This window comes from Paraburkholderia nodosa (assembly GCF_001718195.1).
GTDB lineage: Bacteria > Pseudomonadota > Gammaproteobacteria > Burkholderiales > Burkholderiaceae > Paraburkholderia > Paraburkholderia nodosa_A.
The window spans coordinates 1-57,671 of the sequence record NZ_MCNV01000034.1; the positions used below are offsets into that span (position 1 = coordinate 1).

At 66.3% G+C, this 57,671-nt stretch carries 49 protein-coding genes (1 of these 49 running past the window's edge); 29 read left to right on the forward strand and 20 right to left on the reverse strand.

Features of this window, described 5'->3' with window-relative positions:
• Positions 1–389, forward strand: a 389-nt coding sequence (locus BFD71_RS34175) for a 4Fe-4S dicluster domain-containing protein (protein ID WP_176732905.1), incomplete at its 5' end; no start/stop codon positions are given.
• Between the two features lie 96 nt (positions 390–485).
• Here the strand turns inward: BFD71_RS34175 and aroC are convergent.
• The 3 genes from aroC to BFD71_RS34190 all read right to left on the reverse strand — a co-directional run bounded on the left by aroC (position 486) and on the right by BFD71_RS34190 (position 4,275).
• The gene (aroC, locus tag BFD71_RS34180; RefSeq protein ID WP_069268651.1) at positions 486–1,586 is read right to left on the reverse strand and encodes a chorismate synthase; all 1,101 of its coding nucleotides are present in this window, start codon (positions 1,584–1,586) and stop codon (positions 486–488) included.
• A 143-nt stretch (positions 1,587–1,729) separates the two neighbouring features.
• Complete coding sequence (locus BFD71_RS34185) at positions 1,730–3,715, reverse strand: MFS transporter (RefSeq protein WP_069268652.1); 1,986 nt, start codon at positions 3,713–3,715, stop codon at positions 1,730–1,732.
• 104 nt (positions 3,716–3,819) lie between these two features.
• Positions 3,820–4,275 carry a CBS domain-containing protein gene (locus BFD71_RS34190; protein ID WP_069268653.1) on the reverse strand — a complete coding sequence of 152 codons (456 nt, stop codon included), beginning with the start codon at positions 4,273–4,275 and terminating at the stop codon, positions 3,820–3,822.
• Positions 4,276–4,568: 293 nt separating this feature from the next.
• Between BFD71_RS34190 and BFD71_RS34195 the strand changes: the two genes are divergently transcribed.
• The 3 genes from BFD71_RS34195 to BFD71_RS34205 all read left to right on the forward strand — a co-directional run bounded on the left by BFD71_RS34195 (position 4,569) and on the right by BFD71_RS34205 (position 7,167).
• Positions 4,569–5,915, forward strand: a complete 1,347-nt coding sequence (locus BFD71_RS34195; protein ID WP_069268654.1) for an O-acetylhomoserine aminocarboxypropyltransferase — start codon at positions 4,569–4,571, stop codon at positions 5,913–5,915.
• Complete coding sequence (locus BFD71_RS34200; protein ID WP_069268655.1) at positions 5,912–6,751, forward strand: alpha/beta hydrolase; 840 nt, start codon at positions 5,912–5,914, stop codon at positions 6,749–6,751. Before BFD71_RS34195 ends, BFD71_RS34200 begins: the two co-directional genes overlap by 4 nt.
• A 95-nt stretch (positions 6,752–6,846) precedes the next feature.
• Entirely contained in the window at positions 6,847–7,167 is a 321-nt protein-coding gene (locus BFD71_RS34205) for an Mpo1-like protein (RefSeq protein WP_069268656.1), read from the forward strand.
• 46 nt (positions 7,168–7,213) lie between these two features.
• Here BFD71_RS34205 and BFD71_RS34210 read toward each other — a convergent pair whose 3' ends face one another.
• The gene (locus tag BFD71_RS34210) at positions 7,214–8,515 is read right to left on the reverse strand and encodes a YihY family inner membrane protein (RefSeq protein ID WP_176732996.1); all 1,302 of its coding nucleotides are present in this window, start codon (positions 8,513–8,515) and stop codon (positions 7,214–7,216) included.
• Positions 8,516–8,709: 194 nt separating this feature from the next.
• Here BFD71_RS34210 and wrbA point away from each other — a divergent pair, with 194 nt between their 5' ends.
• The 4 genes from wrbA (at position 8,710) to BFD71_RS34230 (ending at position 12,166) form a co-directional block, all read left to right on the forward strand.
• Positions 8,710–9,327 (forward strand): NAD(P)H:quinone oxidoreductase, encoded by a 618-nt coding sequence (wrbA, locus tag BFD71_RS34215; RefSeq protein ID WP_069268657.1) that lies wholly within the window; start codon positions 8,710–8,712, stop codon positions 9,325–9,327.
• Positions 9,328–9,395: 68 nt separating this feature from the next.
• Positions 9,396–9,752 (forward strand): DUF2069 domain-containing protein, encoded by a 357-nt coding sequence (locus tag BFD71_RS34220; RefSeq protein ID WP_069268699.1) that lies wholly within the window; start codon positions 9,396–9,398, stop codon positions 9,750–9,752.
• A gap of 140 nt (positions 9,753–9,892) precedes the next feature.
• On the forward strand, positions 9,893–11,329 hold the full coding sequence (locus tag BFD71_RS34225) for an FAD-binding oxidoreductase (protein WP_069268658.1): 1,437 nt from the start codon (positions 9,893–9,895) through the stop codon (positions 11,327–11,329).
• A 30-nt stretch (positions 11,330–11,359) separates the two neighbouring features.
• Entirely contained in the window at positions 11,360–12,166 is an 807-nt protein-coding gene (locus BFD71_RS34230) for a metallophosphoesterase (protein WP_069268659.1), read from the forward strand.
• A gap of 18 nt (positions 12,167–12,184) precedes the next feature.
• Here BFD71_RS34230 and BFD71_RS41665 read toward each other — a convergent pair whose 3' ends face one another.
• Together BFD71_RS41665 and BFD71_RS34235 are read right to left on the reverse strand one after the other, a co-directional pair.
• Positions 12,185–12,328 carry a hypothetical protein gene (locus tag BFD71_RS41665; protein WP_169739136.1) on the reverse strand — a complete coding sequence of 48 codons (144 nt, stop codon included), beginning with the start codon at positions 12,326–12,328 and terminating at the stop codon, positions 12,185–12,187.
• A 145-nt stretch (positions 12,329–12,473) separates the two neighbouring features.
• Complete coding sequence (locus BFD71_RS34235; protein ID WP_069268660.1) at positions 12,474–13,412, reverse strand: LysR family transcriptional regulator; 939 nt, start codon at positions 13,410–13,412, stop codon at positions 12,474–12,476.
• A 156-nt stretch (positions 13,413–13,568) separates the two neighbouring features.
• On the opposite strand from BFD71_RS34235, the gene BFD71_RS34240 reads away from it, so the two are divergent.
• The 6 genes from BFD71_RS34240 (at position 13,569) to BFD71_RS34265 (ending at position 21,531) form a co-directional block, all read left to right on the forward strand.
• Positions 13,569–15,197, forward strand: a complete 1,629-nt coding sequence (locus BFD71_RS34240; protein WP_069268661.1) for an efflux transporter outer membrane subunit — start codon at positions 13,569–13,571, stop codon at positions 15,195–15,197.
• An 11-nt stretch (positions 15,198–15,208) separates the two neighbouring features.
• Entirely contained in the window at positions 15,209–17,452 is a 2,244-nt protein-coding gene (locus BFD71_RS34245) for an FUSC family protein (protein ID WP_069268662.1), read from the forward strand.
• Positions 17,442–17,642 (forward strand): DUF1656 domain-containing protein, encoded by a 201-nt coding sequence (locus tag BFD71_RS34250; protein ID WP_042271036.1) that lies wholly within the window; start codon positions 17,442–17,444, stop codon positions 17,640–17,642. Before BFD71_RS34245 ends, BFD71_RS34250 begins: the two co-directional genes overlap by 11 nt.
• A 40-nt stretch (positions 17,643–17,682) precedes the next feature.
• Positions 17,683–18,546, forward strand: coding sequence for an efflux RND transporter periplasmic adaptor subunit (locus BFD71_RS34255; RefSeq protein WP_069268663.1), 864 nt, complete (start codon positions 17,683–17,685; stop codon positions 18,544–18,546).
• Positions 18,547–18,849: 303 nt separating this feature from the next.
• Complete coding sequence (locus tag BFD71_RS34260) at positions 18,850–19,434, forward strand: hydrogenase maturation protease (protein ID WP_069268664.1); 585 nt, start codon at positions 18,850–18,852, stop codon at positions 19,432–19,434.
• Between the two features lie 198 nt (positions 19,435–19,632).
• The gene (locus tag BFD71_RS34265; RefSeq protein ID WP_069268665.1) at positions 19,633–21,531 is read left to right on the forward strand and encodes a propionate--CoA ligase; all 1,899 of its coding nucleotides are present in this window, start codon (positions 19,633–19,635) and stop codon (positions 21,529–21,531) included.
• Positions 21,532–21,550: 19 nt separating this feature from the next.
• On the opposite strand, the gene BFD71_RS34270 is transcribed toward BFD71_RS34265, so the two are convergent.
• The gene (locus BFD71_RS34270) at positions 21,551–22,369 is read right to left on the reverse strand and encodes a 5'-methylthioadenosine/adenosylhomocysteine nucleosidase (protein WP_069268666.1); all 819 of its coding nucleotides are present in this window, start codon (positions 22,367–22,369) and stop codon (positions 21,551–21,553) included.
• 43 nt (positions 22,370–22,412) lie between these two features.
• Entirely contained in the window at positions 22,413–24,794 is a 2,382-nt protein-coding gene (locus BFD71_RS34275; protein WP_069268667.1) for a UvrD-helicase domain-containing protein, read from the reverse strand.
• A gap of 271 nt (positions 24,795–25,065) precedes the next feature.
• Here BFD71_RS34275 and BFD71_RS34280 point away from each other — a divergent pair, with 271 nt between their 5' ends.
• Positions 25,066–27,933, forward strand: a complete 2,868-nt coding sequence (locus tag BFD71_RS34280) for a valine--tRNA ligase (protein WP_069268668.1) — start codon at positions 25,066–25,068, stop codon at positions 27,931–27,933.
• A gap of 78 nt (positions 27,934–28,011) precedes the next feature.
• Positions 28,012–28,893, forward strand: coding sequence for a UTP--glucose-1-phosphate uridylyltransferase GalU (gene galU, locus BFD71_RS34285; protein ID WP_028208043.1), 882 nt, complete (start codon positions 28,012–28,014; stop codon positions 28,891–28,893).
• 83 nt (positions 28,894–28,976) lie between these two features.
• On the opposite strand, the gene BFD71_RS34290 is transcribed toward galU, so the two are convergent.
• From BFD71_RS34290 to BFD71_RS34305, 4 genes are all read right to left on the reverse strand, one after another.
• Positions 28,977–29,204 (reverse strand): sulfurtransferase TusA family protein, encoded by a 228-nt coding sequence (locus BFD71_RS34290; protein WP_069268700.1) that lies wholly within the window; start codon positions 29,202–29,204, stop codon positions 28,977–28,979.
• Between the two features lie 106 nt (positions 29,205–29,310).
• Positions 29,311–30,378, reverse strand: a complete 1,068-nt coding sequence (locus BFD71_RS34295; RefSeq protein ID WP_069268669.1) for a Gfo/Idh/MocA family oxidoreductase — start codon at positions 30,376–30,378, stop codon at positions 29,311–29,313.
• 31 nt (positions 30,379–30,409) lie between these two features.
• Positions 30,410–31,432, reverse strand: a complete 1,023-nt coding sequence (gene iolG, locus BFD71_RS34300; RefSeq protein WP_069268670.1) for an inositol 2-dehydrogenase — start codon at positions 31,430–31,432, stop codon at positions 30,410–30,412.
• A complete protein-coding gene (locus BFD71_RS34305; protein WP_069268671.1) occupies positions 31,425–32,315 on the reverse strand; it encodes a MurR/RpiR family transcriptional regulator in 891 nt (296 codons plus the stop codon). Before BFD71_RS34305 ends, iolG begins: the two co-directional genes overlap by 8 nt.
• A gap of 275 nt (positions 32,316–32,590) precedes the next feature.
• Between BFD71_RS34305 and BFD71_RS34310 the strand changes: the two genes are divergently transcribed.
• From BFD71_RS34310 to iolB, 7 genes are all read left to right on the forward strand, one after another.
• A complete protein-coding gene (locus BFD71_RS34310) occupies positions 32,591–33,652 on the forward strand; it encodes a sugar ABC transporter substrate-binding protein (protein WP_069268672.1) in 1,062 nt (353 codons plus the stop codon).
• 237 nt (positions 33,653–33,889) lie between these two features.
• Entirely contained in the window at positions 33,890–35,053 is a 1,164-nt protein-coding gene (locus tag BFD71_RS34315; RefSeq protein ID WP_069268673.1) for an ABC transporter permease, read from the forward strand.
• Between the two features lie 13 nt (positions 35,054–35,066).
• On the forward strand, positions 35,067–35,876 hold the full coding sequence (locus BFD71_RS34320) for an ATP-binding cassette domain-containing protein (RefSeq protein WP_069268674.1): 810 nt from the start codon (positions 35,067–35,069) through the stop codon (positions 35,874–35,876).
• Positions 35,877–35,913: 37 nt separating this feature from the next.
• The gene (locus BFD71_RS34325) at positions 35,914–37,929 is read left to right on the forward strand and encodes a bifunctional 5-dehydro-2-deoxygluconokinase/5-dehydro-2-deoxyphosphogluconate aldolase (protein WP_141710892.1); all 2,016 of its coding nucleotides are present in this window, start codon (positions 35,914–35,916) and stop codon (positions 37,927–37,929) included.
• Positions 37,926–39,899 carry a 3D-(3,5/4)-trihydroxycyclohexane-1,2-dione acylhydrolase (decyclizing) gene (gene iolD / locus BFD71_RS34330; protein ID WP_069268675.1) on the forward strand — a complete coding sequence of 658 codons (1,974 nt, stop codon included), beginning with the start codon at positions 37,926–37,928 and terminating at the stop codon, positions 39,897–39,899. Before BFD71_RS34325 ends, iolD begins: the two co-directional genes overlap by 4 nt.
• Positions 39,900–39,932: 33 nt before the next feature.
• Positions 39,933–40,847 (forward strand): myo-inosose-2 dehydratase, encoded by a 915-nt coding sequence (gene iolE, locus BFD71_RS34335; protein ID WP_069268676.1) that lies wholly within the window; start codon positions 39,933–39,935, stop codon positions 40,845–40,847.
• The gene (gene iolB / locus BFD71_RS34340) at positions 40,844–41,647 is read left to right on the forward strand and encodes a 5-deoxy-glucuronate isomerase (RefSeq protein WP_069268677.1); all 804 of its coding nucleotides are present in this window, start codon (positions 40,844–40,846) and stop codon (positions 41,645–41,647) included. The genes iolE and iolB overlap by 4 nt, the downstream gene beginning before the upstream one ends.
• An 81-nt stretch (positions 41,648–41,728) precedes the next feature.
• Here the strand turns inward: iolB and BFD71_RS34345 are convergent, their stop codons facing one another.
• On the reverse strand, positions 41,729–43,411 hold the full coding sequence (locus tag BFD71_RS34345) for a methyl-accepting chemotaxis protein (protein ID WP_069268678.1): 1,683 nt from the start codon (positions 43,409–43,411) through the stop codon (positions 41,729–41,731).
• Between the two features lie 418 nt (positions 43,412–43,829).
• Between BFD71_RS34345 and BFD71_RS34350 the strand changes: the two genes are divergently transcribed.
• The 3 genes from BFD71_RS34350 (at position 43,830) to BFD71_RS34360 (ending at position 46,696) form a co-directional block, all read left to right on the forward strand.
• A complete protein-coding gene (locus BFD71_RS34350; protein WP_069268679.1) occupies positions 43,830–45,089 on the forward strand; it encodes an MFS transporter in 1,260 nt (419 codons plus the stop codon).
• 203 nt (positions 45,090–45,292) lie between these two features.
• Positions 45,293–45,778, forward strand: a complete 486-nt coding sequence (locus tag BFD71_RS34355) for an adenosine-specific kinase (RefSeq protein ID WP_069268680.1) — start codon at positions 45,293–45,295, stop codon at positions 45,776–45,778.
• Between the two features lie 6 nt (positions 45,779–45,784).
• Entirely contained in the window at positions 45,785–46,696 is a 912-nt protein-coding gene (locus BFD71_RS34360; RefSeq protein ID WP_069268681.1) for an ATP adenylyltransferase family protein, read from the forward strand.
• 57 nt (positions 46,697–46,753) lie between these two features.
• Here BFD71_RS34360 and BFD71_RS34365 read toward each other — a convergent pair whose 3' ends face one another.
• The 3 genes from BFD71_RS34365 to BFD71_RS34375 form a co-directional block, all read right to left on the reverse strand.
• Positions 46,754–47,194: an acyl-CoA thioesterase gene (locus BFD71_RS34365; RefSeq protein WP_069268682.1), complete on the reverse strand. Its 441-nt coding sequence runs from the start codon at positions 47,192–47,194 to the stop codon at positions 46,754–46,756.
• Between the two features lie 52 nt (positions 47,195–47,246).
• A complete protein-coding gene (locus BFD71_RS34370) occupies positions 47,247–47,777 on the reverse strand; it encodes an NUDIX domain-containing protein (RefSeq protein ID WP_069268683.1) in 531 nt (176 codons plus the stop codon).
• Between the two features lie 94 nt (positions 47,778–47,871).
• Entirely contained in the window at positions 47,872–49,098 is a 1,227-nt protein-coding gene (locus tag BFD71_RS34375; protein WP_069268684.1) for a YbfB/YjiJ family MFS transporter, read from the reverse strand.
• Positions 49,099–49,195: 97 nt separating this feature from the next.
• Between BFD71_RS34375 and BFD71_RS34380 the strand changes: the two genes are divergently transcribed.
• A complete protein-coding gene (locus tag BFD71_RS34380; RefSeq protein ID WP_069268685.1) occupies positions 49,196–50,134 on the forward strand; it encodes a LysR substrate-binding domain-containing protein in 939 nt (312 codons plus the stop codon).
• Between the two features lie 81 nt (positions 50,135–50,215).
• On the opposite strand, the gene alaS is transcribed toward BFD71_RS34380, so the two are convergent.
• Complete coding sequence (gene alaS / locus BFD71_RS34385) at positions 50,216–52,840, reverse strand: alanine--tRNA ligase (protein WP_069268686.1); 2,625 nt, start codon at positions 52,838–52,840, stop codon at positions 50,216–50,218.
• Positions 52,841–53,166: 326 nt separating this feature from the next.
• Here alaS and BFD71_RS34390 point away from each other — a divergent pair, with 326 nt between their 5' ends.
• Complete coding sequence (locus BFD71_RS34390) at positions 53,167–54,387, forward strand: CaiB/BaiF CoA transferase family protein (protein WP_069268687.1); 1,221 nt, start codon at positions 53,167–53,169, stop codon at positions 54,385–54,387.
• Between the two features lie 24 nt (positions 54,388–54,411).
• On the opposite strand, the gene BFD71_RS34395 is transcribed toward BFD71_RS34390, so the two are convergent.
• A complete protein-coding gene (locus BFD71_RS34395) occupies positions 54,412–54,969 on the reverse strand; it encodes an RBBP9/YdeN family alpha/beta hydrolase (RefSeq protein WP_141710893.1) in 558 nt (185 codons plus the stop codon).
• Positions 54,970–55,125: 156 nt separating this feature from the next.
• Between BFD71_RS34395 and BFD71_RS34400 the strand changes: the two genes are divergently transcribed.
• On the forward strand, positions 55,126–56,844 hold the full coding sequence (locus tag BFD71_RS34400; protein ID WP_069268689.1) for a glutamine--tRNA ligase/YqeY domain fusion protein: 1,719 nt from the start codon (positions 55,126–55,128) through the stop codon (positions 56,842–56,844).
• A gap of 87 nt (positions 56,845–56,931) precedes the next feature.
• Here BFD71_RS34400 and BFD71_RS34405 read toward each other — a convergent pair whose 3' ends face one another.
• Together BFD71_RS34405 and BFD71_RS34410 are read right to left on the reverse strand one after the other, a co-directional pair.
• Complete coding sequence (locus tag BFD71_RS34405) at positions 56,932–57,381, reverse strand: NUDIX domain-containing protein (protein ID WP_069268690.1); 450 nt, start codon at positions 57,379–57,381, stop codon at positions 56,932–56,934.
• A 7-nt stretch (positions 57,382–57,388) separates the two neighbouring features.
• On the reverse strand, positions 57,389–57,671 hold the 3' portion of the coding sequence (locus tag BFD71_RS34410; protein ID WP_069268691.1) for an RT0821/Lpp0805 family surface protein. The gene runs 116 nt beyond the window's last position; 283 of the gene's 399 nt are visible here — the last part of the coding sequence; the start codon falls outside the window, past its right edge; the stop codon is at positions 57,389–57,391.

The following is a 57,671-nucleotide window of genomic DNA, read 5'->3' on the forward strand; positions in this document are numbered from 1 at the left end:
ACCAGCATCGCGACCACGAGATGCTCAAGCCCGCTTCGCAGTGCAAGCCGATCGAGTATCCGAAGCCCGATGGCAAGCTCACGTTCGATCGTCTGTCTTCGGTGTTCATCTCGAACACGAATCACGAAGAGAACCAGCCCGCGCACCTCACGCTCAAGGACGCGAGCGTGCCCGTGAACGTGAACCTGCGCACCTACGCGGGCCCCGAAGCGCGCTTCTGCCCGGCCGCGGTGTACGAGTTCATGAAGAACGACGACGGCAGCGACCGCCTGCAGATCAACGCGCAGAACTGCGTGCATTGCAAGACCTGCGACATCAAGGACCCGACGCAGAACATCGTGTGGGTCACGCCCGAAGGCGGCGGCGGCCCGAACTATCCGAACATGTAAGTCCGATAGGCGAAAAAAATCCGCTTCAGGTGTGAGCCTGAAGCGGATTTTTTGTTGCCTGCGCAACGCGTGCGGCTCACGCCGCAGCGATCGGCATCACTCGTCGCTGGCCGCGATCTTCGGCGTCGTCACGACGACGTCGGCATTCTGCGCGCGGTGGCGCATTGCGTGATCGATCAGCACGAGCGCGAGCATGGCCTCGGCGATCGGCGTCGCGCGAATGCCCACACACGGGTCGTGGCGCCCGAAGGTCTCGACCGTTGCGGGATCGCCCGCCTTGTCGATCGAGCGCCGCGGCGTGCGGATGCTCGAGGTCGGCTTGATGGCGATCGAGACGGTAATGTCCTGCCCCGTCGAAATACCGCCGAGCACGCCGCCGGCGTGATTACCGTGGAACCCGTTGGGCGTGAGTTCGTCACCGTGCACCGAGCCGCGCTGTGCGACGCTCGCGAAGCCCGCGCCGATCTCCACGCCCTTCACCGCGTTGATGCCCATCATGGCGTGCGCAATGTCGGCATCGAGCCGGTCGAAAAGCGGCTCGCCCCAGCCTACCGGCACCCCGCTCGCCACCACGTTCACGCGCGCGCCGATCGAGTCGCCGTCCTTGCGCAACGCATCCATGTAGTCCTCGAGCTGCGGCACGACGTCGGCGTTCGGCACGAAAAACGGGTTCTCGTGCACGTGCTCCCAGCTGACGAACGGCACGTCGATCTCGCCGAGCGCGCGCATGTAGCCGCGCACTTCCACCCCGAAACGCTCGCGCAGCCACTTCTTCGCCACCGCCCCCGCCGCGACAGTGGGCGCAGTGAGGCGCGCCGACGAGCGGCCGCCGCCGCGGTAATCGCGAATGCCGTACTTCTGCCAGTAGGTGTAGTCGGCATGACCGGGACGGAAGGTCTCGACGATGTTGCCGTAGTCCTTGCTGCGCTGGTCGGTATTACGGATCAGGAGCGCGATGGGCGTGCCCGTGGTGAGCCCTTCGAACACGCCCGAGAGAATCTCGACCTTGTCCTCTTCCTGGCGCTGCGTCACGTGACGCGACGTGCCGGGGCGGCGGCGGTCCAGGTCGATCTGGATGTCGGCTTCGGTGAGCGCCATGCCGGGCGGGCAGCCGTCGATGACGCAGCCAATGGCCGGGCCGTGGGATTCGCCGAAGGTGGTGACGGTGAAAAGCGTACCGAGCGTGTTGCCGGACATGGCGGTCGTCCAAAGTGAATCGGGGAATCCAATATTATGCCAGCCCGCGCGCGGCGACGCCCGACCGGGCGGTCGGGCTGTCGGGCGAGCGCCGGGTGAGAAGCGGCGGCGTGACGCCGGTTTGGACGGCGCGTGGTCCGGCGTCAGCGCCGCGCGCCGCGCAGTTCCGTCACCGTCTCCTGCAAGCGCTCAAGCGTAGCGTCCGCCGCCGCGATCGGCTCGCCCACCGCGAGCGTCAAACGGCTCGTCAGACCGCGTCGCAGCGGCCGCTCCTGGCCGGACCCCGCGAAGCGCGAAAACGCACTGCCCCACAGCCCGCGCAGCGCCATCGGCACGACCGGCACGGGCGAGCGCCGCAAGATTTCGCTCACGCCGTGGCGAAACGGGTTCATCTCCCCGGTGCGGGTGAGCTTGCCCTCGGGAAAAATGCAGACGAGGTCGCCCTCGGCCAGCGCGGCCGCGCACGCGTCGTAGGCAGCGGCGAGCGCATTCGGGTCCTCGTGCGCGGGCGCAATCGGAATGGCCTTGGCGTGGCGGAACACCCAGCCTAAGAACGGCGAGCGGAAGATCTGCTGATCCATCACGAAGCGGATCGGCCGCGGGCTCTCGGCCATGATGACGATCGCATCGACATAGCTCACGTGATTGCAGACGAGCACTGCCGCGCCCTCGGCCGGTATGCGTTCGGTATGCACGAGCCGCACGCGGTAGACCGTATGTACGAGCACCCACGCCACGAAGCGCAGCAGGAACTCGGGCACGAGCGTGTAGATATAGGCCGCCACGACGATATTGAGCAGCGCCGTGGTCAGAAAGATGCCGGAAATGCCGACGCCCGCGGATGTGAGCGCCATCGCCATGAGCGCCGAGACGATCATGAAGAGCGAATTGAGGATGTTGTTCGCGGCGATGATGCGCGCGCGGTGGCTGGGCGCGCTGCGGCTCTGGATCAACGCGTAGAGCGGCACGCTGTAGAAGCCGCCGAACATGGCGAGCAGGAACAGGTCGGCGAGCACGCGCCAATGCGCGGCGATGCGCAGGAATTCGCCCACCGAAAGCAGATGGGACGCGGCAGGCAACGCGTGGCTCGCAAAGAAGAGATCGATGCCGAACACGCTCATGCCGATCGAGCCGAGCGGCACGAGGCCCACCTCGATGCGCCGCCGCGAGAGCCGCTCGCAGAGCAGCGACCCCGAGCCGATGCCGAGCGAAAACATCGCTAGCAGCACGGTCACGACGTCGGGGTCGGCCGACATCACGTCCTTCGCGAAATTGAAGAACGAGGCGAGAAACGTTGCGCCCACGAACCAGAGCCACGAAATGCCGAGCAGGCTCAGGAACACGGTGCGGTTGCCGTGCGCGAGGCGCAGGTTGCGCCAGGTCTCGGAAACCGGATTCCAGTTGATGCGCAGGTCCGGCTGCGACGGCTCGCACGGCGGCACGAAGGCCGACGCCACGCGCCCCACTAGCGCGATGACGATGCACATGCCGCCGAGCCACCATGCACCAAGGGGCGGCCCGAGGTCCGCATGCGCCGACGCGGGATCCATCGCGCCGATACCCGCCGCCACGCCCCCGACGATCGTGCCGAGCAGGATGGCGACGAACGTGCCCATCTCGACGAGCCCGTTGCCGCCAACCAGTTCATCGGGCGCGAGGCGCTGCGGGAGGTACGCGTACTTGACCGGCCCGAACACGGTGGAATGCACGCCCATCAGGAAAGTGCACGCGTACAGCAGCGGCGCGCTGTGCATCCAGAAGCCGGCCGCGCCGACCAGCATGACCGCGATCTCGAAGGTCTTGACCCAGCGCGTGAGCATCGCCTTGTCGTACTTGTCGGCGACCTGGCCCGAGGTCGCGGAAAACAGCACGAACGGCAAGATAAATATGGCCGAAATGAGGAACGCGACCGTCTTCGGATCGACGCCGGAAAAGCGCGCGGCCTGATAGGTGACGAGCGAGGTGAAGCCGATCTTGAAGACGTTGTCGTTCATCGCCCCGAGAAACTGCGTCCAGAAAAACGGAGCGAAACGACGCTGGCGCAGCAGCGCGAACTGCGAAGCGTGGTCACCCTCATGGTGCGCTTTACGCTTGTCGCGCTGCGCCGCGGGCATCGGTCTATCGTTCATCGAGTAGGAATCGCACTGACGGAATTCATGGGATCCAGACGCGAAAAAGCGCGCATTACGCGCGCTTTTTCATGCTCACCAACCAGGCGTCAGACGGGCTGCGCTCAGCGCGCCGGCTGACGCTCCTCTTCGGGCCAGTCGCGAATATACGCCTTGAGCAGCTTGTTTTCGAAGCCCTGCGCTTCGACCACGGCCTTCGCCACGTCGTAGAACGAGATCACGCCCATGAGCGAGCGGCTTTCCATGACCGGCAGGTAGCGTACGTGGTGCTCGAGCATCATGCGGCGCACTTCGTCGACCTCGGTTTCCGGCGTGCAGGTAATGGGATGATCGTCCATGACCTTGCGGATCGTCGTGGTGCCGACGCTGCCGCCGTTTGCGCGCAGCGTGAGGATGATCTCGCGGAACGTGAGCATGCCGACCAGATCGCCGTACTCCATGACGACGAGCGAGCCGATATCGTGCTCGGCCATGGTGTTGACTGCCTCGTTCAGCGCAGTGTCGGGCGTGACGGTGTAGAGCGTATTGCCCTTTACCTTGAGGATGTCGCTGACACGCATGATGTGTCTCCAGGAATGCCGCTAGTAATGGGGGAAATGCTGAAAAGATGCCTACCTGATTCGATCCTAGCGGAAAGATTGTTAAAAGGAAAGCCGCGCGGCGGGCCCTCCGCGGCGTACCGAAACGTCTGTCGAAAGCCGTGGCGAGGGGTTTTCCGGCGCGAAAACGGCCACGCGGGGCGCGCCCCATCAGGCCCGAAAAACGCCCGGCCGGGCGTCCCCGCGCCCCGCCGCCGGTGTTACGATGCCCTTCACCTCGATACCAGGCCGGTTCGCGCCGGCGCGCCGCCACGATGTCATCGAATCCCGCATCCAATCCCGATAGCCGCTTCGACACGCTCGCGCTGCATGCGGGCGCGGCGCCCGACCCCGCCACCGGCGCCCGCGCGACGCCGATCTACCTCACCACCTCGTTCTCGTTTCGCGACACCGACCACGCCGCCGCGCTCTTCAACATGGAGCGCGCGGGCCACGTGTACTCGCGCATCTCGAACCCGACCGTCGCCGTGTTCGAAGAGCGCGTCGCCGCGCTCGAAGGCGGCGCGGGCGCGATCGGCACCGCGAGCGGCCAGGCGGCGCTGCATCTCGCGATCGCGACGTTGATGGGCGCGGGCTCGCACATCGTCGCCTCGGCGGCGCTTTACGGCGGCTCGCACAACCTGCTGCACTACACGCTCAAGCGCTTCGGCATCGAGACGACCTTCGTGAAGCCCGGCGACCTCGACGCCTGGCGCGCGGCGCTGCGGCCCAATACGCGCCTGCTGTTCGGCGAAACGCTCGGCAACCCGGGCCTCGACGTGCTCGACATCGAAGCCGTCGCGCAGATCGCGCACGGCCATGGCGTGCCGCTCCTCGTCGATTCGACGTTCACCACGCCTTACCTGCTGCGCCCCTTCGAGCACGGCGCCGACCTCGTCTATCACTCGGCCACCAAGTTCCTCGGCGGCCATGGCACGACGATCGGCGGCGTGCTGGTCGATGGCGGCACGTTCGACTTCGAAGCGTCGGGCCGCTTTCCCGAACTCACCGAACCCTATGCGGGCTTTCACGACATGGTGTTCAGCGAGGAAAGCACGGTCGCGCCCTTCTTGCTGCGCGCGCGGCGCGAGGGCCTGCGCGACTTCGGCGCGTGCCTGCATCCGCAGGCCGCGTGGCAATTGCTGCAAGGCATCGAAACGCTGCCGCTGCGCATGGAGCGGCATGTGGCGAACGCGCGGCGCATCGTCGAATATCTCGCCGCGCACGAGGCGGTCGGATCGGTCGCGTGGCCGGAACTGCCGAGCCATCCCGATTACGCGCTGGCGAAGCGCCTGCTGCCGCGTGGCGCGGGCGCGGTGTTCAGCTTCAATCTGCGCGGCGGCCGCGCGGCGGGCAAGCGCTTCATCGAAGCGCTCACGCTGTTCTCGCATCTGGCCAACGTCGGCGACGCGCGCTCACTCGTGATCCACCCCGCCTCGACCACGCATTTCCGCATGGACGCCGCGGCACTGGCCGCCGCCGGCATCGCGGAGGGCACGATCCGGCTCTCGATCGGGCTCGAAGACCCTGCCGACCTGGTCGATGACCTCAAGCGCGCACTGAAGGCGTCGCAAAAAGTGGACGCATCGAAAGGCAAGTCCGCCGGCAAGGAGGCGTCATGATCGTCGATGTCGCCGGCAAACCGGTCTATGTCTACACGGCCTCGCACGCGATCGACCACGCGCTGCCGTTCGCGGTGTTCGTCCACGGCGCGCAGCACGACCACAGCGTCTGGGCGCTGCAATCGCGCTATTTCGCCAACCACGGTTTCAATGCCCTGGCCGTCGATCTGCCCGGCCATCTGCGCAGCGCGGGTCCGGCGCTCACGAGCATCGGCGCGCTCGCCGACTGGCTCGCCGCACTGCTCGACGCGCTGAACGCCCCGCAGGCCTTCGTCGCCGGCCATAGCATGGGCTCGCTCGTCGCGCTCGAATTCGCGGCACGCCATCCCGAACGCGCGCAGCGCATCGCCCTGCTCGCCACCGCGTTCCCGATGACGGTCGCGCCTACCCTGCTCGAAGCCGCGCGCGAGCGCGAGCCGGAGGCGATCGCGCTCGTCAACGCGTGGTCGCACTCGACGCTCGCCGCCAAGCCGTCGAGCCCCGGGCCGGGTTTCTGGCTGCGCGGCATGAACCAGCGGCTCATGGAGCGCGTCTCCGCGCGCGGCGAGCCGCAGCTTTTTCATACCGATTTCGCGGCGTGCAATGCCTATGCGGACGGCCTCGCCAGCGCCGCGAAAGTCCGCTGCCCGGTGCGCCTGATCGTCGGCAAGCGCGACGCGATGACGCCCCCGCGCGCTGCGCGCGCCCTCGCCGACGCCCTCGCCCAAGCGGGCACGCCCGTGGACACGGTCACGCTGGACGCCGGCCACGCGCTGATGACGGAGCAGCCCGATGCGACGCTCGATGCGCTCTACGCTTTTGCAACGCAGCAAACACCGCGCGTGGGCAACGGCTGACGGCGGTGACTTGCCCGGGTTGCACGGTCGTTTGGAACGCCGCAGAATGGCTCAATCAACCATCCCCTGCGTACCCGCGCAGAAAGGAGGAGACGATGCAACCCACCACGCATACCGAGCACTTTTCGAGCTTCGCGCAGTTCTATCCGTTTTACCTGAGCGAGCACAGCAATCTCATGTCGCGGCGGCTGCATTTCATCGGCTCGCTTGGCGTGATCGGCTTCGTCTGCATGGCGATCGCCACCGGCAACTGGCTCTGGCTGCCGCTTGCCGTCGTGTGCGGCTACGGCTTCGCGTGGGTCGGCCATTTCAAGTTCGAGAAGAACCGCCCGGCCACGTTCCGTCACCCCATCTACAGCTTGATGGGCGACTGGGTCATGTTCGCGGATATCTGCCGCGGCAAGATTTCCCTTTGATTCGAATTTGATGCGACGGCGCGCCTGTCACGGGCGCGCCGCCTCGTCATGCCGCCGGATGCGGGAGCACTGGCGGATGCTCCGCCGTGAGCGCCGGGAGACGCCGCATCGCGAGCAGCGACGCGAGTGAAATCGAGAGCTTGTCGTTGTCGAGCGCACCCAGCAGCAGGTGCGCGTCGATACTGCTCGACTTGAGCTGATACGCCAGTTCCGCGCGATCGATCGCAAAGCGGTCGAAGATGCGCGTCACCGAAATGCGCGCAGGATTGCCGATCAGAAGGAACAGCGTTTTCGCGCGTTCCTCCTGCTCGAGACGCCCCACGAGTTCATCCTCCTCGAGGCCGTCGATCAGTCGCCTGACCGTGGCCAGGTCGCGCCGCAGCAGCTGCGCGAGCTGCTCGGTCGTGCGGCCCGGCTCGCCCGCTTCCCGCGCATCGGCGAGACCCGCGAGCAGTTCGAGCGCGTCGAGCAGATCGCTGCCCGGAAAGCGCGGCCGATCGAAGCGCCCGGTGCGGATTTCGGGCAAAGCGGAGGTGATCATCGCGCCCACGAGCGTGATGAACCAGCTCAGGTACATCCATAGCAGGAACATCGGCGCGGCCGCGAAGGCGCCATAAACAGCCGTATAAGTCGGAATACGCCGCACGTAGTAACCAAAGCCACGCTTGGCCGCCTCGAATGCGATCGCCGCTGCGATGCCGCCAACCAATGCGTCGCGCCACTGCACGCGGCAGTTCGGCAGATACACATAGAGCATCGTGAACGCGAGCGACGTCAGCGGCAGCGAGGCGCCGATCAGCATCCAGTCGAGGATGCCCGAAACGTGCTGCTCGGTCGCGATCACGGCCGAACGCGTGAACACGTACGAGGAGATCGAGAGGCTCACGCCGATCAGGATCGGCCCGAGCGTGAGAATGGCCCAGTAGACGAGCACGCGCTGCGCGAACGGGCGCGCCTTGCGCACACGCCAGATCAGATTGAAGGCCGACTCCACGGTCATCATCGTCATGACCGAGGTGACGAAGAGCACGATCATGCCCATCGTCGTGAGGCCCTTGGCCTTCGAGGCGAACTGGTTCAGGTACTTGAAGATCTGGCTGTTGATCTGCGCCGGCATGAGGTGGTCGGCGAGAAAGGCCTGCAGCGAGTTCTGGAACGAAGCGAAGATCGGGAACGCGGTGAAAAGCGCAAACGCGACCGTGGCGAGCGGCACGAGCGAAAGCAGCGTGGTGAAGGTGAGGCTGCCCGCGACCTGCGCAATGCGATCTTCGCGACTGCGCCGCGCCGCGAAACGCGCGAGGCGCTTCACGATGTCCAGATCGATCCTCACCCTCGACAGCACATCCATTGGCCTGCTTTCCTCGCCACCGTGAACACGTTGATTGCCGCGCTTGCTTGACGCCGTTTTTTTGCCTCTGATCCGGCGCGCACGCAGTGTACCTATTTGCCGATGATTTGCGCGTAAGATGCGCGTCGCTCGCCGGTGCGCCGCTGCGGCGGCAGACCCAACCCCTATAATATCCCGTCCACCGACGAGGCCCGATGAAACCGATTCTTGTGCTCTATTACAGCCGGCATGGCGCAACGCGCGAACTCGCGCGCGCCATCGCCCAGGGTATCGACAGTGTTCCCGGCGCCGAAGCGCGCGTGCGCACGGTGCCGCCCGTCTCGACGGTCTGCGAGGCCACCGCGCCCGACATCCCCGCCGACGGCCCGCCCTACGTCGAACTGCGCGACCTCGAAGAATGCGCGGGCCTCGCGCTCGGCTCGCCCACGCGCTTCGGCAACATGGCCGCGCCGCTCAAATACTTTCTCGACGGCACCACGCCGCAGTGGCTTTCGGGTGCGCTCGCGGGCAAGCCCGCTTGCGTGTTCACATCGACGGGCAGCCTGCACGGCGGCCAGGAGAGCACGCTGCTCTCGATGATGCTGCCGCTGCTCCATCACGGCATGCTGCTCGTGGGCATCCCCTACACGGAAAGCGCGCTCACGACCACGCAGGGCGGCGGCTCGCCCTACGGCGCCTCGCATCACGCGCGCCAGGACGCGCGCGGCCACGGTTTGAGCGCCGATGAAAAGACGCTCGCGAGCGCGCTGGGCGTGCGGCTTGCGCGCGCGGCGCTCGCACTCGCCGTCACCGAGCAAGGCCAGCGGCTGTGAATACCGGCGTGGACCGCGTCGCCGAGCCCATCGTCCAGCGTCGCGGCGCCGCGCTCGGCGCTTTTGCGATGCTCGCCGCGCTCACGCTGCTGTGCATTGCGTGGGAGTGGCGGCTCGCGCCGCTGCGCCCCGGCGGCAGCGCGCTCGTGCTCAAGGCCGTGCCGCTCGCCATCGCGCTGCCTGGCGTGCTGCGACGCAGGCTCTACACGCTGCAATGGGCGGCGATGCTCGTGCTGCTGTACTTCGCGGAAGGCATCGTGCGCGGCATGACCGATCCCGCGCCCGGCAACCGGCTCGGCTGGGTGGAAGTCGCGCTGGCTCTTGGTTTTTTCGCGTGTGCGCTTGCCTATGTCGCGCCGTACAAGCGCGCGGCAAAGCGTGCCGCGAAGTCCGCCGCAAAGTCCGCTAAAAGCGAGTCGGCCTAAGCGACGGCCTTCCACGCCGCGACCGCCTCGTCCACGAGCGCTGCGTGAAGGTTACCGCCGTGTCAAACTAAACGTTTGAGCCTCGCGACTTCATGACAATCGCGCCGCGAGCCAGCCCAGGCGCGTATATCCGAGACACCATGACCGACTCCGCCCCGACCGCCTGCCAAGCCTTTCTCGACGCCTGCGCCGCCGCCATCGGTGCGCAATACGTGCTGACCGACGCGCACGATACCGCGCCCTACCTCGCCGACTGGCGCCGCCGCTACCAGGGCGCGGCCGTCGCGGTGCTCTGCCCGGCCAATACGCAGGAAGTCGCCGCGATCGTGAAGCTCGCGCGCGAGCATCGCGTGGCGCTCGTGCCGCAAGGCGGCAACACCGGCCTCGCGGGCGGCGCCACGCCGGACGTGAGCGGCACCCAGGCCGTGCTGAGCCTGCGCCGCCTGAACCGCGTGCGCGAAATCGATCCGCACAACAACACCATCACCGTCGAAGCCGGCGTGATCCTCGCCGAAGTCCAAGCGCGCGCAAAAGATGCGGGCCGCCTCTTCCCGCTCTCGCTCGCGGCCGAAGGCAGCTGCACGATCGGCGGCAATCTCTCGACCAACGCGGGCGGCACCGGCGTGCTGCGCTATGGCAATACGCGCGAGCTGTGTCTCGGCCTCGAAGTCGTCACGCCGCAAGGCGAGATCTGGGACGGTCTGCGCGGGCTGCGCAAGGACAACACCGGCTACGATCTGCGCGATCTCTTCATTGGCGCGGAAGGCACGCTCGGCATCATCACCGCCGCCGTCATGAAGCTGCATCCGCTGCCGGCCGCGCGCGTCACCGCGCTCGCCGCGCTCGGCTCGGCACATGCGGCGCTCGACTTCCTCGCGCTCGCGCAGCGCTACGCCGGGCCGCTGCTCACGGGCTTCGAGCTGATGTCGGACTTCTGCATGGCGCTCGTCGGCCGTCATTTCCCGCAACTGCGCTATCCGTTCGCGGAGCATCACGCGCAGGTCGTGCTGCTCGAACTGTCGGACAACGAAAGCGAAGAGCACGCGCGCGCCCTCTTCGAGCGGCTCATGGAAGAAGCGCTCGAACAAGGTCTCGTGGAAGACGCCGTGGTCGCGGAAAGCCTCGCGCAGTCGCAGGCGTTCTGGAATATCCGCGAGCACATTCCGCTCGCGCAGGCGCAGGAAGGGTTGAACATCAAGCACGATATCGGGGTGCCGATCTCGCGCATCGGCCATTTCATCGAGGAAACCGACGCCGAAATCGCCCGCGCGGTGCCCGGCGCGCGCATGGTCACCTTCGGCCATCTCGGCGACGGCAATCTGCACTACAACGTGCAGGCGCCCGAAGGCGGCGACCCGAAGCGCTTCCTCGCCGAAAACGAGAAGACGCTGAACCGCATCGTCTACGACAGCGTGGATCGCCATCGCGGCACGATCAGTGCGGAACACGGCCTCGGGCAGCTGAAGATCGACGAGAACATGCACTACAAGAGCGAGGTCGAACTCGCGCTGATGCGCGCGATCAAGACCGCGCTCGATCCGCTGAATCTGATGAATCCGGGGAAAGTGCTGCGCTGAACGCGCGGGACGCAAGGAGCCGACATCGTGTTGAAGATCCGCGTGCTGTCCGACCTGCATCTGGAAAACGACGAGCCCGACACGATCCCGCATGCGCAGGCCGATCTCGTCGTGCTCGCGGGTGACATCCACAATCACGGGCTGGGCTTGCGCTGGGCGGCGGAAACGTTCGATCCGCAGGTGCCGGTGGTGTACGTGCCCGGCAATCACGAGTACTACGACGGCGATCTCGGCGCGCTGGAAACGGCGATGCGCGACGCCGCCTCCACGCTCGACAACGTGCATTTCCTCAACGATGGCGTCTACGTCGATCCGGCGGGCCGCTTTCGGGTATTAGGCACGACGCTGTGGGCCGACTTCGCACTCTTCGGCGCCGACGACGCCGCGCGTGAAGCCGCCATAGCGGCAGCGATGCGCGTGATGCTGGATTTTCGCGGATTGATCCAGGTGTCCTGGCCGGACAGCCCGCAAGCAGGTGCCCGCGACTTCACGCCGGCCGACTCGCTCGCGCTCCACGCGCGTTCGCGCGCATGGCTCGAAGCGGAACTGGCGAAGCCCTTCGCGGGCGAGACGATCGTCGTCACGCATCACGCGCCGCATAAAGGGAGTCTGGCGCCGCGCTACGCGGAGGATCTGGTGTCGGCGGGATTCGTGAGCGATCTCGGCGCGCTCGTGCGCGCGCCGGTCGCGCTATGGATACATGGCCACACGCATACGTGCTTCGACTACACGGTCAACGGCACCCGCGTGGTGTGCAATCCGCGCGGCTATCGCGACCGCCGCACGGGGCGGCCGGAGAATCCGGCCTTTGCTTGGGACAAGGTGGTGGAGATCTAGCGAGGCAAACCCGCGGCTTTAGTGCATGCGTGCGTCGTCGCGGCGCACGCGCAGCGTCGCGGGCTGGAGCTGCGCGCGGCGCATGCGCAGCAGATCGCGCGATGCCGCGATGCCGATCAGGCCCATCATCACGGCGATGCCGATCATCAGATGCGTATCCATTCGAGTTTCCGGTGTTGGCGTAAATTGGGTTGCGTGAAACAGTCCCGCTACCTTACCAAGCCACCGCGCCGCCGGGCGTAAGGAAGTGTTGCCATCTGCGCAAGCTGTAACAGGCTGTCACGGCCCGCGCGCCATTTGATTGCGCTCAGGTGCGCGCGAACTGGCGCAGCTCGTTGTGATCCCGAGCGAGTGTCGAAGGCATGCTCTCGCGCAGCAGCTCGACCCACGTGCGGATCTTCGCGTCGAGATACTGGCGCGACGGATAAACCGCAAAGACGTTCATCTCCTGCGACTTGTACTCCGGCAGGATCCATTGCAGCTCGCCGCTGCGCAGACCGCTGATCGCCGAATAGATCGGCAGCAGGCCCACGCCCATGCCCTCGCGCACGGCCACCGCCATCGCCTCCGCCACGTTCACCTGGAAGGTCGCCGGGCCGAGGTCGATCGTGGCCTCGCCTTCGGGGCCCGTGAACTGCCACTGCGAGGTCGGGAACACGGGCGTCACCATCTGCAGGCAGGTGTGGTTCGCGAGATCCGCGGGCTTTTGCGGCACGCCGCGCTTTTCCAGATACGCCGGTGAGGCAACCACGATGCTGAACGCGCTCGTCAGCCGCTGCGACACGAAACCGGAATCCGGCAGATCGGTCGCGACGACGAGGGCCACGTCGTAGCCCTCGTCGAGCAGGTCCGGCATGCGCTGGGCAAGCGTGAGTTCCACATGCACGTCCGGATAGCGCTGCTGATACTGCCCCACCGCCGGCACCACATAGTGCTGGCCGAAGCTCGTCATCGCGTGGACCTTGAGCTTTCCGGAGGGGCGCGCATGCGCGTCGCCGGCTTCCGCTTCGGCCTGATCCACGTAGGCGAGGATCTGCTCGCAGCGCTGCAGGTAGCGCTCACCCGCCTCGGTGAGCGCAATGCGGCGCGTCGTGCGGTTCAGCAGGCGCGTGCGCAGGTGCGCCTCCAGATCGGAAACCGCGCGCGAAGCGTAAGCCGTGGTCGTGTTCAGGTATTGCGCCGCGCCCGTGAAGCTGCCCGCCTCCACCACCCGGACGAATACACGCATGTTTTGAAGCGTATCCATACCAATCCTCTTTCTGACACACGAATTGTTTCATAATTCGTAAGATCGATTGTCTCACGTTTCGTAAAAATGCCTTGCATCCTTACCGGTTATTCATCAATCGCTCAAAAAATATAATGACACGCAGTGATTCATAGCCAAGATAAGGAGTAAATCGTGCAGTCTCCGGTACCGAAAGGACTAGCCGCACTCACGGTTCTTACGTTCTCGTTGATAATCGCGGGCTGCGCCAGTACCGGGGGCATCGCACCGCAAGCGCAACAGGCGCAAGCCGCGCAACTCGACGCCGGATCGGCGATCCGCGCGGCCAACACCGACGCCGGCTGGCCCGCCAGCGACTGGTGGCGCGGCTATAACGACCCTCAGCTGAATGCCTGGATCGAAGCCTCCGTGGCCGGCAACCCCTCGCTTGCCGCCGCCCAGGCGCGTGTGCGCGAAGCGCGCTCGATGGTCGGCGTGGCCCAGGCCGGGCTCCTGCCGCAAATCAACGGCAGCATGTCCATCCAGCGCCAGCAATGGTCCGACAACGTCTACTACGGGCCGGGCCAGCTCGCGGGTGCGAACACGTGGAACAACACAGCCACGCTCGGCCTGTCATATCACCTCGACCTCTGGGGCCAGGACAAGAACAATGCCGAGCGCGCGCTCGACGTAGCCCACGCCACCGCCGCCGACGCGCGCGCGGCGCAGCTCGAACTCGAAGTCAATGTCACGCGCACCTACATCGAGATGTCGATGAACTACGCGCTGCTCGACATCGCGAAGCAAACGCTCGGCCAGCAGCAACGCATTCTTGCGCTCGCGCAAAAGCGCCTGGCCGGCGGCATCGGCACGCAGCTCGAAGTGAGCCAGGCGCAAACGCCGCTGCCCGAATACGAACGCCAGATCGACGCGCTCGAAGAATCCATTGCGCTCGGCAAGAACCAACTCGCGGCGCTCGCGGGCAAGGGCCCGGGCGCCGGTGAAGCGATCGAGCGGCCTGCGCTCTCGCTCGCGGCGCCTGCAGGTCTGCCCTCGGCGTTGCCCGCCCAGTTGATCGGCTATCGCCCCGACGTGGTCGCGGCGCGCTGGCTCGTCGCCGCGCAGGCGCGCGGCATCGACGTCGCGAAGGCCGACTTCTATCCGAACGTGAACCTGCTCGTTTCGATGGGCGGCTACGCGGCGGCCGGCCCGCTGTTCCAGTTCCTCAAGTCGATGAGCGGCAGCTATGCGGGCGGCCCCGCGTTCTCGCTGCCGATCTTCGACGGCGGACGCCTGCGCGCGCAGCTCGGCGCGCAGTCCGCCGCGTACGACATCGCCGTCGATCAGTACAACCAGACGATCGTCACCGCGCTCAAGGAAATCGCCGATCAGGTGGTGCGCATGCGCTCGCTCGCGACGCAGGAATACGACGCACACCGCTCGGTCGCGGCCGCGCAGCGCAATTACGATCTCGCACAGGAAGGCTTCCGCCGCGGCCTGACCGACTATGTGAACGTGCTGATTGCGCAAACGCAGTTGCTGCGCGCCCAGGAAGGCGTCGCGCACATCCAGGCCGAGCGGCTGGCCGCCCATGCCACGCTCGTGGCGGCGCTGGGCGGCGGCATGATCGACGCATCGAGCGATGCCGCAGCAAAGGGCCCAACCGAAGCCGAGCAACTGCCCGCGCACGGCAAGAAGACGCGCGACGTGCCGCTCATGCCCGCGGCGCTGCTCGCGCCGCATGGCTCGCATGCTTCGTCCGGCCCCGACGCCGCCGATGCGAGCGCATCGGGCAATGCCGGCGCAGCCGGCACGGCGCACTGAGGCAGACGACGATGCAAGCGTCCACCTCCTCCCCTTCGCAGCCGGGCGGCCAAAGCCTCTACGCCGCGCTCGCCGACTGGGCGCGTACCGACGGCCTCGTGTGGATCTATCTCTTCAAGGCGATCGCCGCCGCGCTGCTCGCGCTCGGCATCGCCATGAAACTCGATCTGCCACAGCCGCGCACGGCCATGACCACCGTGTTCATCGTGATGCAGCCGCAAAGCGGTCCCGTGTTCGCCAAGAGCTTTTACCGGCTTTGCGGCACGCTCGTGGGCCTCGTCGTGATGCTCGCGCTGATCGGCCTCTTCGCGCAGCAGCCGGAACTCTTCATCGTCTCGACGGCGCTGTGGGTCGGCCTGTGCACCGCGGGCGCCGCGCGCAACCGCAACTTCCGCTCGTACGGCTTCGTGCTCGCGGGCTACACGGCGGCGCTGATCGGCATTCCGGCCTCGCAGCATCCCGACGGCGCGTTCATGTCGGCGATGACGCGCGTGGGCGAAATCTCGATCGGCATCCTTTGCTCGGGCTTCGTCAGCGCCGTGGTGTTTCCGCAGTTTACGGGCGAGCTGCTGCGCTCGAACGTGCGGCGCCGCTTCTCGTCGTTCGTCGATTACGTTTCGGCGGCGCTTGCCGGGCGTGTCGATCGTTCGCATATCGAAGCGAGCAATGCGCGCTTCGTCGCCGACGTCGTGGGTCTCGAAGCGAACCGCAGCATGGCGGTGTTCGAGTCGCCCGACGCGCGCATGCGCTCGGGGCGCCTCGCGCGCCTGAACACCGAGTTCATGACGGTCTCCACGCGCTTTCACGCGCTGCATCAGTTGATGAACCGTCTGCGCGCGGACGGCTCCTCTGCCACCGTCGCTGCGCTCGAACCGTACTTCCGCGAGATCGCGCCGCTGTTCGCCAAAGCAGGCGAGCCTGTGCTCACGGCCGCCGACGCAACGCACGTCTCGCAGCAACTAGACGACTACCGCTCGGCGCTGCCGCGGCGCGTGCGCGCCACGCGCGCGGAACTCGAAGCGCAAGGCGATGCGCGCCTGCTCGACTTCGACACCGCCACGGAGCTGTTCTACCGCTTCGTGCACGAGATGACCGAGTACACGGCCACCTACGCCTCGCTCGCCGTGGATACGCACTCGCGCGAGAAATGGATTTCGCGCTACGTGCCGAAGACCAACCTGATCGCAGCGGGCGTGGCAGGCCTGCGCGCCGCCGTCGTGATGACGCTGCTCGGCGCGTTCTGGATCGCCACCGCGTGGCCGAGCGGCACCAACCTCGTGCTCAATGCCGCCGCGACCTGCGCGCTCGCCTCGTCCGCGCCGCAGCCCTCGCGCATGGCGACGCAGATGGCGCTCGGCACCGTGCTCGCATCGGTCGTCGGCATGATTCTCACGTTCGGCGTGTTTCCGCACATCGACGGCTTCGTCATGCTGTGCGTCGCGCTCGCCCCCGCGCTCGCGTTCGGCGTGTTCCTCACGACGCGCCCGAAGTACGCGGGGTACGGCGTGGGCTACTGCATCTTCCTGTGCTTTCTCGCGGGGCCGGACAACGTCGTGCAGTACAACCCGAGCAGCTACATGAACGACGCGCTCGCGCTCATTGCGTCGATGGCGGTCTCGGCGCTGGCGTTCGCCGTGCTCCTGCCGCCTTCCACGCCGTGGCTGCGCCGGCGACTGCTGGCCGACTTGCGCGGCGGCGCCGTGCACGCTTGCCGCGCGCGCCTGAAGGGACTGCGCAACCGCTTCGAGAGCGGCGCGCGCGACCTGATGTTCCAGCTCTCGGCGATCGCCGGCAACGACGACGCGCAACGCCGCGACACGATGCGCTGGCTCTTCTCGACGCTCGAAGTGGGCAACGCCGCGCTCGATCTGCGCCACGAACTGGCCACGCTGCCCGCGCATCCGCAGTACGCACGGGGAACGGCGTGGCGCGTGGCGATCGACGCGACGCTCAAAGCCGTGAGCGCGCTCTTCGATCGCCCGGGCGAAGCGCGTTACCGCGACGCGCTCGCCGCGACGGCTCGCGCGATCGACGCAAGCCAGGTCGTGCTGCAAGGCATGTGGCAACCCGAAGCGACGAGCGCCGCCGAGCGTGGCGACGCGCCGCGCGAAGAGCGCCACCAGCTGCAGCGCATCCAGAGTCATCTGCATTTCATCCGCACCGCGCTCATCGACCCGCAATCGCCGCTCGCGGCGTATGCGGGCAACGAAAGCGCGAACCCTGGCGCGAGCCAAGGAGCCAACCATGCCTCGTGACGTCGCGTTTCTCGACGCCTATATCCCGGCGATCGTGCTGCTCTTCATTCTGGGCGCGGCGATCACCTGGGTGCTCGATTCCGTACTGGCCCGAACCGGCCTCTACCGCGTCGTGTGGCACCCGTCCCTCTTTCGCGTGAGCCTGCTCGTGGTCGTGTGCTGCCTGCTCGGTCTCGCGGTCTATCACTAAATGCGTCGCTGCATGCATCGCTGAACGGATCAACCGAATCATGACAATCCGCAACCTCATTGGCTTTATCGCGACGGCCATCATCTTCGTCGTCGCCATCCTGGTCGGGCGCGTCCTGTGGGTTCACTACATGGACGAGCCGTGGACCCGCGACGGCCGCGTGCGCGCCGAAGTGGTGAACATCGCCCCCGACGTCTCGGGCGCCGTGGTCGAGTTGCCCGTGAAGGACAACCAGTTCGTGCACAAGGGCGACCTGCTCATGCAGATCGACCCGTCGCACTATCAGATCGCCGTGGAGCAGGCCGAGGCCGCCGTGGCCGCGCGCAAGGCCGAGTTGACGATGCGCCAGGACGACGCGCGCCGCCGCGCCGACATGGACAGCGAAGTGGTCTCGGCCGAAAACCGCGAAAACGCCTCGCATACGGCAAATTCGGCACAGGCGCAGTACCAGCAGGCAATCGCCGCGCTCGACGCAGCCAAGCTCAACCTCGAACGCACGCGCGTGGTCTCGCCGGTGGACGGCTACATCACGAACCTGCAAGTGTTCCAGGGCGACTACGCGATCTCGGGCCAGGCCAAGCTTGCCGTGGTGGACAGCCATTCGTTCTGGGTCTACGGCTACTTCGAGGAAACCAAGCTGCCGCACGTGAAGGTGGGCAACAAGGCCGACATCAAGCTGATGAGCGGCGGCACACTCCAGGGCCACGTCGAGAGTATCTCGCGCGGCATTTACGACCGCGACAATCCGCAAAGCCGCGAACTGCTCGCCGACGTGAACCCGACCTTCAACTGGGTGCGCCTCGCGCAGCGCGTGCCGGTGCGCATCCACATCGACAAGGTGCCGGACGACATGGTCCTCGCCGCGGGCACGACCTGCACGGTGGTCGTCAAACCAGGCACGTGATGGCGCCGTGACGGCGCGTACTGCCAGCCGGGCTACGCAACAGCGCAAGCAAAAAGGGAACGCCAGTTTGGCGTTCCCTTTTTTGTTGCTGTGCGCACACGGAGTGTTAGCGCTTCCCGCACAGTGCGCCGACAGCGAATCGATGAGTATTGCAAAACAATGTCTTTATCAGGTTAAAGCCTCTCTCGCTTGATCCATGTCAACGGAAGTTGGTCGGAATACTCGGATTATTCCTATTCCCCAGCCTTCCAATCAGCCCTCAACGTGATCCTTCACCTACATCGACCTCGCGAAATCGGCGCCATGCCGCGGACGGCGCGCGACGACGGCGCGGTGCGCGCGTTCGCGCGCCGCGCACTGGCCGGGCTCGCGAAGCGTCAGGCCCTCGCGCCGCAACGGGTGGTCGTGCTCGCCCTCGGCAACGTTCAGTGGGGCGACGCCGGTTTGGGCGTGCTCGCGCTCGAGCGGCTGAAGGCGGCCTGGCAATGCCCCGCGCAGGTCGAACTCGTGGAAGGCGGTACGCGCGGCCGCGCGCTGCTGCCCGTCGTCGAATCCACGCAGCGTTTGATCGTGCTCACAGCAATCGATTTCGGGCTCGAACCGGGCACGCTGCGCATCCTCACCGGCGATGCGGCCGCCGAACATCTCTACATGCGCCGCCCGAGCCGGCCTGGCATGGGTTTCGCCGACGCGCTGGCCTGCGCGCAGCTGAGCGGCCGCTCGCCGCGCGAGATCGTGCTGATCGGCGTGCAGCCGCAAGGCAGCGACTGTTACGGCGCGGGCTTGTCGAGCACGGTGAGCGCGCAACTCGATGCGACTGTCGATGCCGCCCGGCTCTGGCTGCGCCGCTGGCGCGTCGCACCGCTGCCGCGTCTCGAGCATCCCTAAATCGACGGCTGAACGCCAGGCCGGGCTGCGTGGGCTTCCCACGCGCCCGGCGGGCGCGCCGCATGCGCCCGTACGCGGAAATCTGGGAGAGAATCCGCGGGAGAACCCGCGTTGCCCGCGCGCATTGCACTGCACTATCCTGAAAAACTGCGCCAGATCGGCCAACGGCTGCACCATCAGCACGGGAGGAAGGTAGTCATGCGTTACCGCGATTTTCACCGCGAGTCGGTCGCGAACCCCGACGACTTCTGGCGCCGCGAGGCCGAGCGCATCCATTGGGAGACGCCGTTCGACCAGGTGCTAGACCGCTCGAATCCGCCGTTTGCGCGCTGGTTCTGCGGCGGCCGCACGAACCTGTGCTTCAACGCCGTGGACCGTCACCTCTCGTCGCGCGCTCACCAGAACGCGCTCGTCTACGTCTCGACCGAGACCGGCATCGAGCGGCGCTACACCTACGCCGACCTGCACGCCGAAGTGAACCGCATGGCCGCCGTGATGCGCTCGCTCGGCGTCGCGCGCGGCGAGCGCGTGCTGATCTATCTGCCGATGATTCCCGAGGCCGTCTTTGCCATGCTCGCCTGCGCGCGCCTGGGCGCGATCCACTCGGTGGTGTTCGGCGGATTCGCCGCGCCGAGCCTCGCCGCGCGCATCGACGACGCGAAGCCCGTGCTGCTCGTGAGCGCCGACGCCGGGGCGCGCGGCGGCAAGGTGATCGACTACACGCCACTCGTGGACGAAGCCATGGCGCGCGCCGAATACCCGCCGCCCAAGGTGCTGCTGATCGACCGCCAGCTCGCGCCCGAGCGGCTGAACGCGCCGTATCTCGTCGACTACGAGCCGCTGCGCGAGCAACACTACGATGTGCAGATTCCCTGCGAATGGCTCGAATCGAACGAGCCTTCGTACATCCTCTACACCTCGGGCACGACGGGCAAGCCCAAGGGCGTGCAGCGCGACGTGGGCGGCTACGCGGTGGCGCTCGCCGCATCGATGGAATACATCTTCGAAGGACACGCCGGCGACACCATGTTCACGGCGTCGGACATCGGCTGGGTGGTGGGCCATAGCTACATCATCTACGCGCCGCTGCTCGCGGGCATGACCACGGTGATGTACGAAGGCACGCCGGTGCGCCCCGACGGCGGCATCTGGTGGCGCCTCGTCGAGCAGCACCGCATCAACCTGATGTTCACGGCGCCGACGGCCATTCGCGTGCTCAAGAAGCAGGACCCGGCGCTGCTGCACTGCGCCGATCTGTCGAGCCTGCGCACGCTCTTTCTCGCGGGCGAACCGCTCGACGAGCCCACGGCCGAATGGATCTCGGATGCACTCGCCAAACCCGTCGTCGACAACTACTGGCAGACCGAGACCGGCTGGCCGATGCTGGCGATCCAGCGCGGCGTCGATCCGCTGCCGCAAAAGCTCGGCTCACCGGGCGTGCCCTGCTACGGCTACGACCTCGTGCTGCGCAACGAACATACGGGCGAGCCCTGCGCACAAGGCGAGAAAGGCGTGATCACGCTCGGCTACCCGTTGCCGCCAGGCTGTATGCAGACCGTGTGGGGCGACGACGCGCGCTTCGTGAACACGTACTGGGAAAGCGTGCCGGGCCAGCAGGTGTATTCGACCTTCGACTGGGGCGTGCAGGACAGCGACGGTTACGTGACGATCCTCGGCCGCACCGACGACGTGATCAATGTGGCGGGCCATCGTCTCGGCACGCGCGAGATCGAAGAGGCGATCTCGTCGCACGCGGCCGTCGCGGAAGTGGCCGTGGTGGGGGTGAACGACGCGGTGAAGGGTCAGGCGGCGCTGGCGTTCGTCGTGCTGCGCGACGCGAATGCGGCAGCGAATCCCGCCGATGCACAGAAGCTCGCGGCTTCGCTCGCCGCGACGGTGGACCGCCAGCTCGGCGCGATCGGCCGGCCCGCGCGCGTGCACTTCGTGCCGATGCTGCCCAAGACGCGCTCCGGCAAGCTATTGCGCCGCGCGATCGCGGCGCTCGCCGAAGGGCGCGACCCGGGCGATCTGCCGACCATCGAGGATGCCTCGGCGCTGCAGTCGATTCGCGAGGCGGTGAGCGCAGGCGAAAGCTGAGGCCTGCGCGTGCGTACGCTCAACGTGCGAGCGGGCGGTAAGCGGCCAGGAAGCGCTTGAGGATGCCCGTCGAGTACGTGCCCGCGATATCGGCGAGGAAGCTCGAGAACGAGGTGCTCGCGTGCTCGTCGGCGGTATCGGAGATCGTACGCACGATCGCGCACGGCACGTCGTACTCGTGGCAGACCTGGGCGATCGCGGCACCTTCCATCTCGACGGCGAGCGCATCGGGCAACAGCGAGCGCAGCGCGCCCACGGCCGCGGCGCTCGCCACGAACTGGTCACCGCTGATCACGAGCCCGCGATGCACCTGCGGCAACGCGGTTTCGAGGCGCGGCAGCGCGGCCTTGAAGCGCGCCGTCAACTCCGGCCCCTCCTCCGAGATGAAACGCTCGCAAGCGGCGGCGAGCGCCTGAGCCAACGCGTGGTCGGCATCGAAACGCGAGCGCGCGAGCAGCGGGATTTCGTGACGCGGGAACAGCGGCTCGGCGTTCATGTCGTGCTGGAGCAGCGTTTCGCCCACCACCACGTCGCCCACGTGGACGCCCGCACCCACGCCGCCGGCCACGCCCGTAAAGACGATCGCTTCCACATCGAACGCATGGATCAGCGCGCTGGCCGTGGCGGCCGCCGCCACCTTGCCGACGCGCGCGAGCGTCACCACGCACGGCGCGCCGTGCACGGTGCCCAGGTGATAATCACGCCGGCCGAACGTGCGCGTGACGACCCCCGATTCGGCCTGCATGGCCGCGATCAGATCGCCGAGTTCCTGGGGCAGCGCGGCGAGCACGCCGAGCGGACGGGCGGCACTGCCGCCCGCGTGAGTCGAGAGGTTCATCTTCGAATGATTTCCGTCTGAGTCGTTTGAGGCTTGCGCGCGCTCACTCCACCGGCTGCAGCTTGGCCACGGCCAGCGCGAGCCATTTCTCGCCGTGACGCTTGAAGCGCACCTGCGCCTTGGCGTCGGTGCCGCTGCCTTCGAGCGCCGTGATCGTGCCTTCGCCGAACTTCGTGTGGAACACGCCCTGGCCCACACGGAAGCCCGTCTCGGCGGCGCGCTGCTCGTTGGCGAACGCGGGCGCCGGGCTCTTGTCGGCGATATAGGCGTCGCGCTCGCGACGGCCGCCTTCGCTGCTGCCGCCACTGCCGCCGCCCGGACGCGCGAACCAGTCGCGGCCCCAGCCGGCGTTGTCGGAACGCCCGCCCCAGCGCGAACCGGCCTCGACCTTGGGCGTGAGCCACTTGAGCGATTCCTGCGGCAGTTCGTCGAAAAAGCGCGAGCGCACGTTGTAGCGCGTCTGGCCGTGCAGCAGGCGGCTCTGCGCGAACGAAATATAGAGCCGCTCCTTCGCACGCGTGATCGCCACGTACATCAGGCGGCGCTCTTCTTCGAGACCATCGGCTTCCATCGCGCTGTTCTCGTGCGGGAACAAGCCCTCTTCGAGACCGGTGATGAAGACCGCCGTGAATTCGAGGCCCTTCGCCGCGTGCACCGTCATCAACTGCACGGCGTCCTGGCCTGCCTGCGCCTGGTTGTCGCCGGCTTCGAGCGACGCGTGCGAGAGGAAGCCCGCGAGCGGCGTCATGACGTCGGGGTTCTGCGCGGGGTCGGTGATCGTGGGCGCATCGAGCACTTCGATCTCGCCGTCCTGCGAGACGATCTCGGGCACCGCGCTCGCGCCCGGGCGCAGCGGAATCGAGCGCGCGGGCGTGTCGAGGCCATAGCCCTCTTCGCTCACGAACGCCGTGGCCGCGGTCACGAGTTCCTGCAAGTTCTCGAGGCGATCCTGACCTTCACGCTCGTTCTGATAAAACTCGGCGAGACCGCTCATGCGTACCGTGTATTCGACCGTTTCCGGCAGGCTCATCTGCGCGGTTTCGGCGCGCATCTTCGCGACCAGATTGGCGAACGAACCCAGGCTCGAGCCCGCCTTGCCCGTGACGTACGGAATGGCCGCGGCCATCGAGCAGTTGTAGAGGCGCGCGGCATCCGCCAGCTGCTCGATCGAGCGCGCGCCAATGCCGCGCGTGGGGAAATTCACGACACGCGCGAACGCCGTGTCGTCGTTCGGATTGTCGATGAGACGCAGATACGCGAGCGCATGCTTCACTTCCTGGCGCTCGAAGAAGCGCAAGCCGCCATACACCTTGTACGGCACGCCCGCGTTCACGAGCGTGTGCTCGATCGTGCGCGACTGCGCGTTGCTGCGATAAAGGATGGCGATCTCGTTGCGCGCGAGCCCCTGGTTGATCAGCGCGCGAATCTCCTCGACGATCCAGCCGGCTTCCTGCGAGTCGGTGGCCGCCTCATACACGCGCACCGGCTCGCCGTGGCCCGCATCGGTGCGCAGGTTCTTGCCCAGACGCCGCGAGTTATGCGCGATCAGATAGTTGGCCGCATCGAGAATATGGCCGTGCGAACGGTAGTTCTGCTCCAGCTTGATCATGTGCTTCACGCGGAACTCGTTCTCGAAGTCGCGCATGTTGCCGACGTTCGCGCCGCGGAACGCGTAGATCGACTGGTCGTCGTCGCCCACCGCGAAGATCGCGTTGCCCGGCCCCGCGAGCAGCTTGAGCCACGCGTACTGGAGCTTGTTGGTGTCCTGGAACTCGTCCACCAGAATGTCGCGAAAGCGACTCTGATAGTGCGCGCGCAGCGGCGGGTTGTACGCGAGCAGTTCGTAGCAGCGCAGCAGCAGCTCCGCGAAATCGACCACGCCTTCGCGCTGGCACTGCTGGTCGTAGGCCTCGTAGAGTTCGACGAACTTGCGGTTGAAATCGTCGCTCACATCCACGTCTTTCGGACGCAGGCCCTGCTCCTTCGCGTTGTTGATGAAATACTGCAGGTTCTTGGGCGGGTACTTCTCGTCGTCGACGTTCAGGCCCTTCATCAGACGCTTGATGGCCGAAAGCTGGTCTGCGGTGTCGAGGATCTGGAAGGTCTGCGGCAGACCGGCGTCGCGGAAATGCGCGCGCAGCATGCGGTTGCACAGGCCGTGGAACGTGCCGATCCACATGCCGCGCGTGTCGATGGGCAAAAGCGCCTGGAGGCGCCCGACCATTTCGCGCGCGGCCTTGTTCGTGAAGGTCACGGCCAGGATGGTCGAGGGCGAGGCCATGCCCTGCTGGATCAGCCACGCAATGCGCGTGATCAGCACGCGCGTCTTGCCGCTGCCGGCCCCGGCCAGAATGAGCGCCGGTTCGTTGGGCAACGTGACGGCGGCGAGTTGTTCGGGGTTCAGGTTCGCGAGCAGTTCGGGCATGGGCTGAAAAGGAGCGTGACCCCAGGGCGGGACCCCGGGGACGTGGCGCGCGGCACAGGCGCGCCGTCGTTGAATGGCAGACCGCCATTATAAGTGCGCACGCACGCTGCGGCTTGGGTGACCCAAGCGGCACGCCTCGCGCGCAGAACGCCCGCACGACGGCCCGCACCATGGTCCGCCCAGTGCTCCAGCCCGGCTGGCGCGTCGGCTCCGGCAGGACTTCCCCTTATAATCCAAGGTTTCCGCATCCTTTTTTCGGCAGATTCCACCCATGAGCGACAGCACGCTAGCGAAAAGCTTCGAGCCCCAGACGATCGAGGCCCAATGGGGCCCCGAATGGGAGCGTCGAGGCTACGCCGCCGCGACCTTCGAGCCCGGCCGCAACAATTTCTCGATCCAGTTGCCGCCGCCCAACGTCACCGGCACGCTGCACATGGGGCACGCGTTCAACCAGACGATCATGGACGGCCTCACGCGCTACCACCGCATGCTCGGCGACAACACGCTGTGGGTGCCGGGTACGGACCACGCGGGCATCGCCACGCAGATCGTGGTCGAGCGCCAGCTCGACGCGCAGAAGATTTCGCGCCACGACCTGGGCCGCGAGAAGTTCGTCGAGCGCGTGTGGGAATGGAAGCAGCAGTCGGGTTCGACCATCACGGGCCAGGTGCGGCGCCTGGGGGCGTCGATCGACTGGTCGCGCGAGTACTTCACGATGGACGACAAGATGTCGACCGCCGTGCGCGACGTGTTCGTGCGCCTCTATGAACAGGGCCTGATCTACCGCGGCAAGCGCCTCGTGAACTGGGACCCGGTGCTGGGCACCGCCGTTTCGGACCTCGAAGTCGTGAGCGAAGAGGAAAACGGCAACCTGTGGCACCTGCGCTATCCGCTCACGGACGGTTCGGGCCACCTCACGGTTGCGACCACGCGCCCGGAAACCATGCTCGGCGACACGGCCGTGATGGTCCATCCGGAAGACGAGCGCTACGCGCACCTGATCGGCAAGACCGTGACGCTGCCGCTGGCCGATCGCGAGATCCCCATCATCGCCGACGAATACGTGGACCGCGAGTTCGGCACGGGCGTCGTGAAGGTCACGCCCGCGCACGACTTCAACGACTACCAGGTGGGCCTGCGCCACGGCCTGCCGATGATCGAGATTCTCACGCTCGACGCGAAGGTCAACGACAACGCGCCCGCCAAATACCGCGGCCTCGACCGTTTCGAGGCGCGCAAGCAGGTCGTGGCCGACTTCGAGGCACTCGGCCTGCTCGACTCGGTCCAGCCGCACAAGCTGATGGTGCCGCGCGGCGACCGCACGGGCGTGGTGATCGAGCCGATGCTCACGGACCAATGGTTCGTCGCGATGACGAAGCCCGCGCCCGAGGGCACCTTCAATCCCGGCAAGTCGATCACCGAAACCTCGCTCGACGTGGTGCGCAGCGGCCAGATCAAGTTCGTGCCGGAAAACTGGACCACGACCTACTACCAGTGGCTCGAGAACATCCAGGACTGGTGCATTTCGCGCCAGCTCTGGTGGGGCCACCAGATCCCGGCGTGGTACGGCGAGAACGGCGAGATCTTCGTCGCGAAGAGCGAGGAAGAGGCGCGCGCGCAGGCCGAAGCCAAGGGCTACACGGGCGCACTGAAGCGCGACGAAGACGTGCTCGACACGTGGTTCTCGTCGGCGCTCGTGCCGTTCTCGTCGCTCGGCTGGCCTGCGGATACGCCCGAACTGAAGGCCTTCCTGCCCTCTTCCGTGCTGGTCACGGGCTTCGACATCATCTTCTTCTGGGTGGCGCGCATGGTCATGATGACCACGCACTTCACCGGCAAGGTGCCGTTCGACACGGTGTACGTGCACGGCCTCGTGCGCGACGCCGAAGGCCAGAAGATGTCGAAGAGCAAGGGCAACACGCTCGACCCGATCGATATCGTCGATGGCATCGACCTCGAAGCGCTGGTCGCCAAGCGCACCACCGGCCTCATGAATCCCAAGCAGGCCGCGACCATCGAAAAGAAGACGCGCAAGGAGTTCCCGGAGGGCATTCCCGCGTTCGGCACCGACGCGCTGCGCTTCACGATGGCTTCCATGGCCACGCTCGGCCGCAACGTGAACTTCGACCTCGCGCGCTGCGAAGGCTATCGCAACTTCTGCAACAAGCTCTGGAACGCCACGCGCTTCGTGCTGATGAACTGCGAAGGCCACGACTGCGGTTTCAGCAAGCCGGGCGCATGCCAGCCGGGCGATTGCGGCCCCGGCGGCTACACGGACTTCTCGCAGGCCGATCGCTGGATCGTCTCGCTCCTGCAACGCGTGGAAGCCGAAGTCGCGAAGGGCTTCGCGGACTATCGCTTCGACAACGTGGCCAACGCCATATACAAGTTCGTCTGGGACGAATACTGTGACTGGTACCTGGAACTGGCCAAGGTGCAGATCCAGACGGGTACGCCCGAGCAGCAGCGCGCCACGCGCCGCACGCTGCTGCGCGTGCTGGAAACGGTGCTGCGCCTCGCGCACCCGGTGATTCCGTTCATCACCGAAGCGCTGTGGCAGAAGGTGGCGCCGCTCACCGACGCGTACCCCGAGGGTGCCGCCGAAGGCGCAGCATCGATCATGGTGCAGCGTTACCCGGTGGCGCAAGCAAAGAAGATCGACGAAGCCGCGGAACAGTGGGCCGCCGACCTGAAGGCCGTGATCGACGCGTGCCGCAATCTGCGTGGCGAAATGGGCCTCTCGCCCGCCACGAAGGTGCCGCTGCTCGCCACGGGCAACGCCGAGCGGCTCGCGACGTTCGCGCCCTATGCGCAGGCGCTTGCAAAGCTTTCGGAGGTCCAGATCATCGCCGACGAAGCAACGCTCGACGCGGCCTCGGCAGGCGCGCCAGTTGCTATCGTAGGGACGGACAAACTCGTGCTGAAGGTGGAGATCGACGTCGCCGCCGAACGCGAGCGGCTGTCGAAGGAAATCGCCCGCCTCGGCAACGAGGTAACGAAGTGCACGGCCAAGCTCGGAAACGAGAGTTTTGTAGCGAAAGCACCGCCCGCAGTCGTTGAGCAGGAGCAGAAAAGACTGGCAGAATACCAGGCAACGCTGGACAAGCTGACCGCGCAACTCACGCGGTTGCCGGCCTGAGCGCCATATCGGCCAAAGGCTGTAACGCGTCGCGCCGCACCCGCGGCGTCACACGAGCACCAGGACAGGGACAAAGACATGCTGAAAGTGACAAAAGCGGTATTCCCGGTAGCGGGCCTCGGCACGCGCTTCCTTCCGGCCACGAAAGCCAGCCCGAAGGAAATGCTGCCCGTGGTCGACAAGCCGCTCATCCAGTACGCGGTCGAAGAAGCCGTGGCTGCGGGCATCACTGAAATGATCTTCGTGACCGGGCGCAGCAAGCGCGCGATCGAGGACCATTTCGACAAGTCGTATGAGATCGAAGCCGAACTCGAAGCGCGCGGCAAGGCCAAGCTGCTGGAACTGGTGCGCAACATCAAGCCGAACAACGTCGACTGCTTCTACGTGCGTCAGCCCGAGGCGCTCGGCCTTGGCCACGCCGTGCTGTGCGCGGAAAAGCTCGTGGGCGACAACCCGTTCGCCGTGATTCTCGCGGACGACTTGCTCTACGGCACGCCGCCCGTCATGCAGCAGATGGTCGAGGTGTTCGACCACTACCATAGCTCGGTGCTCGGCGTGGAAGAGATCCCGCCCTCGGAAACGCGCTCGTACGGCATCGTCGACGGCAAGGAGTGGGAAGACTCGATCGTCAAGCTCTCGGGCATCGTCGAGAAGCCGGCGCCGGAAGTCGCACCGTCGAACCTCGGCGTGGTCGGCCGCTACGTGCTCAAACCGCGCATTTTCGAGCATCTGAAGTCGATCAAGCCGGGCGCGGGCGGCGAGCTGCAGCTCACCGACGCGATCCAGTCGCTGCTCGCCGACGAGCAGGTGCTCGCCTACAAATATCACGGCACGCGCTTCGACTGCGGCAGCAAGCTCGGCTACCTGAAGGCGACGGTGGAGTTCGCGCTGCGCCACCCGGAAGTCGGCGCGGATTTCGACGAGTATCTGCGTACGCGCAAGCCGGTGCTGGAAGGCTAGGGGCCCCCGCTGAGACTCCCGCTCAGCGCAAATGAAAATGGCCCGCATTCTCATGCGGGCCATTTTTTTATCTGCCAATGCGCCTAGCGCCGGCGAATCAGGAACACGAACGTCTTGTCCTGCTGCGAGCTTTCCACGATCTCGTTGCCGGTTTGCTTGGCGAAAGCGGCGAAATCGCGCTGCGAGCCGGGATCGGTCGCGAGGACCTTGAGGATCTGGCCGCTTTCCATGTCGGCGAGCGCCTTCTTGGCGCGCAGGATCGGTAGCGGGCAGTTCAGCCCGCGCGCATCCACTTCCTTGTGAACCTGAATCTGCATCGGGGTTGGATCCTTCGGTGGCGCACCGTCACGGCGTGAGACGGCGCTGGCAATAGCGTCGATTTTACCGCAGCCACGCCAGCCGCCGCTTGCGTCCCGATCACGGCACGGCTGACAGCGTGACCGCCGCCCCCGTATGCAGCGATTCGCGCAGCGCCTGGCCGATGCGCGTGGCCTCCAGGGCGTCTTCGAGCGTCGCGCCGAGGCTCCCCGCCTGCGTCCGCCCCGCCTTGCGTGCCGCCACTTCGGCGACGAACGCCTGCGCTTCGTTCAGGAACGCCTCTTCGAAACGGTCGAAGAACGTGGGCGTGCAAACGCTGCGCACGCCGGTCGAATCGTAGACATCGACGCGATTCGCGCGCGGGATGCGGCCGATCGCGAGCGCGCCCGCCGTGCCGATCACCTCGCTCGACGTGTCGTTGCCGTGCGCCATCGTGCGCGAGGCGTAAAACATCGCGAGTCGGCAGCCCTCGAACTCGCAGATCGCCACGCCGTTGTCCACGTCGCCCGATTCGCGCAGCCCTTCGTGCAGCGCGATTGCGCCTGCGGCGTACACGCGTGTGGCGCGCGGCTTGCCGAGCAGCCAGCGCGCAACGTCGATGTCGTGAACCGTGCAGTCGAGGAAAATGCCGCCCGAAGTCGGCGCGAAGCGCACGAAAAAGCCTTCGGGATCGTTCAGATCGCAGGTCTGCGAGCGCACCAAAAAAGGCTTGCCGATCGCCCCCGCCTGCACGCTTGCGTAGGCATCCTGATAACTTGGATCGAAGCGGCGCATGAAGCCGATGGTCACCTGCCGGTCGGCATGACGACGCGACACGTTCACCACCCGCTCGCATTCGGCCACGTCGAGCGAGAGCGGCTTCTCGCAGAACACGTGCTTGCCCGCTTCGAGCGCCTGCACGATCTGCTCGGCGTGCAATGCCGAAGGCGTGACGAGCCACACCGCATCGACCGCTTGATCGGCCAGCAAATCGGCGTACTCGCCATACAGCCGCGCGGCGGGCAGCGCCTCGCGCGCCCACGCGAGATCCGCTTCCAGCGGACTGCACGCGGCCGCGAGCGTTGCACCCGGCACGCGATACGCCAGGTTCTGCGCGTGCCGCCGCCCCAACCGCCCAAGTCCCGCCACGCCCACGCGCAACGGCTGGGCACGATCGATTGCCTGCATCCTTGCTCTCCTCGCTTGATCTGCGCTCGCTTCAATCGCCCAGCGTCACGACACGGCCCTCGCGCCACGACAGCGAGGCAGCTTCGGCCAACTCCAGCGCTTTCAGGCCGTCGGCGACCGAGGTGCGCACCGGCACGCCCTGCGTCACGGCTTCGTGAAAGTGCGCCATTTCGCGCGCATAGGCCGCGCGATAGCGTTCGAGGAAGAACGCCTCGGGCACGTCCTGCGCGACAGCGGTCTTCGACCACGCGACCACCTCGGTCGGCTGCATGTTGCCCGCCTGCAGCATGCCCTCGCTGCCGAGCACCTCGAAGCGCTGGTCGTAACCATAGGCCGCGCGCCGCGCCGTGTTGATCTGGCAAAGACGCCCGCGCTTCGTGCGAATCGTCACCGCCGTCGAATCGATGTCGCCCGCGTCGGCAATCGCCGGGTCGGACAGGCAGCTGCCTGTGGCATGCACGCTCACCGCTTTGTCGTCGAGGATCCAGCGGAAGATGTCGAAGTCGTGGATCAGCATGTCCTTGAAGATGCCGCCCGAGTGCTTGATGTATTCGACGGGCGGCGCGCCAGGGTCGCGGCTCGTGACGATCAGCATTTCCGGCGTGCCGATCTCGCCTGCATCGAGGCGCGTCTTGAGCGCGGCGAACGTGGGATCGTAGCGGCGCTGGAAGCCGATCATGGCCACGACGCCCGCGCGCTGAACGGCTTCTGCGCAGGCGCGCGCGCGCTCGATGGTCAGATCGACGGGCTTTTCGCAGAAGATATGCTTGCCCGCTGCCGCCGACTTGAGGATCAGTTCGGAGTGCGTATCGGTGCTCGAGCAAATTACCGTGGCGCCGATCGAAGCGTCGCCGAACGCGGCGTCCACATCCACGACCTGCGCGCCGTGCTGTGCGGCGAGCGCGGCGGCGGCTTCGCGATTGACATCGATCACGTACTTCAGACGCACGCCCGGCTGGCGCGCGAGATTGCCCGCATGAATGCGGCCAATGCGCCCCGCGCCGAATACCGCCACATCCAGCGTTGTCGCTGCGCCGCTTGCTGCACTAGTCATCGTATCCTCCGGTGTCGGTCGATTCTTCCACGTTGAGTTCGAGCCGGTACGCAAGCGCAATGAAGAGCGCCTGGCACAGGCAGAAGGTGCTGGTGAGCGAGCGGAACGCGAACGCGCTCCCTTCCTTCACATAGAGCTGCGCGTTCGCGTGGCGCGCGAGCGGCGAAAGCTGGCTGTCGGTGATGACGAGCGTCCTGGCGTGGTGCTGCTGCGCCACCCGCAGGCAGTACTGCGTTTCTTTGCCGTAGGGTGCGAAGCTGATGGCGATCACCACGTCGCCCTTCTTCACGCCGCGAATCTGTTCGTGGTACATGCCGCCGAGCCCCGAGACGAGGTGCACGCGCTTGCGCGTGTGCTGCAAGGCATAGACGATGTAGCTCGCCACCGGAAACGAGCGGCGCACGCCGATCACGTAGATGTTGTCCGCCTGCTCGAGCATCTTCACGGCTTCGTCGAACTGCGCGCCGTCCAGGCCGGCTTCGAGTTCGTCGAGCCCGCTGCGGCACGCGCCGATGAACTCGCGTGCCACGGCGCCGCCCATGTCCGGGCTCGCTTCGCCTTCCTTGGCGTCGATCAGTTGGCGAATGCGCTGCTGATAGCTCGTGGCCGAGGCGCCTTGCCCCGCATAGGCCTGACGGAACACGGCCTGGAGGTCGGAGAAGCCCGAGAAGCCGAAGCGCTGCGCAAAGCGCACCACCGCCGAAGGATGCACGCCGCAGCTCGCGGCAATGTCGCTCGTACGGTCCATCATCACGCTCGCGCGGTGCTGCTCGATGTAGGTCGCGATGCTTTTCAGCTGACGCGGCAGCGCCTCGTAATCGTGGGCGATGCGCTGCATCAATTCGTCTACGCCTGCTACGGCGTCGGTTGTGTCATCCGCCATGATTGTTTTCCTCGGCTGGTTGCCGCACTGCCGCAAAGCCTTACCAGGCTTCGATTCCACGGCATGCCGACGGAGCCGATTATAGGCAGCGCGTCACACGAATGGAACAGATTTTCCATTTTTATTTGTAATGAAATTTTCGTTGCAAGTCGCGAGGCGATGTCCTACTCTTGTCGATGAGCGCGGCAGCTGGTGCAGGTAACAAGCGGCATGTCAAAAGCGCGGCTGCGGCATTCACCCCAAGAACGAACGACAGACCGAGAAAGGTGGAGACAATGACTCAACGCAAGGGCAAGACCATGCTCCGGAGGTTGGCCGCAGTGCTCGCGCTGGCAGCGGGCGTCACAGGTGCGAGCGTGCTCAGCGCGCAAACGGCGCAAGCCGCCGACGGCCATTTCGTGCTGATCAGCCACGCGCCCGATTCCGACTCGTGGTGGAACACGATCAAGAACGCCATCAAGCAGGCCGACGAAGACTGGAACGTCGAGACCGACTACCGCAATCCACCCAACGGCGACATCGCCGACATGTCGCGCCTGATCGAACAGGCCGCCGCGCGTAACTACGACGGCGTGATCGTGACCATCGCCGACTACGACGTGCTCAAGAGCTCGATCGGCAAGGTCACGCAAAAGAAGATTCCGCTCGTGACGATCAACTCGGGCACCGAGGAACAGAGCGAGAAGCTCGGCGCGATCATGCACGTGGGTCAGCCCGAATACGTGGCGGGCCACGCAGCCGGCGAAAAGGCCAAGGCCGCGGGCGTGAAGTCGTTCCTGTGCGTGAATCACTTCGCGACCAACGCCGTGTCGTTCGAACGCTGCCGCGGATTTGCCGATGCGCTCGGCGTGGACTACAAGAGCTCGACAATCGACTCCGGCCAGGACCCGACGGAAATCCAGTCGAAGGTGAGCGCGTATCTGCGCAACCATCCGAACACGGGCGCGATCCTCACGCTCGGCCCGGTGCCGGCGGCCGCCACGCTCAAGGCGATCGACCAGATGGGCCTCGCGGGCAAGATCTACTTCTGCACGTTCGACTTCTCGGATGACATTGCCAAGGCGATCCGCGCAGGCACCATCCAGTTCGCGATCGACCAGCAGCCGTACCTGCAGGGCTACATCCCCGTGGCCGTTCTCGCGATCGTGAAGAAGGAGCACACCACGGACCCGCAGAAGATCCGCCAGATCCTCGAAGCGAATCCGAAGTTCAAGCAGCGCCTTGAAACCTATGGCCTGCAGCCCTCGTACGGTCCGAAGAACATCCGCTCGGGTCCGGGCTTCATCACCAAGGAGAATCTCGACAAGGTCGTGAAGTACGCAGGTCAGTATCGCTAAGCATTTTTTGTCAGCCACGCGCGGCGGTGGCTAGCATCTTCCGATGCCCATCGCCTCTCGCCAGCCTCGCCGCGCGCCATTCACCGTGTTGCTTCTACTGCAAGGCAGTCGCTTGTGGGGAATGCGCTCGGGTATTTGAGCCAACGCAGACGCGAATGCGCCCGCCACGGCCGATCGCCTTGCACAAGACCAGCGTAAGGCGCTAAAGCACCAACTCTGGTCGATACAGGAGACATCATGGGTGTAGCCGGCAAACACTTCCCCTCGCACGCTCCGGAGAGCGGCGCGCAAGACGCGCCCACCCCGCAGCCAGGCGCCAGCGACGAACGCGTGCGCCGCGAATCGTGGTTCGGCCATCTGCTCGGCCGCCCCGAATTCGCCGCGATTTCCGGCACCGTGCTGGTCTTCGCCGTCTTCGCGATCGGCGCGGGCGGCTCGGGCATGTTCGATCTCGACGGCGTGATGAACTGGTCCCAGGTCGCCGCCTACCTCGGCATCCTGAGCGTCGGCGCGTGCCTGCTGATGATCGCCGGCGAGTTCGACCTCTCCATCGGCTCGATGATCGGCTTCGCCGGCATGATGGTGGCGATCCCCACGATGTACTTCCACTGGCCCATCGCGCTTTCCATTCTGTTCGCGTTCGTGGGCTGCACCGCGCTCGGCGCGCTCAACGGCTACCTCGTAATGCGCACGCGGCTGCCTTCGTTCATCGTCACGCTCGCGTTCCTCTTCATCCTGCGCGGCCTGACGCTTGCGCTCTCGATCATGTTCGCGGACCGCACGATCGTCTCGGGCGTGGGCGACGTGGCCAAAGCCGACTTCGTGACCAACCTGCTTTTTCATGGCACGGCGTTCAAGGGCCTCTTCGTCGCGCTTGCGCATATCGGCATCGGCAGGATGCTCGAAAACGGTCAGCCGCTCGTGCCCGGCGTGCCCAAGGTGATTCTCTGGTGGTTCGCGCTCGTGGCGATCGGCGCATTCGTGCTCGCCAAGACGCGCTACGGCAACTGGATTCTCGCCGTGGGCGGCGACGCCAACGCCGCGAAGAACGTGGGCGTGCCCGTGAAGCGCGTGAAGATTTCGCTCTTCATGCTCACCGCGTTCTGCTCGTGCCTGTTCGCCGTGCTGCAGGTGTGCGACATCGGTTCGGCCGCTGCCGACCGCGGGCTGCAGAAAGAATTCGAAGCGATCATCGCCGCGGTGATCGGCGGCACGCTGCTCACGGGCGGCTACGGCTCGGTGATCGGCGCGGCATTCGGCGCACTCATCTTCGGCGTCGTGCAGATCGGCATCACTTACACGAACATCGATTCGGACTGGTTCCGCGTGTTCCTCGGCGTGATGCTGCTCATTGCCGTGCTCTTCAATCACTATGTGCGCCGCCGCGTCGCGCAATCGTAAGCCGGAGGCTCAAATGTCCGACACTCAAAACACCGCAGACGGCGACACGATTCTCGCGCTCGAGAATGTCAGCAAGTACTTCGGCAAGGTCATCGCACTGAACGGCGTCACATTGCGCTTGAAACGCGGCGAGGTGCACTGCCTGCTCGGCGACAACGGCGCGGGCAAGTCCACGCTCATCAAGACACTCGCCGGCGTGCACCAGCCGACCTCCGGCCAGTACTTCGTGGACGGCAAACCCGTGATGTTCGATTCGCCGAAAGACGCGCTCGATCTCGGCATCGCCACCGTCTACCAGGATCTCGCGCTAGTGCCGCTGCTTTCGGTCGCGCGCAACTTCTTCATGGGCCGCGAGCCGCAAAAGAAGCTGTTCGGCTTCATCAACGTGATGGATCTCGATTCGAGCGCCGCGATCGCGAAGGACCGCCTCGCCGGAATGGGCATCAACGTGCGCGACCCGCATCAGGCCATCGGCACGATGTCGGGCGGCGAGAAGCAGTGTCTCGCGATCGCACGCGCCATTCACTTCGGCGCACGCGTGCTGATTCTCGACGAGCCGACCGCCGCGCTCGGCGTGAAACAGAGCTTCAACGTGCTCAAGCTGATTCACGCCGCACGCGCAAAGGGCATTTCGGTGATCTTCATCACCCACAACGTGCACCACGCCTACCCCATCGGCGACTCGTTCACGCTGCTCAATCGCGGTCGCTCGCTCGGGACCTACACGAAGGACACGATCAGCAAGAACGAAGTGCTCGACATGATGGCGGGCGGTGCGGAGATGCAGAAGATGATCGCCGAACTCGACGGCGCGACTATCTGAGCACGAGCGCACGGCACAGCTCCCAACAGGAATACACATGGCCCTGACTCATTCAACCCCGCCCCGTTCCACCCCAGGCCGTTTCGCCGCCGGCCGCAGCCTCGACATCGTCTGCCTCGGACGCCTGGGCGTCGATCTCTACGCTCAACAGGTGGGCGCGCGGCTCGAAGACGTCTCCACCTTCGCGAAGTATCTGGGCGGCTCCTCGGCGAACATCGCCTTCGGCTGCGCGCGTCTGGGCCTGAAGTCGGCCATGCTCACGCGCGTGGGCGACGACCATATGGGGCGCTTCCTCGTCGAAACGCTCACGAAGGAAGGCTGCGACACGAGCCATGTGCGCGTGGACCATGAACGCCTCACGGCGCTCGTGCTGCTGGGCCTGAAAGACCGCGACACATTCCCGCTGATTTTCTACCGCGAGAACTGTGCCGACATGGCCGTCGATGCGGGCGACTTCGACGAAGCCTTCATCGCCTCCTCGAAAGCGCTGCTCATTACCGGCACGCACTTCTCGACCGAACAGGTGAATCGCACGAGCCTCACCGCACTCGACTACGCGCGCCGCAACAACGTGCGCACCGTGCTCGACATCGACTACCGTCCCGTGCTCTGGGGCCTAACCGGCAAGGCGGACGGCGAGACGCGCTTCGTCGCGAGCGAAGGGGTGAGCGCGCATTTGCAGCGCATCCTGCCGCATTTCAATCTCGTGATCGGCACCGAGGAAGAGTTCCGCATTGCAGGCGGCAAGGAATCGCTCGTCGATGCGCTCAAGCGCGTGCGCGAAGTCACGGAAGCGACGCTGCTCGTCAAACGGGGGCCGCTCGGCTGCCAGATCGTGGAAGGTGCGGTGCCCGTCTCGATGGACGATTTGCCCATGCAGCGCGGCGTGGAGGTCGAAGTACTCAACGTGCTCGGGGCGGGTGACGCTTTCGCCTCCGGCTTTCTTTCGGGCTGGCTGCGCGACGCCTCGCTCGAAGACTGCGCGCGCTCGGCCAACGCGTGCGGCGCCCTCGTCGTCTCGCGGCACGGCTGCGCGCCCGCCATGCCGACGCCCGTGGAACTCGACTACTTCCTGCGCGAAGCGGCCGCCGACCCCGTACGCATGCGCCGCCCCGACCGTGACGCGACGCTCGCGCGCCTGCATCGCGTGACACCCGCGCGCAAGCGGCACGACGAAGTGCTCGGCTTCGCGTTCGATCATCGCAACCAGTTCTTCGATCTCGCGCAGCAAACCGGCGCTAGCGAAGCGCGCATTTCGTATCTGAAGAATCTCTTCGTCGAAGCGGTCGCGCAGACCGAACGCACGCTCGGCTTGCAGGGACGCATCGGTGTCCTGATCGATGACCGCTACGGCCAGGATGCGCTCAACGCCGCAACCGGCCGCGGCTGGTGGATCGGCCGCCCGGTCGAGTTGCCGGGCTCCGTGCCGCTCGTGTTCGACCATGGCCGTTCGATCGGCACGACGCTCGCGTCCTGGCCCATCGACCACACGGTGAAGTGTCTCGTGCAGTTCCATCCCGACGAGCCCATCGAACAGCGTCTCGAACAGGAAGCGCAACTGCGCGCGCTCTACGACGCCACCCAGGCGAGCGGCCACGAACTGCTGCTCGAAGTGATTCCGCCGAAGCTTAACGGCAAGCCGAACGCGCCCGATACGGTCTATCGCGCGCTCAAGCGGCTCTACAACATCGGCCTCTATCCGGAGTGGTGGAAGCTCGAACCGACGGGCGCCGCGCAATGGCGCGAGATCGACGCGCTGATTGCCGAACGCGACCCGTATTGCCGCGGCGTCGTGCTGCTCGGACTCTCCGCGCCGATCGACCAGCTCGTGGAGGGCTTTCGCGCGGCGGCCGTCTCAAATACCTGCCGGGGCTTCACAGTGGGCCGCTCGATCTTCTATGAACCGAGCCTCGCCTGGCTCGCAGGCGAAATCGGCGACGACGAGGTGATCGCCCGCGCGCGCCGCGCCTTCGAAACGCTGATCGGCGCGTGGCGCGCCGCGCGCACCGACGCTCGAGGGGCGCACGACAATCATGAGGAGAAGGCGGCATGAATCAACGCATTGCTCCTGGCGACTACGCCGCGCAGGAAAGCGCGCAGAACGCAGTACCCGCGGCGCACACGAGCACCGTGCGGCTTACGGCGGCGCAGGCGCTCGTGCGCTATCTCGCTGCGCAGCGCGTGGCGAGCGAGGACGGCTCAGGCCGCACGGAGCCGCTATTCGGCGGCGTGTTCGCGATCTTCGGTCACGGCAACGTGGCCGGCATCGGGGAAGCGCTTTATCAGTATCGGCACGAACTGCCCACGCTGCGCGCGCACAACGAGCAGGCCATGGCGCACAGCGCGATCGCCTATGCCAAGGCGCACTTTCGCCGCCGCATGATGGCGGTGACGACCTCGATTGGCCCCGGCGCGACGAATCTCGTCACGGCGGCCGCGCTTGCGCACGTGAACCGCTTGCCGGTGCTGCTGTTGCCCGGCGACATTTTCGTGTCGCGCGAACCCGATCCGGTGCTGCAGCAGATCGAGGATCTGCATGACGGCGGCCTCTCCGCTAACGACGCGCTGCGCCCCGTCTCGCGCTACTTCGACCGCATCGTGCATCCCGCGCAGTTGCTCACCGCGCTGCCGCGCGCGCTGCGCGTGCTCACCGACGCCGCGCTCTGCGGCCCCGTCACGCTCGCGCTGCCGCAGGACGTGCAGGCCATGGCATGGGACTATCCGGCGAGCTTCTTCACGCCGCGCCTCGTGACATTCCACGCCCCAGCGCCTATTCAGACCGAGATCGACGCGGCGCTTATGCAGTTGCATCGCGCGAAGCGCCCGCTCATCGTCGCGGGCGGCGGCGTGCTCTATTCGCGCGCCTCGCAGGCCTTGCAGACGCTTGCGGCCTCGCGCGGCATACCCGTGGCCGAAACGCAGGCGGGCAAAGGCTCGCTCGCGTGGGACGACCCGCTCAACGTCGGTGCGCTCGGCGTGACGGGCTCGCCCGCCGCCAACGAACTGGCGCGCGACGCCGACTGCGTGCTTGCCGTGGGCACGCGTTTGCAGGACTTCACGACCGGCTCGAACTCGCTCTTTGCGAACGCGCATGTGATCGGCGTGAACGCCAACGGCTTCGACGCGCTCAAGCACGACGGCCTCGCCGTGCAGGCCGACGCGCGCCAGGCGCTCGCTGCGCTCAACGACGAACTGATCAACTGGCGCGCCGACGCGAACTGGAGCGCCCGCGCCCAGCGCCTCGCGGGCGACTGGCGCGCGAGCATCGAGCGCCTCACGCACGCGCCGCAGGAACGCAACCGCCTGCCCTACGACGCCGATGTGATCGGCGCCGTGCAGCGCTCTTCGAGTCGTTCGTACACCGAAGACATCGTCGTCTGCGCGGCCGGCACGCTGCCCGCCGAGCTGCACAAGCTCTGGCGCGCGGGCCAGCCCGGCGCCTATCACGTTGAATACGGCTACTCGTGCATGGGCTACGAGATCGCGGGCGGCCTGGGCGCGAAACTTGCGCGGCCCGATCGCGAGGTCATCGTCATGGTGGGCGACGGCAGCTATCTGATGATGAACAGCGAGATCGCCACCTCGGTCATGCTGGGCGCGAAGCTCATCATCGTCGTGCTCGACAACCGCGGCTACGGCTGCATCAACCGGTTGCAGCAGGCTTGCGGCGGCGCGCCGTTCAACAACCTGTTCAACGATTGCGCGCAAGGGCCGCTCGGCGCCCCTCGCATCGATTTCGCCTCGCATGCGCGCTCGCTCGGCGCGCAGGCCGAGCACGTGGCGAACGTCGCGGAACTCGAAGCGGCGATGCAACGCGCGCGCGCTTCGTCGCGCACTTACGTGGTCTCCATCGACACCGACCCCGCGCGCACGACGGAGGAAGGCGGCTGGTGGTGGGAGGTCGCCGTGCCCGAGGTGTCCACGCGCGCCACCGTGCGCGAGGCGCGCGAGCGCTATGAAGAGCAGGTCGCGCAGCGCAGCGGACGCGCGCAAGCCAGCGACGACGAATCCGGCAACGCATAACGGCTCTGACGACACAGACATCGAGGAGCGCATATGAGCGCATTTGAAGTACGCATCGGCATCAACCCGCTGTCGTGGATGAACGACGACCTGCCCTCGCTCGGCGGCGAGACGCCGCTATCGCAGGCGCTGACCGAGGGCCGCGAGATCGGTTACGAGGGCTTCGAGCTAGGCAACAAGTTTCCGCGCGAGCCGCAGGCGCTCAGGTCGCTCCTCGCGCAACACGATCTATCGCTCGTCTCCGGCTGGTATTCGGGCATGCTCGCGCGGCGCAGCGTGGAAGAAGAGATCGCCGCGGTCGAGAAGCATCTGGAGCTGCTCGCGCAGAACGGCGCAACCGTGATGGTCTACGGCGAGGTCGCCGATTCGATCCAGGGCGCGCCGCGTCCGCTCTATCAGCGCCCGCGCTTTTTCAGCGGCAAGCAGTGGGACGAATACGCCGCGCGCGTGGACGTCTTCGCGCGCCATACGCTCTCGCGCGGCGTACGGCTCGCGTACCACCATCACATGGGCGCCTATGTCGAAACGCCCGCCGACGTCGACAAGCTCATGGCGCGCACGAGCGACGCCGTGGGCCTGCTGTTCGACGCAGGCCATATGACGTTTGCAGGCGGCGACCCCGTGGCGGAACTCGACAAGCACATTGCACGCGTATGTCATGTGCACTGCAAGGACGTGCGCCCGGCAGTCATGAAACTCGCACGCAACCGCAACTGGAGCTTTCTCGACGCCGTGCTCGCAGGCGCGTTCACCGTACCGGGCGACGGCGCGATCGATTTTCCCGCGATCATCGCGCGCCTGAAGCGGCACGGCTATCGCGGCTGGCTCGTCGTCGAAGCCGAGCAGGACCCCGTAATCGCACCGTCGTACGAATATGCGCAAAAGGGTTACCGTACGCTGCGCACGCTCGTCGATGCGACGGACACCCAATCGAAGGAGGCAGCATGACTCTGCTGGTCAAGGCCGCGCGCGAAGGTCAGACGATCGCGCGCGTCACGCCCGACACCGCGGGCTGGCGCTATGTCGGCTTCGCCGCATACCGGCTCGAAGTGGATGAACTCGTCTATGTCAGTGAGCCCGATCGCGAGAGCTGCATCGTCGTGCTCTCGGGCTCGGTGGATATCGAGGCGGGCGGCGAGCGCTGGTCGAGCCTCGGCTCGCGCGACAGCGTCTTCGAAGACGCCGCGCCGTATGCCGTTTATGTGCCGCCCGGCGTGAAAGCGACGGTGCGCGCCAAACGCAATGCCGAAGTGGGCGTGGCGAGCGCGCCCGCCAAAGGCACGCTGCCCGCTCGCCTCATCGAGCCCGCGCAGATGAAGCGCTCCACGCGCGGCAAGGGCGCGAATACGCGCTACGTCTGCGATATCCTGCCGCAAGACGCGCCCGCTGAATCGCTGCTCGTGGTCGAGGTGCGCACGCCTTCGGGCCATTCGTCGAGCTACCCGCCGCACAAGCACGACGCCGACCGCTTGCCGCACGAAAGCGCGCTCGAAGAAACCTACTATCACCGGCTCAATCCGCAGCAGGGTTTCGCGTTCCAGCGCGTGTACACCGACGCGCGCGATCTGGACGAAACGATGGCCGTGGAAAATCACGACGTCGTGATGGTGCCGCGCGGCTATCACCCGGTCGTCGTCCCGTATGGCTACGACTCGTACTACCTGAACGTGATGGCGGGCCCCACGCGCGAATGGCACTTCCACAACGACCCGGCGCACGCGTGGATCATCGAGCGCGACGCGAAGTGACGCGTCCATAAAAAACGCCGCGTGTGAAACCACGCGGCGTTTTTCACGCGTGCCCGCAACGAGCAACGAACCGCAACGGGGTCAAGCCAGCCGGAATTTCCCCACCAGCCGCTTGAGCACCTTCGCCTGATCGTCGAGCGATTGCGCAGCCGCAGTCGCCTCTTCCACGAGCGCCGCGTTCTGCTGCGTGCCGGCGTCCATCTGCGTGACTGCGCGACTGATTTCCTCGATGCCCGAGCGCTGCTCGCGCGAAGCCGCAGAAATTTCGCCGATGATGTCGTTCACGCGCCGCACGGCCTTCACGACCTCGTCCATCGTCGAGCCCGCGTCCTGCGCCAGCGTCGAGCCATTCGATACGCGCTCGACCGATGCGCCGATCAGCGTCTTGATCTCCTTGGCCGCCGCCGCGCTGCGCTGCGCGAGGCTGCGCACCTCGCCCGCCACCACGGCGAAGCCGCGCCCTTCCTCGCCCGCGCGCGCCGCTTCCACGGCGGCGTTGAGCGCGAGGATGTTGGTCTGGAACGCAATGCCCTCGATCACGCCAATGATGTCCGCGATACTCTTCGCGCTGTCGTTGATCTCCTGCATCGTCGCGACCACGCGCCCGACCACCGAGCCGCCCTTCTCCGCGATTGCCGAGGCATTGCCCGCGAGCGTGCTGGCCTGTTCGGCGTTTTCGGCATTCAGACGCACCGTGGACGTGAGCTGCTCCATGCTGCTCGCCGTGCGCTCGAGCGCCATGGCCTGTTCTTCGGTGCGGCGCGACAGATCGAGATTGCCGGTCGAGATTTCGCCCGAGGCCGAGGCAATCGCCTCGGCGCTCGCGGCGATTTCGGCCACCGTGGTCGAGAGACCCTTCTGCATGTCGCGCAGCGCGCCCAGCATGCTCGCCGCGTCGCGTGCGTGAACCGTGACGGGCTGCGCGAGATCGCCGGCCGCGATCCGGGCCGCGATGGCCTTGGCATGCGCGGGCTCGCCACCCAGTTGCCGCGCGATGCGACGCACGACCCATTCGCTCACGAAGAACGCGAGCACGAACATGGCCACGGTCGCCACGGCCATCATCACGAACGACGACTTGAAGATGAACTCGGCCTTTTCGATGGTCGCCTTCGCGGCCGTCCCGCGCTGCGCGACGAGGTCGTTGACGAGCGTTTCGAGCTTGCCGGTCTCCACGAGCAGCGAGACGTCCTGCGTGCCCACCTGCCAGCTCATCTGCGAGAGATCGAGCGGCTGCTGCTTCACGAGCGTCACGAAGTCGCGCAGATGGCCGCTCCACGCCGTGGTCGCATCCGCGAGCTTCTTTTGCAGGGCGAGCGCGTCGCCGCCCTGCTCCTGCGCGTATTGCTGCAGCTGGCTTATGCCGCGCTCCAGCGCACCGAGATCCTTGTCGATGTCCTGGCCTAGTTCGTCGCGCTCGCGCGCCGTGGTCGCGGTGAGCAGCATCTTCTGCGCGCGGCTCGCGCGCAGCACGTGGCCGCGCGCTTCCTCGGCGGCGCGGCTCGCGACGTAGCCCTGTTCGTAGATCGATTGCGTCGAGCCGTTCAGGCGGCTGATTTGCGCGAGCGAAATGGCGCCGATGGCGAGCGTGCCGATCAGCACCAGCGCGAAGGCGAGACGCAGTGTGGCCTTCACGGAAAGCCGCGAGCGGCGCGTCGCCGCGCCGGCGCGTCCCGTTTTGCGTTGCTGCGCGTGCGCCGCGCTGCCTGCCGGATCCTGCGGCACGAACCCTGCGTGCCCGCCGCCTTGCGATACTGCTTTCATTTTGGTCCCCAGCATTGTTGTCAGGCTCAGCGCCATCGTTCTTGATTTGCGCTACGCCTCAACCCCGGTCTACGGCACACCACCGCGCATTCTTTAACGCCTTCGCGCGCGCGGTGCGACCCGTACTCCAGCCCCGTTTTGCGCACCTCGTGGGCGCGCATATCGGCGGTTTATACACGGCCAAAATGAGATGCCAAAAATCCCGCATCAATTTCGAGTATTCGTAACAGCCTCTTGCGGCATTGGGCCGCAGGCTAACGGTGCGCCGCCGATGTCCGATTCTCGACAAATCTTGTCCGTACAGTTCGAGCAAGACACATTACACTGCGCTCATAACTCTTATACATGTCCTTTCATGCCGTCGCCGCTGCCCGTCTGGCGTGGTGCCCGCTGAATACTCTCTGCTGCTACCGACAACATGGAAACCAGTCTCGACAAGCGCGCCCTGCCGGGCGCTGCCGCGGGTTCGTCCGCGGCCGCTTCCGCCCCCGCGGCCGCGGTGCAACGCACCGTCTACTCGGTGCTGGGTGCGATCAGCTTCTCGCACCTGCTCAACGACATGATCCAGTCGTTGATCCTCGCCATCTACCCGATGCTCAAGGACAACTTCTCGCTGTCGTTCACGCAGATCGGCCTCATCACCCTCACTTACCAGATCACGGCGTCGATGCTGCAGCCGCTGGTGGGCTTCTTCACCGACAAGCGGCCCCTGCCGTACTCGCTGCCCGTCGGCATGGGCTTCACGCTGTGCGGCCTGCTGCTGATGTCGGTCGCGCCGACCTTCGGCGTGCTGCTCGTGGCGGCCGCGCTGGTGGGCTGCGGCTCGTCGGTGTTCCATCCGGAATCGTCGCGCGTGGCGCGCATGGCGTCGGGCGGGCGTCACGGTCTCGCGCAGTCGCTCTTCCAGGTGGGCGGCAACGCGGGCACGTCGCTCGGGCCGCTGCTCGCCGCCGCGATCGTCATTCCGCACGGCCAACGCAGCATCGCGTGGTTCTCGGCGGCGACGCTCGTCGGCATGATCGTGCTCACGCAGATCGGCCGCTGGTACAAAGCCCATCCCGCGATGAAGAAAAAGCGCGCCGAGGTGGCGCATGTCGCGCTCTCGCGTGGACGCGTCGCGGGCGCCATCGGCGTGCTCGTGCTGCTCGTGTTCTCGAAGTACTTCTATCTCGCGAGCATCAACAGCTACTTCACGTTCTATCTGATCGACCGCTTCCACCTCTCCGTGCAGGCCGCGCAGATCCATCTGTTCGTGTTCCTCGCCGCGGTTGCCGCCGGCACGATCATTGGCGGCCCGGTGGGTGACCGCATCGGCCGCAAGTACGTGATCTGGGTCTCGATTCTCGGCGTGGCGCCGTTCACGCTGCTGCTGCCCTACGCCAACCTGTTCTGGACCGGCGTGCTCACGGTGATCATCGGCGTGGTGTTGGCCTCGGCGTTCTCGGCCATCCTCGTCTATGCGCAGGAGCTGATTCCGGGCAAGGTGGGCATGGTCGCGGGTCTTTTCTTCGGCTTCGCGTTCGGCTTGGGCGGCATCGGCGCGGCGGTGCTCGGCCAGTTGGCGGATGCGACCAGCATCGGCTTCGTCTACAAGGTTTGCTCGTTCCTGCCGCTCATCGGCATCCTCACCGTGTTGCTGCCCGACGTGGAAGGCAAGCGCGCGAAGAAAATTGCCTAAGCGCAGCGGCGCGCGCATCGCTCTGCAAAACGGCCGGACGCCCCTCGGGGCTCCGGCCGTTGTTCGTTGTGCGCTTGCACACGCTTTGCCTCGCCGCGACTTCGTACTAGGCTTGTGGTTGGCCGCCGCCTCCCGTCCGCCAGCCAGCCCCTGGGGCCCGGCGCAAGGCGGCGCTTTCGAGACGCCCGCGCACGAGGTTCGCCATGCAACTGTCCACGGTAGAGATCGAAAAACCTGAAGCCACCAACTTCATCCTTGGCCAGACCCACTTCATCAAATCCGTCGAGGATCTGCACGAGGCGCTCTACGGCACGGTGCCAGGCATCCAGTTCGGCCTCGCGTTCTGCGAGGCGTCGGGCAAGCGGCTCGTGCGGCGCTCGGGCACGCAGGACGCACTCATCGAGATGGCGACGCAGAACGCGCTGCGCATTGCCGCAGGGCATTGCTTCATCGTCTTTCTCGGCGACGGCTTCTTCCCTGTCAACGTGCTCAATACGATCAAGGCCGTGCCCGAGGTCTGCCGCATCTTCTGCGCCACCGCGAACCCCACGCAGGTGCTGATCGCCGAAACGGATCAGGGACGCGGCATCGTCGGCGTGGTGGACGGCATGCCGCCGCTGGGCGTCGAGGCCGAGGACGACGTGCGCTGGCGCAAGGACCTGTTGCGCGCCATCGGCTACAAGGCCTGAGCGCCGATGACGACGCTGCGCGCGGCGATCGAGCGGCAGACGGCACACGCGCTCGCGTGCGGCGCGCTCCATCCCATCGAGACGGCGCATACCTTCATCGACGATGGCGGCATGCGTTTCTCCGTGCGCGTGGCCGAGAACCTCGCGCGCAAGGAGGCGGCGCGGCTCACGCCGCAGACTTCGATTGCGTCCGCTTCGCAGCCCCCGCGCAATCCGTTCCTGCCTTACGAGTCCGATCTGTTCGTCGGCGACCTCTCGCCCACCCATATCGCGCTGCTCAACAAGTTCAATGTGATCGACCGGCATCTGCTGATCGTGACGCGCCGCTACGAGCCACAGGAAGCGCTGCTCGACGCGGCGGACTTCACCGCGCTGATCGCGGTGCTGCGCGAGATCGACGGACTCGGGTTCTACAACGGTGGTGCGGTAGCGGGTGCGAGCCAGCCGCACAAGCATTTGCAGATGGTGCCGCTGCCGCTCGCAGGCGATGGGCCTCACGCCGCGCCGCTCGAAGCGCTGCTCGGCGGCGCGCAGGCGGTCCACGGGGCGCGTCCCATCGCGATCGTGCCGGGGCTCGCGTTTCGCCATGCGTTCGCGCGCCTCGATCTCGGCCCGAGTATCGGCACGGCGGAAGATGCCGCGCAGGTCGCACTCGGCTGCTATCGCGCGCTGCTGGACGCGGCGGGCGTGCCCACGATCGACGTGGGCGGCGTCGCGCATCAGGGCGCGCCGTACAACCTGCTCGTTACACGCCGGTGGATGCTGGTGGTGCCCCGCACGACGGAATGTGTCGAAGGGATTTCGGTCAACTCGCTCGGCTTTGCCGGCTCGTTCTTCGTGCGCAATGCGGCGCAGTTGCAAACGCTCGCACAGCTCGGCCCGATGACGGCGCTCGAACGCGTAAGCGTGGCGCGTTGAGGCGCCGAGGCGCGTCTAGCCGACCGCGTCTGGCCGACCGCGTCTAGCCGACCGCGTCTAGCCGACGACGAGCGGCTCGAGCGCCGCGCGCAGCGCATCGGGCAACGCGCTCACGGGCCGGCGCGTCGCGCGATCGACGTAGACGTGCACGAAATGCCCCTGCGCCGCGGGCGCGTCCTCGCCTTCGCGAAAGAGCCCGACCTCGTAGCGCACGCTCGACGATCCGAGACGCGCAACGCGCAGCCCCGCCTCCACGCGCTCCGGAAACACGAGCGGCGCGAAGTAATTGCACTGTGTTTCGATGACGAGCCCGATGGTCGTGCCGTGCTCGATGTCGAGCGCGCCCGCGCGAATCAGATACTCGTTCACCACGGTGTCGAAGTAGCTGTAGTAGACGACGTTGTTCACGTGGCCGTAGACATCGTTGTCCATCCAGCGCGTGCCGATCGGCAGGAAATGACGATACCCGGAGCGGGCGACGGTAACGGGTCGGTTCATCGAAGAGATCCAGGGAAGGCGGGGCGGGAAAGCGTCGCTCGGCGCGCGGCCATCACTGGCCGGGACGCTCGACGAAGTCGAACGGCAGGCCGCGCCGGCGCATCCATTCGCCGAGCGCCTGGCCCGTCCCCGCGCGCCACGGCCGCAGCTTCGCGGGCTCGACGAGGCGGTATTCGAGCAGTTCCGGCGAGAGCGCGATCGTGCCCGACGCCTTCACGTGATACGCGATGATGAGTTCGTTCTTGCGGATGAACTCGTACACGCCAATCAGTTCGACGCTCTCGGCGCGCAGCGCGGTTTCCTCGTGCACTTCGCGCGCGATGCCCTCCTCGGGCGTCTCGCCGTTTTCGAGAAAGCCGGTGATGAGCGCGAACATGCCTTCGGGCCAGGCCGCGTTACGGGCCAGCAAAATGCGGCCCTCGTACTCGACGATCGCCGCCACGACGGGCAGCGGATTGTTCCAGTGGACGTAGCCGCAGGCGTGGTCCGGGCAAGCGAGACGCACGCGGCCGCCTTCGTGGGCGGGATCGGCGCGCTCGGTCAGACGCGTGGCGCAGCGCGGGCAAAACTGGTATTCGCTCATGGGGAAAAGGCAGGGTCGATGGCGCTGGGAACCAGCCGCGCGGCCCGGTGGACACGCTCGCGGCGCCCGCGAAAGCGTCCATTCTAGTGTGCTATCAGCGTCCGCGTGCGGCCTCGCGCGTGTGCCAGGCCCGCCAGACGAGCCCGATTGCGCCGGCCACGAGCGCACCCGCCGCGAGCCAGAGCGAAGGCGAGAACGAGCCTGTGGAAGCCGCAAGCGGCGCGGCCACGAGCGGCCCCGCGATCTGCCCGACGCCGTAGGCGGCCGTCGCATAGCCCATCAGCGCGGCGGCATGCTCGCCGCGCAGCAGGCGCGCCTCGCGCATCGCGAAGAGCGTGATCGCCGTGAACGGCAGTCCGATCAACACGCTGCCGAACGAGAAGCCCGCGGCGTTGGGCCAGACGATGCCGAGCGCGATGCCCACGGCCTGCAGCACGTAGGCGCCCGCCAGCATCAGGCGGTTGTCCCAGTGGAGCGGGAGGCGCGCAGCCAGCAGCGCGCCGGCGATCAGCGCGGCGCCGAGCATCGGCCAGAACAGGTCGGGCCAGGCCGAGCCGGGCAGCGCATGGCGCGCGATCACGGGCAGGAACGTCGCCGTGATGATGTAGCCGAAACCCGGCACGCCGTAGAGCAGCACGAGCCAGAAGGCGTCGGCACGGCGCCCTTCGCGCTGCGCGTGCGCGACGCTTGCCGAGGCACGCGCGGCGGGACGCGGCGCCAGCGCGCGCATGTCTGCTCCAAACGTCGACCAGACGACGGCGGCGAGCAGCGCGCTGATCAGCCCGAAGCCGATCCAGCCCGTGCGCGCGCCGAGACCGCCGGCCGCGCTCACGAACAGCCCGGTCGCAATGATGCCGACGCCGGGACCGGTGTAGATCACACCGCCCCACTCGTTCGCGCCGAGCTGCGCGAGCCGCCGCAGGCCCCACTGCGAGGCGAATACGAAGGTCCACGCGCTCACCGCGCCCGCCACGAAGCGCACCACGGCCCAGATCCAGAACTGCTGCGTGAGGCCCATCGCGAGCGTGAGGAGCACCGTGACCACGAGGCCCGCGCGCACGATCTTCGCGGGGGCCATGCGCAGCGCGACGCAGCTGATCGCGCCCACGAAGTAGCCCGCGTAGTTCAGCGACGCGAGCCAGCCGCCGTGACGCAGGTCGAGCGCGCCGCCGTGCAGCATCAGCGGCAGGAGCGGCGTGAAGGCGAAGCGCCCGACACCCAGCGCGACGGCGAGGCTCACCATGCAGGCCAACGCCGCGCGCCGACCGGCATGCGGGCGGGCTTCGGAAACGTGGACGGTGCCGGGGACGTAGTCGTTCATGAGATCAGCAGATTAAGCAACTGCCTACCATCGTAGGCGATTCTACCGTTCACGAAAAATGAATTATCATGAATCGATGCATTCCAAGGAGAGAACTATGGACCTCGCCGAACTGGCGATTTTCCGGGCGGTGGTGCGGGAAAACGGCGTGACGCGGGCCGCCGCCAAGCTCAACCGCGTGCAGTCCAACGTGACCACGCGCATCAAGCAGCTCGAAGATCAACTCGGCACGCCGCTCTTCACGCGCGAGGGCCGCCGCCTCATTCTCACGCCCGCTGGCGAAACCCTGCTGCCCTACGCCGAGCGCCTGCTCGCGCTCGCGGACGAGGCGCGCCATGCGCTCAAGGCCGGTCGCCCGGCGGGACGCCTGCGGCTGGGCACCATGGAGAGCGCTGCAGCAAGCCGTCTGCCCGGCCTGCTCGCGCGCTATCACCAGACGTGGCCCGAGGTCACGCTCGAACTGGAAACGGGCACGACCGGCACGATGATCGAGCGCCTGCGCGAATACGCAATCGATGCGGCGCTGATCGCCACGCCGCTCGACGGGGTGCCGGACCCCGAGGTATTCGAGCACGTGCCGGTCTATCGCGAAGAACTCGTGATGATCACGCCGCGCGGCCACCGGCCGATCCGACAGCCCGGCGATATCGCGCTCTCCACGCTCGTCGCGTTCGAACGCAGCTGCGCGTATCGGGCCTATGTCGAGCGCTGGTATGTGGAGCATGGCATCCGGCCGTCCCGCGTGCTGGAGTTGGGCTCGTATCACGCGATCATTGCGTGCGTGGCGGCAGGCGCGGGTGTGGCCGTCGCGCCGCGCTCGGTGCTCGAACTGCCACGCAGCGCCGACGACGTCACGATTCATTCGCTTGGCAAGCTCGGTCAGATCGAGACGCTGCTCGCCTGGCGGCGTGGCCACTATTCGCCTGCGCTTGGTGCGTTGAAGGAAGCGCTGCTGGAGGATGCGCAACGCACGGGCAGCATGGCGGCGCCATTGGCAGCCGAAGCGGCAGTTACGCCCGCAGGCCTTCACGTATAAGCCGCGCGGAAACAAAAAGGGCTGCCCTCACGGACAGCCCTTCTTCGTCGCAAAGCGGCGTTCACGCCGCGACGCGTCGTATTACAGCTTCGCTTCGACCCAGCCCTTCACGCCCGCGAGCGCGGCCGGCAGATTGGCCGGCTCGGTGCCGCCTGCCTGCGCCATGTCGGGACGGCCGCCGCCCTTGCCGCCGACCTGCTGGGCAACGAAGTTCACGAGCTCGCCGGCCTTGACCTTCTTGCTCGCCTCGGCGGTCACGCCCGCGATCAGGCTGACCTTGCCGCCCTCGACAGCCGCCAGCACGATGGCTGCGCTCTTGAGCTTGTCCTTGAGCTTGTCCACGGTCTCGCGCAGCGTCTTCGAATCGGCGCCATCGAGCGTCGCGGCCAGCACGTGCACACCGTTCACTTCGATGGCCTGCCCCACGAGTTCGTCGCCCTGGCTCGAAGCAAGCTTCGACTTCAGCGCGCCCAGTTCCTTCTCGAGCAACTTCACCTGGTCCTGCACCTGCGCGATACGCTGCGTCAGTTCCGAAGGTTGCGCCTTGAGCGCCGCGGCTGCCGCATTCACGCGCGCGTCGAGCTCCTGCACGAAGCGCACGGCGTTGTCGCCCGTGATCGCTTCCACGCGGCGGATGCCCGCGGCCACGCCGCCTTCCATCACGATCTTGAAGAAGCCGATGTCGCCGCTGCGCGTGACGTGCGTGCCGCCGCACAGCTCGCGCGAGAACCCGAGGTCGAGCACGCGCACTTCGTCGCCGTACTTCTCGCCGAACAGCGCCATCGCGCCGCCCTTCACTGCGTCGTCGTAGGACATCACGCGCACGATGCCGGGCGCATTCGCGAGCACTTCCGCGTTGACGATCTGCTCGACACGGCGGATTTCGTCGTCCGTCATCGGCGCATTGTGCGCGAAGTCGAAGCGGGTTTTATCTGCATCGACGAGCGAGCCCTTCTGCTGCACGTGCGAACCGAGCACTTCGCGCAGCGCCTTGTGCATCAGGTGCGTGGCCGAGTGGTTGCGCGCCGTGCGGGCGCGCAGGATGGCGTCGATTTCCGCCTTCACGACGTCGCCAACCTTGAGCGTGCCCTGTTCCAACGTGCCGTGGTGGCCGCTCACGTCGGCCTGAACCTTCAGCGTGTCGGCCACGGCGAAACGGATGCTCGCGTTCGAGATCACGCCCTGGTCGCCCACCTGGCCGCCCGATTCCGCGTAGAACGGCGTGTGGTCGAGCACGACCACGGCGTCCTGGCCCGTCTTCACTTCGGTGACCGATGCGCCGTCCACATAGAGCGCGACGACCTTCGCGTCGTCGAACGCGATTTCCTCGTAGCCGTGGAACGTCGTCTTCGCGCCCGAGTATTCGAGGCCCTGCGTCATCTTGAACTTGCCTGCCGCGCGCGCCTGCTCGCGCTGACGCGCCATCGCTTCGTCGAACGCCGGTTCGTCGACCGTGACGTTGCGCTCGCGGCAAACGTCGGCCGTGAGGTCGAGCGGAAAGCCGTAGGTGTCGTGCAGCTTGAATGCGAGTTCGCCCGAGAGCGTCTTGCCGCCCTTGGCTTCGAGGTCGGCGAGTTCGGCTTCGAGAATCGACATGCCGTGCTCGATGGTCTCGAAGAAGCGCTCTTCTTCCTGGCGCAGCACGTCCGTCACGCGCTGCTGCGCTTCGGCGAGTTCCGGGTAGGCAGCGCCCATTTCCGCGACGAGATCCGCCACCAGCTTGTGGAAGAACGCGCTCTTCTGGCCGAGCTTGTAGCCGTGGCGGATCGCGCGGCGCACGATACGGCGCAGCACGTAGCCGCGGCCTTCGTTGCCGGGAATCACGCCGTCGACGATCAGGAACGAGCACGCGCGGATATGGTCGGCAATGACCTTCAGCGAGTTGTTTGTGAGGTCGGGCGTATTCGTTTCGCGCGAAGCCGCCTTGATGAGATTCTGGAACAGGTCGATCTCGTAGTTGCTGTGCACGTGCTGCAGCACCGCGGCGAGACGTTCGAGGCCCATGCCCGTGTCGACGCACTGCTTGGGCAGCGGCGTCATGTTGCCCTGGGCATCGCGGTTGAACTGCATGAACACGAGATTCCAGATCTCGATGAAGCGGTCGCCGTCTTCTTCAGGCGATCCCGGGGGGCCACCCCAGATTTCCGGGCCGTGGTCGTAGAACACTTCCGAGCACGGACCGCAGGGGCCGGTGTCGGCCATCTGCCAGAAGTTGTCCGAGGCGTAGCGCGCGCCCTTGTTGTCGCCGATGCGGATGATGCGCTCCACCGGCACGCCGATTTCCTTCGCCCAGATGTCGAACGCTTCGTCGTCTTCCTTGTAGACGGTGACCGTTAGCTTGTCCGCCGGCAGCGCGTAGACCTTGGTCAGCAGCTCCCAGCAGTAGTGGATCGCGTCGCGCTTGAAGTAGTCGCCGAACGAGAAGTTGCCGAGCATCTCGAAGAACGTGTGGTGACGCGCCGTGTAGCCGACGTTCTCGAGGTCGTTGTGCTTGCCGCCTGCGCGCACGCTGCGCTGCGCGGTCGTGGCGCGCGAGTACGGGCGCTTTTCGGTGCCGAGGAACACGTCCTTGAACTGCACCATGCCCGAGTTGGTGAAGAGCAGTGTGGGGTCGTTGCCCGGCACGAGGCTCGACGAGCGCACGATCGTGTGGCCCTTCGATTCGAAGAACTTGAGGAATTTCTCGCGGATGTCGGCGGCTTTCATGGCGTGCGTTGGGTCCTTCCTGGGGCGTACGGTGCTGAATCTTTGTCGTGGTCGCGCCCGGAGCCCACATTACTCGCGAAAACCCCGGTGCTGAATCGAACGATTATACGGGATCGTCGCGCGCTCGCGGCGGCGCGTCCGGCGTGGTTTGCATGGGCGCGACAGGGCCCGAGGCAGCACGATGCGTCGATCGATTTTGTTCCGCAGTGCGGAACTTTGTACCGAATATTGGCGTATGCCGCGCCTTTTCGCTTACTATGGGCGGCATCGGCCAGCGCACCACGCGCGCTCGCGGCCCGCCTTAGAACGACATTGGAAGACACAGCATGGGCGCACTCAGCCATATCCGCGTACTCGATCTCACCCGCGTCCTCGCCGGACCGTGGTGTGCACAGACTCTCGCCGACTTCGGCGCCGACGTGATCAAGGTGGAGCGCCCCGGCGCCGGCGACGACACCCGCCACTGGGGCCCTCCGTACCTGAAGACGCCCGATGGCGCGGACACCGCCGAGGCCGCCTACTACCTCGCCGCGAACCGCAACAAGCGCTCGGTCACGGTGGATATCGCCACGCCCGAGGGGCAGCGCATCGTGCGCGAGCTGGCTGCGCAAAGCGATGTCGTGCTGGAGAACTACAAGGCGGGCCAGTTGAAGAAATACGGCCTCGACTACGCGTCGCTACGCGAGGTCAAGCCCGACCTTGTCTACTGCTCGGTCACCGGCTTCGGCCAGACCGGGCCCTACGCCTCGCGCGCGGGCTACGACTTCATCGTGCAGGGCATGGGCGGCTTCATGAGCATCACCGGCGAGCGTGACGCGCTGCCGGGCGGTGGCCCCCAAAAGGCCGGCGTCGCGATCGCCGACCTCATGACCGGCATGTATTCGACCATTGCCGTGCTCACGGCACTCGCGCACCGCGACCGCACGGGCGTGGGCCAGTACATCGACATGGCGCTGCTCGACGTGCAAGTGGCGATGCTCGCGAACATGAATTCGAACTACCTGGCGAGCGGCAATCCGCCCGCGCGCTGGGGCAACGCGCATCCCAACATCGTGCCCTATCAGGCCTTCCAGACGGCCGATAGCTGGATCATCCTCGCCGTCGGCAACGACGGGCAGTTCCGCAAGTTCGTCGAGGTGGCGGGCCAGCCCGCGCTGGCCGACGACGAGCGCTTCGCGACCAATCCGGCGCGCGTGCGCCATCGCGACACGCTCGTGCCGATCGTCGCCGACCTGATCCGCACGCGCACGAAAGCCGACTGGATCGGCGCGCTCGAAGCGGCAGGCGTGCCGTGCGGGCCGATCAACAACCTCGCGGAAGTGTTCGAGAACGAGCAGGTGATCGCGCGCGGGCTGCAGGTGGACGTGCCCCACCCTTCGGGCGGCACGGCGCGGCTGGTGGGCAACCCCATCCGCATGAGCGAAACGCCGCCGCGCGTGGCGAGCCATCCGCCCACGCTCGGCGAGCATACCGATGCGGTACTGCGCGAAGTGCTCGGCTACGGCGAGGAACACGTGGCGGCGCTGCGCGGCAAGGGCGTGGTGTAACCGCAAGGCCCCCGGGGCGGCCGCTCAGCCGCCCTCTTTCCCCATCGACATCAGCCACGCCAGCCCTTGCGGCCAGTCGTCGAGCCCGCTGTCCGCATTGATGTGCCCGCGCGCGCCGATCTCGATCCAGCGGCTGCCCCACGCCTGCGCGCAGCGCTGCGAAAACGCCACACCGCCATACGGATCGTCGCTGCTGGCGACGACGACGCTCGCAAACGGCAGCGCCGTGAGCGGAACCGGATCGAAGCCCCGCGCGTCGCGCGGAAATTCGGGACCGTGCGGATCGGGGAGCGCCACCAGCAGCGCGCCGGCCACCTTCGCGCGCGTCGCCGCGCTCGCGTGATGCGCGACCCAGTGCGCCACGCTCAGGCAGCCGAGGCTGTGAGCGGCGAAGCGCACGCCAGCCGGCGCACGCTGGACGGCGGCATCCAGCGCCGCGCACCATGCCTCGCAGTCCGGGTGCATCCAGTCGGGCATCTGCACCCGTGCAAAGCCCGCGTGCGCGGCTTCCCAGCGCGTCTGCCAGTGCCCCGGCCCCGAATCCATGTAGCCCGGCAGCACCAGCACAGCCGTTTCGCTCATCGTCACGTTTTCCCCTCGCTTGTTGTAGTCCGCGCGACGATCCGGCACCGGGACTGGCACGGCGGGTCGCGTCAGGTAGAATGGAAGACACCATCGGGTGCCCAGTTACGCGCTTTGATCCTTTTGACGGGCGCCCTCGAACGACTCCCTTTTCGCATGAATACCGAACGTAAAGACGCCGACCGCACGGACGCGCCTGCGGCATCCAATTTCATCCGCAACATCATCGACGACGACAACCGCTCGGGCAAGTGGGCGCAGCGCGTCGAAACGCGCTTCCCGCCGGAGCCGAATGGCTACCTTCACATCGGCCACGCCAAGAGCATCTGCCTGAACTTCGGCGTCGCGAAAAGCTACGGCGGCGTGTGCCACCTGCGCTTCGACGACACGAACCCGGAGAAGGAAGATGTCGAATACGTCAACTCGATCATCGACGCCGTCGAATGGCTCGGCTTCGAGTGGAAGAAAGAAGATCAGGAATACCTCTTCTACGCGAGCGACTACTACGACAAGCTTTACGAGTTCGCCGAACTGCTGATCCAGCGCGGCAAGGCGTACGTGGACAGCCAGTCGCCGGAAGAGATGCGCGCGAACCGCGGCTCCGCCACCGAAGCCGGCAAGAACTCGCCATTCCGCGATCGCTCCGTCGACGAAAACCTCGACCTCTTCCGCCGCATGAAGGCGGGCGAATTCGAGGAAGGCGCCCATGTGCTGCGCGCGAAGATCGACATGGCGTCGCCGAACTTCAATATGCGCGATCCGGTGATCTACCGCATCCGCTTCGCGCATCATTACCGCACCGGCGACAAGTGGTGCGTGTACCCGATGTACGACTACACGCACTGCATCTCGGACGCGCTGGAAAACATCACGCATTCGCTGTGCACGCTCGAGTTCGAAGACCATCGCCCGCTGTATGACTGGGTGCTCAATGAACTGGCCGACGCCGGCGTGTTCACGCGCCCGCTGCCGCAGCAAATCGAGTTTTCGCGCCTGAACCTCACCTACGCGATCACGAGCAAGCGCAAGCTGCTGCAACTGGTAACCGAAGGCCACGTGGAAGGCTGGGACGACCCGCGTATGCCGACCATCGTCGGCGTGCGCCGCCGCGGCTTCACGCCCGAAGCGATCCAGTTGTTCTGCGAGCGCATCGGCGTGACGAAGGTCGATTCGTGGATCGACATGAGCGTGTTCGAAGGCGCGCTGCGCGACGACCTCGACGACAAGGCGCCGCGCACCGCCGCCGTGCTCGACCCGCTCAAGCTCATCATCGACAACTATCCGGAAGGCCAGAGCGAAGACTGCACGGCCCCCGTGCATCCGCATCATCCGGAGCGAGGCCTGCGCACGTTCCCGATCTCGCGCGAGTTGTGGATCGAGCGCGAAGACTTCAACGAAACGCCGCCGAAGGGCTATTTCCGCCTGTTCCCGGGCAACAAGGTGCGTCTGCGCTATGGCTTCGTGATCGAATGCACGGGCGCGGACAAGGACGAGAACGGCAACGTGATCGCCGTGCACTGCAACTACTTCCCGGACAGCAAGTCGGGCACGGAAGGCGCGAACAACTACAAGGTCAAGGGCAACATTCACTGGGTCAGCGCAGCGCATGCATGCCCGGCGGAAGTGCGCCTCTACGATCGCCTGTTCCGCGAAGAGCAGCCCGACGCGGGCGGCCGCGACTTCCTCGAAGCGCTCAATCCGGATTCGAAGCGCGTGGTGCAAGCGTATCTGGAACCGGGCGCACGCGACGCCGCGCCGGAAGACCGCTATCAGTTCGAGCGCCATGGCTACTTCGTCGCCGACCGCTACGATTCGAAGCCGGGTGCGCCGGTATTCAACCGCATCGTCGGTTTGCGCGACAGCTGGGGCAAGTAAGGCTCGCGCCGCGCCTGGCCCGCAAACAGAAAGCCCGCTCGGATTCGTGCGGGCTTTTTTCATTTGGCGGCGGCTGGCGGGAGCGGCTCAAAGTCTGCGATGCAGATCCGCGAGCGAGAGCGACGTGCTAAAGAGCCGCGCGAGACTGCGGCTCGCGTAGCGATCCACTTCAACGGGTACGGTCCAGCGCCAGGCGTCCATTTCCGGAATCATCACGCCGTCCTCGCGTCGCGGAAAGAGCGATACGCAAACGCAACGCGAAAGATCGAGTTCATCGGCGCTCGCGCGCGCGGCAAAGAGATGCAGATCCTTGTCGCGCCGGTACAGGTAGCGCCCGAGATCGACGAGGCGCGACGCCGCGATTTCGATGCCGGTCTCCTCGACCATCTCGCGGCACGCGCTCTGCGATTCGGTCTCGCCGGGGTCGCCCTGCCCTTTCGGAATGTCCCAGTGATTCGTGCCGGTAGCGTGCGCAAGCAGCACGCGGCCTTCAGGATCGAGCAGCACAATGCCGCACGAAACGATCTTGCCGTTCACCGCGCGCTCAGTGCTGCTTCTGGAAAACCCAGGCGCCTTCGCCCGTGCGGCAGAAGTGCGGACGCAGTGTCATCGACTGGCCCTTCGCGTTGATGACGACTTCCGTATCGCGGCACGTCTTGGCGCCTTCCTTTTGCGTATTCGACGGCGTGATGGTCGATGTGATGCGTGTGCCGTTGCGCGAGCCTTCGTTCGACCATGACGCGCTCTCGCCATCGGCCTTGTGCTCGACGGCATCGCGCACGGCGTTCTGGAGCGAGTTGTAGTCCGCCTGGGTCATGAACGACATG

Bases quoted from the DNA above. Each gene is read 5' to 3' on its own strand.
- aroC (WP_069268651.1), bottom strand. From the start codon at position 1,586: ATGTCCGGCAACACGCTCGGTACGCTTTTCACCGTCACCACCTTCGGC.
- BFD71_RS34185 (WP_069268652.1), bottom strand. From the start codon at position 3,715: ATGAACGATAGACCGATGCCCGCGGCGCAGCGCGACAAGCGTAAAGCG.
- BFD71_RS34190 (WP_069268653.1), bottom strand. From the start codon at position 4,275: ATGCGTGTCAGCGACATCCTCAAGGTAAAGGGCAATACGCTCTACACC.
- BFD71_RS34195 (WP_069268654.1), top strand. From the start codon at position 4,569: ATGTCATCGAATCCCGCATCCAATCCCGATAGCCGCTTCGACACGCTC.
- BFD71_RS34200 (WP_069268655.1), top strand. From the start codon at position 5,912: ATGATCGTCGATGTCGCCGGCAAACCGGTCTATGTCTACACGGCCTCG.
- BFD71_RS34205 (WP_069268656.1), top strand. From the start codon at position 6,847: ATGCAACCCACCACGCATACCGAGCACTTTTCGAGCTTCGCGCAGTTC.
- BFD71_RS34210 (WP_176732996.1), bottom strand. From the start codon at position 8,515: ATGGATGTGCTGTCGAGGGTGAGGATCGATCTGGACATCGTGAAGCGC.
- wrbA (WP_069268657.1), top strand. From the start codon at position 8,710: ATGAAACCGATTCTTGTGCTCTATTACAGCCGGCATGGCGCAACGCGC.
- BFD71_RS34220 (WP_069268699.1), top strand. From the start codon at position 9,396: ATGCTCGCCGCGCTCACGCTGCTGTGCATTGCGTGGGAGTGGCGGCTC.
- BFD71_RS34225 (WP_069268658.1), top strand. From the start codon at position 9,893: ATGACCGACTCCGCCCCGACCGCCTGCCAAGCCTTTCTCGACGCCTGC.
- BFD71_RS41665 (WP_169739136.1), bottom strand. From the start codon at position 12,328: ATGGATACGCATCTGATGATCGGCATCGCCGTGATGATGGGCCTGATC.
- BFD71_RS34235 (WP_069268660.1), bottom strand. From the start codon at position 13,412: ATGGATACGCTTCAAAACATGCGTGTATTCGTCCGGGTGGTGGAGGCG.
- BFD71_RS34245 (WP_069268662.1), top strand. From the start codon at position 15,209: ATGCAAGCGTCCACCTCCTCCCCTTCGCAGCCGGGCGGCCAAAGCCTC.
- BFD71_RS34250 (WP_042271036.1), top strand. From the start codon at position 17,442: ATGCCTCGTGACGTCGCGTTTCTCGACGCCTATATCCCGGCGATCGTG.
- BFD71_RS34255 (WP_069268663.1), top strand. From the start codon at position 17,683: ATGACAATCCGCAACCTCATTGGCTTTATCGCGACGGCCATCATCTTC.
- BFD71_RS34260 (WP_069268664.1), top strand. From the start codon at position 18,850: ATGCCGCGGACGGCGCGCGACGACGGCGCGGTGCGCGCGTTCGCGCGC.
- BFD71_RS34265 (WP_069268665.1), top strand. From the start codon at position 19,633: ATGCGTTACCGCGATTTTCACCGCGAGTCGGTCGCGAACCCCGACGAC.
- BFD71_RS34270 (WP_069268666.1), bottom strand. From the start codon at position 22,369: ATGAACCTCTCGACTCACGCGGGCGGCAGTGCCGCCCGTCCGCTCGGC.
- BFD71_RS34275 (WP_069268667.1), bottom strand. From the start codon at position 24,794: ATGCCCGAACTGCTCGCGAACCTGAACCCCGAACAACTCGCCGCCGTC.
- BFD71_RS34280 (WP_069268668.1), top strand. From the start codon at position 25,066: ATGAGCGACAGCACGCTAGCGAAAAGCTTCGAGCCCCAGACGATCGAG.
- galU (WP_028208043.1), top strand. From the start codon at position 28,012: ATGCTGAAAGTGACAAAAGCGGTATTCCCGGTAGCGGGCCTCGGCACG.
- BFD71_RS34295 (WP_069268669.1), bottom strand. From the start codon at position 30,378: ATGCAGGCAATCGATCGTGCCCAGCCGTTGCGCGTGGGCGTGGCGGGA.
- iolG (WP_069268670.1), bottom strand. From the start codon at position 31,432: ATGACTAGTGCAGCAAGCGGCGCAGCGACAACGCTGGATGTGGCGGTA.
- BFD71_RS34305 (WP_069268671.1), bottom strand. From the start codon at position 32,315: ATGGCGGATGACACAACCGACGCCGTAGCAGGCGTAGACGAATTGATG.
- BFD71_RS34310 (WP_069268672.1), top strand. From the start codon at position 32,591: ATGACTCAACGCAAGGGCAAGACCATGCTCCGGAGGTTGGCCGCAGTG.
- BFD71_RS34315 (WP_069268673.1), top strand. From the start codon at position 33,890: ATGGGTGTAGCCGGCAAACACTTCCCCTCGCACGCTCCGGAGAGCGGC.
- BFD71_RS34320 (WP_069268674.1), top strand. From the start codon at position 35,067: ATGTCCGACACTCAAAACACCGCAGACGGCGACACGATTCTCGCGCTC.
- BFD71_RS34325 (WP_141710892.1), top strand. From the start codon at position 35,914: ATGGCCCTGACTCATTCAACCCCGCCCCGTTCCACCCCAGGCCGTTTC.
- iolD (WP_069268675.1), top strand. From the start codon at position 37,926: ATGAATCAACGCATTGCTCCTGGCGACTACGCCGCGCAGGAAAGCGCG.
- iolE (WP_069268676.1), top strand. From the start codon at position 39,933: ATGAGCGCATTTGAAGTACGCATCGGCATCAACCCGCTGTCGTGGATG.
- iolB (WP_069268677.1), top strand. From the start codon at position 40,844: ATGACTCTGCTGGTCAAGGCCGCGCGCGAAGGTCAGACGATCGCGCGC.
- BFD71_RS34345 (WP_069268678.1), bottom strand. From the start codon at position 43,411: ATGAAAGCAGTATCGCAAGGCGGCGGGCACGCAGGGTTCGTGCCGCAG.
- BFD71_RS34350 (WP_069268679.1), top strand. From the start codon at position 43,830: ATGGAAACCAGTCTCGACAAGCGCGCCCTGCCGGGCGCTGCCGCGGGT.
- BFD71_RS34355 (WP_069268680.1), top strand. From the start codon at position 45,293: ATGCAACTGTCCACGGTAGAGATCGAAAAACCTGAAGCCACCAACTTC.
- BFD71_RS34360 (WP_069268681.1), top strand. From the start codon at position 45,785: ATGACGACGCTGCGCGCGGCGATCGAGCGGCAGACGGCACACGCGCTC.
- BFD71_RS34365 (WP_069268682.1), bottom strand. From the start codon at position 47,194: ATGAACCGACCCGTTACCGTCGCCCGCTCCGGGTATCGTCATTTCCTG.
- BFD71_RS34370 (WP_069268683.1), bottom strand. From the start codon at position 47,777: ATGAGCGAATACCAGTTTTGCCCGCGCTGCGCCACGCGTCTGACCGAG.
- BFD71_RS34375 (WP_069268684.1), bottom strand. From the start codon at position 49,098: ATGAACGACTACGTCCCCGGCACCGTCCACGTTTCCGAAGCCCGCCCG.
- BFD71_RS34380 (WP_069268685.1), top strand. From the start codon at position 49,196: ATGGACCTCGCCGAACTGGCGATTTTCCGGGCGGTGGTGCGGGAAAAC.
- alaS (WP_069268686.1), bottom strand. From the start codon at position 52,840: ATGAAAGCCGCCGACATCCGCGAGAAATTCCTCAAGTTCTTCGAATCG.
- BFD71_RS34390 (WP_069268687.1), top strand. From the start codon at position 53,167: ATGGGCGCACTCAGCCATATCCGCGTACTCGATCTCACCCGCGTCCTC.
- BFD71_RS34395 (WP_141710893.1), bottom strand. From the start codon at position 54,969: ATGAGCGAAACGGCTGTGCTGGTGCTGCCGGGCTACATGGATTCGGGG.
- BFD71_RS34400 (WP_069268689.1), top strand. From the start codon at position 55,126: ATGAATACCGAACGTAAAGACGCCGACCGCACGGACGCGCCTGCGGCA.